The sequence below is a fragment of the Lentzea sp. NEAU-D7 genome (assembly GCF_026242055.1).
Taxonomy (GTDB): Bacteria; Actinomycetota; Actinomycetes; order Mycobacteriales; family Pseudonocardiaceae; genus Lentzea.
On record NZ_JAPJDL010000009.1, the window covers coordinates 190,362 to 245,721 of the forward strand.

Below are 55,360 nucleotides of genomic sequence, written 5' to 3' on the forward strand. Positions count from 1 at the left end.
CCCTCGCCCCCCCCCCCGTTCCCGCCCCCCCCCCTGCGTGGGGCGGGCGGCCACCCCCCCCCCCCCCGCCACAACACAGCTCAAACCGAGAGGGTTCCGCTCTAGGCGAGAGCAGCCAACGCGGTGTGCACCATGACTCGAACCCCGACGAGGAGCGCGCGCTCGTCCAGGTCGAACGTCGGCTGGTGCAGGTCGCGCTGCTTCTCCTGGCCGTTCCACACGCCGAGGCGTGCGAACGAGCCGGGCACGTGTTCCAGGTACCAGCCGAAGTCCTCGCCACCGGAGGACTGCTCGGTGCCCGCGAGCGCGTCGTCACCCAGGGCGGCCTCGATGCCGGCGCGCAGGATCTGGGTGGACTCGCGCTCGTTGACCACCGGCGGCACGCCGCGGCGGTGGTGCAGGTCGAAGCCGACGCCGGTCGGGGCCAGCAGGCCCGTCACCAGGTCCTTGACCAGCGGCTCCAGCTCGGCCCAGATGTCCCGGTCGCCGGTGCGCAGCGTGCCGCGCACCAGGCCGTCCTGGGGCACCGCGTTCGGCGCCTCGCCCGCGTGCACCGCGCCCCACACCAGGACGGTGCCGGAGCGGGGGTCGACGCGGCGCGACAGCATCGTGGGCAGGCCGGTGATGACCGTGCCGAGGGCGTGCACCAGGTCCGCGGTGAGGTGCGGGCGCGAGGTGTGGCCGCCCGGCGAGGACAGCCGCAGCTCCAGCAGGTCGGAGGCCGACGTGATGGCGCCGATCCGCGTGCCGATGCGGCCGACCTGCAGACGCGGGTCGCAGTGCAGGCCGAAGATCCGCTCCACGCCGTCGAGCCCGCCCGCGGCGAGCACGTCGAGCGCACCGCCCGGCATGACCTCCTCCGCCGGCTGGAACACCAGGCGGACGCGGCCCGGCAGCTCCGTCGCCGAGGCGAGGGCCAGCGCCGTGCCGAGCAGGACCGTCGTGTGGGCGTCGTGACCGCACGCGTGCGACACACCGTCCACAGTGGATCCGAACGGCAGGCCGGTGTTCTCGTGCAGCGGCAGGGCGTCCATGTCCGCGCGGAGAGCCACGCAGCGGGGGCCGTGGCCGATGTCGCAGATCAGGCCCGTTCCGCCGGGGAGGATGCGCGGCTTGAGGCCGACCTCGCGCAGCAGCTTCGCCACGAGCTCGGTGGTGTTGTACTCGCGCCGGGACAGTTCGGGGTTGGCGTGGATGTGGCGCCGCCAGGCGACTACGTCGGCGGCGTGCGCCTTCAGCCAATCGTCGAGCCAGGCCGGGCCACGGCCTTCTCCGAGATCATCCACAGGAGACATGCTCACCCCGGTGGGGCCGACAAGCATCTCAGGGGACGTCTTCACAGTTGAGGAACCCGAGGGCCGGGAGTCCAGAACCGTCATGCCGCACCTCCGCGGGCCAGCAGCCGTGCGCGCTGCCGGGAATCGGTGGCTGTCGCGATAGTCGTCCAGGCCATGGCAAGTGCTCCGTCGAGGAGCGCACGGTCGGCCGACGCCGAGGCACAGGCGGTCGCGAACTCTAGTTGGTGGTTCACCGCGTCTCCGCAGTCGATGGCGATGGTCGGGTGGATGGCGGGCAACACTCTGGTGACGTTGCCCATGTCGGTGCTCCCGATCTTCTCCCGCTGTTCCTGTTCTGGCGAGAGCGGTCGTCTGCCCAGCTCGGTGGCCGCACGCCGGTAGGCGTCCGCGAGCCACGGATCGGGAGTCAACTCGGCGTAGATCGGTGAGACCTGCACGACCTCATGGGTGCAGCCGGTCGCGAGCGCACCGGCTGAGAAGCAGTCCCGGATCCGGTTCTCCAGTCGCTGCAGCGATTCCAGGTTCTCCGCCCTCACATCGAACATCGCCGATGCGCGGGCGGGTATTACGTTCGGCACGGTACCGCCGTTGGTGACGATGCCGCTGACCATCTGACCGGGCTCGAAGTGCTGCCGCAGCAGGCTGATCGACATCTGCGCGATCGTCACCGCGTCCGCGGCGTTGACGCCCAGGTGCGGGGCGGCGGCCGCGTGTGACGGCTTGCCCTTGTAGTGCACCTCGAGATCGGTGATCGCGAGCGATTTGGCGGCGCACGACTCGTACGGCGCCGGGTGCACCATCATCGAGAGCGAGACGTCGTCGAACACGCCCCGTTCCAGCATCAGCACCTTGCCGCCGCCGACCTCTTCCGCCGGGGTCCCGATCACCTTCACGGTGACACCCAGCTGGTCAGCGATGTCACGCAGCGCGAGTGCCGTGCCGACGGACGCGGCGGCTATGACGTTGTGCCCGCACGCGTGCCCGACTTCGGGCAGAGCGTCGTACTCGGCACACAGTCCCAGGACGAGCTCGCCGTCGCCGAACGTGGCGACGAACGCGGTGTCGAGGTCCGCCACACCGCGGTCGACCTCGAAACCCTCCCCGACCAGCAAAGAGGTGATCTTCTCGACGCTGCGGTGCTCCTCGAAGGCCAGCTCAGGCTCGGCGTGGATCGAGTGCGACAGGTCCAGCAGCGCGTCCGAGTACCGCTCGACGGTCGAGCGCGTGCTGATCTTCAAGTCGGTACCCATTTGCCACCATCCTGCATCACCACCTGTGGGACGCGGTGCGCTGATGATGATCAACCAGACGGCCGGTCGCAGCGCTGCGCCAAGCGGCGAGCGAGTTTCGGTCTGACCGATCAACGATGACGCAAATGGTCGGGAGACACGCTTAACTTTGACTATTCCGTCCCACCAGGTGGGATGGACCGTCTCACGCCGAGCGGCCCCCGGCTAGCCCTTCTTGGCAGCCCGCTCCTTGCGCCACTTCGCCCACCGCTTCTTGTTGCGGTAGTAGACCAGCACGAACAGCAGAACGGCGATGCCGCCGATCCACAGCTTGCGCTTGGTCTCCTCGCGCGCTTCAGGCGACGGCTCCTGCGGCGCGTTCACGTCGGGAGCCGGATTCACTGTCGTCTGCTGCGCGGCCGGCGCAGGCGCGTTCGCCGCCTCTTGCGCGGACGCCACTCCGGCGATCCCGAGAACGCTCATCAGCGAGAACACGCAGGCCAGCAGCAACCTCGACATGGCCTGAACTGTACCTCGAATACCACGATCGAAGGTCACCCAAACTAGCTAAGCGCTCACCGTGAGTCCGATTGGAACGCCTTCAAAATCTGCTCTGCCGCAAGGGTGGCGGTGAGCTCTCCCAGCCTGACCTTCTCTTCCAGAGAGGGGGCCAGAGAACGCACGGCGGCGCTCTCGCGCACCTGTCGCCACAGTTCGTCGCGGACCATCATCCAGGTCCATTCGACCTGCTGGCGCCGGCGGCGTTCGTCCAGTTCCCCGGCGTCGGTCAGGGTCCTGCGGTGTTCCAGCACTCGGGACCACAACTCGTCGAGACCGGTTCCGGTGAGACCCGAGCACGTGAGCACGGGCGGGTGCCACAGCGCGTCCGGCGGGCGCAGGAGCTTCAGCGCCCCGGCCAGTTCGCGCGCGGCCTTGCGGGCGTCCAGCTCGTGTTCGCCGTCGGCCTTGTTGACCGCGATGACGTCCGCGAGCTCCAGGATGCCCTTCTTGATGCCCTGGAGCTGATCGCCGGTGCGCGCGAGGGTCAGGAACAGCGAGCAGTCCGTCATGTTCGCGACGGCCACCTCGGACTGCCCGACGCCGACCGTCTCGACCAGCACCACGTCGAAGCCCGCGGCCTCGACGAGCACGATCGTCTCGCGGGTGGCCTGCGCGACGCCGCCGAGCGTTCCCGACGTCGGAGAGGGCCGGATGAACGCCTTCTCGTTCACCGACAGCCGCTGCATCCGCGTCTTGTCGCCCAGGATGCTGCCGCCGGTGCGCGTGGAGGACGGGTCGACGGCAAGCACCGCGACGCGGTGCCCCTGCTCGGTCAGCATGGTGCCGAGGGCGTCGATGAACGTCGACTTGCCCACGCCGGGCACGCCCGTGATGCCGACCCGGATCGCGTCGCCCGACTTCGGCAACAGCTCGACCAGCAGCTCCTGGGCCTTGGCCCGGTGGTCCGCGCGCGTCGACTCGACCAGCGTGATCGCCTTGGCGAGCACACCGCGGTTGCCGTCGAGGACGCCCTTGGTGTACTCGGCGACGTCGACCGTCCTAGCCATGGTGCCCGAGCTGGTCCGCGAGCTTCACCAGCAGGTCCTTGGCCGCGTCCGCGATCACGGTGCCGGGCGGGAAGATCGCCGCCGCACCCGCCGCGTACAGCTCGTCGAAGTCCTGCGGCGGGATGACGCCGCCGACGACGATCATGATGTCCTCGCGGCCGAGGTTCGCGAGCTCCTCGCGCAGCGCCGGCACCAGCGTGAGGTGACCGGCGGCGAGCGAGGACACGCCGACGATGTGCACGTCGGCCTCGACGGCCTGGCGCGCGACCTCGTCCGGCGTCTGGAACAGCGGGCCGACGTCGACGTCGAAGCCGAGGTCGGCGAACGCCGTGGCGATGACCTTCTGACCGCGGTCGTGCCCGTCCTGGCCCATCTTCGCGACCAGGATGCGGGGGCGGCGGCCTTCCTCCTCCGCGAACGTCTCGACGACCTCGCGGCAGGCGTCCACGTTGGACACTGAGCCGACCTCCTGCCGGTACACGCCGGAAATGGTTCGGATCTGCGCGCTGTGCCGGCCCCACACCTTGCCCAGCGCCTCGGAGATCTCGCCGACGGTGGCCTTGGCGCGGGCGGCGTTGATCGCCAGCTCCAGCAGGTTGCCCTCACCGCTCGCCGCCCTGGTCAGGGCCTCCAGCGTGCCGTCCACCTCGGACTGGTCGCGTTCTTCCCTGAGCCTGCGGAGCTTGTCGAGCTGCTGGACGCGCACGCCGGCGTTGTCGACCTTGAGGACCTCGATCTTCTCGTCGGTGTCCACCAGGTACTTGTTGACGCCGATGACGGGCTGGCGTCCGGAGTCGATGCGCGCCTGCGTGCGGGCGGCGGCCTCCTCGATGCGCAGCTTCGGGATGCCCTCGTCGATCGCGCGGGCCATGCCGCCGGCCTTCTCGACCTCGGTGATGTGCTCCCAGGCCTTCGCGGCGAGCTCCGCGGTGAGCCGTTCGACGTAGGCGCTGCCGCCCCACGGGTCGATCACGCGCGTCGTGCCGGACTCCTGCTGCAGGAGGAGCTGGGTGTTGCGGGCGATGCGCGCGGAGAAGTCCGTCGGGAGCGCGAGGGCTTCGTCGAGTGCGTTGGTGTGCAACGACTGCGTGTGCCCCTGCGTCGCCGCCATCGCCTCGACGCACGTGCGCGCGACGTTGTTGAACACGTCCTGCGCGGTCAGCGACCAGCCGGAGGTCTGGCAGTGCGTGCGCAGGCTGAGCGACTTCTGGCTCTTCGGCTCGAAGTCGTTGACCAGCTTCGCCCACAGCAGGCGCGCGGCCCGCATCTTGGCGATCTCCATGAAGTAGTTCATGCCGATCGCCCAGAAGAAGCTCAGGCGCGGCGCGAACTTGTCGACGTCCAGCCCCGCCGCCCGGCCTGCGCGGATGTACTCGACGCCGTCCGCGAGCGTGTACGCCAGCTCCAGGTCGGCCGTCGCCCCGGCCTCCTGCATGTGGTAGCCGGAGATCGAGATGGAGTTGTACTTCGGCATGTGCTGGGAGGTGTAGCTGAAGATGTCGGAGATGATCCGCATCGACGCCGCGGGCGGGTAGATGTAGGTGTTGCGGACCATGAACTCCTTGAGGATGTCGTTCTGGATCGTCCCCATGAGCTGTTCCGGCTTCACCCCCTGCTCCTCCGCAGCCACCACGAACAGCGCGAGGATCGGCAGCACCGCGCCGTTCATCGTCATCGACACGGACATCTTGTCGAGCGGGATGCCGTCGAACAGCGTGCGCATGTCGTAGATGGAGTCGATCGCGACACCGGCCATGCCGACGTCACCGGCGACGCGCGGGTGGTCCGAGTCGTAGCCGCGGTGGGTGGCGAGGTCGAAGGCGACGCTCAGCCCCTTCTGCCCGGCCGCGAGGTTGCGGCGGTAGAAGGCGTTCGACTCCTCGGCCGTCGAGAAACCCGCGTACTGGCGCACGGTCCACGGCTGGTTGACGTACATCGTCGGGTACGGGCCGCGCAGGAACGGCGCGATGCCGGGGTACGTCCGCAGGAAGTCGAGACCCTCCACATCGGACGGACCGTAGACCGGCTTGACCGCGATGCCCTCCGGCGTCTCCCACGACGGCAGGTCCGTCTCGTACTTCGCCTGCGGGAGAGGACCGAGGTCGATGTCCGCGAAGTTGGGGATCATCGCTCCACTCCCTTAGCTTCCTTTGCGGCAAGGAACGCGTACGTGTCGTTGAGGATTTCCAGCGCGGGACAGCCCGTGAAGACGAAGCCGTCCACGTCCGCGTCGGTCTTCTTGCCCGCCAGGAGCACCCGCTCGGCACCGGCCTGGCGCAGCGCCTCGACGGTGGCGACGGCCTGCTCGGCGTAGCTCGACTCGCTGCCGCACAGGACGGCGACCCTCGCGCCGGACTCCTCGAACTTCTGCGCCACGTCCTCGGGGGTCCTGGTCGGGCCCGCGTTCGGGGTGGCGAAGCCGCCGGCGTTGAACAGGTTCGCGGCGAAGGTGGCCCTGGCGGTGTGGGCGGCCACCGGGCCGAGGGTGGCCAGGAAGACCTGGGGGCGTTCGGGCTGGGCGTCGGCTAGGTCGCGCAGCTCTTCGAAGGCCTGTGCATAACGGACCCGTGGCAGCCCGAAATTGTCGGACCTGGTTGAGAAGATTGGAGTGGGGGGCGTGTCCCCCCAGGGGGCCTGCGAATCGGAATCGATTCCGGGGGTGTGCTCGGCACCAGAGGCGCGCTCGGCACTAGAGGCGGGCCCGGCTCCAAGCACGGGCTCGGTTCCAACTGCGGGCTCGACACCAGAAGCGAGCCCGGCACCAGAAGCGCGCTCGGCTCCAAGCGCGGGCTCGGTTCCAAGAGCGGGCTCGGTTCCAAGAGCGGGCTCTGCACCAGAAGCGCGCACGACACCAGAGGTGCGCGCGGCACCAGAGGCGGGCTCGGCACCAGAGGCGGGCTCGGCACCAGAGGCGGGCTCGGCACCAGAGGCGGGCTCGGCACCAGGCAGGGGGTCGCGGACCACCGGCTTCTCGCCGAGGTTCGGGAACTCGCTCACCCCCGTGATCGGGTCGCTGCGATCCGCGAGCCGAGCCGACCGGGCAGCCCAGGTGGCGGCGATCCGCGAGGCGACCAACGATCCGGCCGAGTCGATCCCACCGGCCCGCTCGATCTCCTGGAACCAGGCCCAGGCCTCCACGGCGAGGGCGTCCGTCAGCTTCTCGACGTACCAGGAGCCGGCGGCCGGGTCGATCACCTCACCGAGGTGCGACTCCTCCAGCAGCAGGTTCTGCGTGTTGCGGGCGATCCGCCGCGCGAACTCGTCCGGCAGGCCGATGGCCGCGTCGAACGGCTGCACGGTCACCGAGTCGGCTCCGCCGAGGCCCGCGGCCAGCGTGGCGACGGTCGTGCGCAGCATGTTCACCCACGGGTCGCGGCGGGTCATCATCGCCGAGGACGTCACCGCGTGCTGGACCTGCACGGTCTCGACGCCGGACACCTCGGCGACCCGTGCCCACAGCCGGCGCGCGGCCCGCAGCTTGGCGATCGTCATGAACTGGTCGGCCGTCGCGGCGTACCGGAACTCCAGCTGCGCGAAGGCCTCCTCGTCCGTGAAGCCCGCCTCGGTCAGCGCCCGGAGGTACGAGACCGCCAGCGCGAGAGAGGCGCCCAGTTCCTCGGAGTCGGAACCGCCTGCGTCGTGGAACGGCAGCGCGTTCACCACGACGGTCCGCAGGCCCGGGAACTGCGCGCGAGCCTGCTTGATGACGTCGAGGGCCTCACCCGAAGGTGTCAGTGCCAGGTTGCCGCGCACGTCGGCGGCCAGCACCGGCGCCTGGTCGTAGATCCGCAGCATCGCGCGTGCGGCCTCGACGGAACCGTCGAGCACGATCGGCGCGAGATCGAGGTAGACCCCGTCCAGCAGGCGCTCCAGCGACGAGGCCGGCACGGCGAGCCACAGCGAGGTGACGCCGCCCTCCAGGTCGTTCATGAGCGCGACCGGGTCGGGGACGAGGTGGCGCTGGCGGACGTCCCAGCCCTGCTTCACCGGGGCGAGCGCGTACGGCTCCAGGGCGTCGTCGAGGGTGTAGAGCGGCTGGAGCTCGATGCCGTCGTACGTCTTCGTGACCAGCGACTCGAAGCTCGCACCGGTCTTGGAGAGGACAGCGTCGACCAGCTCACGCCATTGCTCCCTCGACGCGGCGGGGAACTCGTTCGGGCGGAATTCGGCGGGCAAGGCCAACTCCATCATGCGTTGCAGTTTTACCGACCGGTACGTGCACGGCTATGTGAGGTTCACCGCCGTTAACGATGCAGTCAGTGTGTCAGGAAGAATCGAGGAGTGGAAAAGGCTGACCTGAAGCGCCTGATCGCGGAGCGGTATCAGTTGCTGCACGTGCTCGGCCAAGGCTCCATGGGCACGGTGTGGGCCGCCCGCGACGAGGTGCTGGGCAGGCAGGTCGCCGTGAAGGGCATCCTGCACACCCCGGGCATGCCGGACGCCGAGGCAGCTCAGCTGCGCGAACGGACCATGCGCGAGGCGCGTGCGGTCGCCGCGCTGTCCCACCCGAACCTCGTGACGCTCTACGACGTCGTCCAGCACGACGGCGACCCGTACGTGGTGATGGAGCTGGTGCCGTCGCGCAGTCTCGGCGAGGTGCTGCAGGAGCAGGGCTGCCTCACCGAGAAGCAGGGCGCGGCGGTGCTGGACGCGGTCGCGGCGGCGCTGGAGTCGGCGCACCGGGCGGGCATCACGCATCGGGACGTGAAGCCCGGCAACGTGCTCATCGCCGACGACGGGCGGGTCAAGCTCACCGACTTCGGCATCGCGCGCAACGTCGCCGAGGCCACCATGACCGCGCGCGGGATCACGCTCGGCACGCCCGCCTACATCGCGCCCGAGGTGGCGCAGGGCGGGGGCGTGTCGGCGGCCGCGGACAGGTGGTCGCTCGGCGCCACGGTGTGGGCCGCGATGGCCGGCGAGCCGCCGTACGTGGGCAAGAACGTCATGCAGACGATCAACGCGGTGATCAACGGCGACGTGCCCGTACCGGCCGGCGCCGGCCGGCTCGCGCCGGTGATCAGCGGGTTGATGCGCAAGGAACCGACCGAACGCCTGTCGCTCGTCGACGTGCGCAAGCAGGTCTACCCGCTGCTGCCGGAGCCCGGCACGGACGCGTTCGAGGTCCGCGCGGCGGTGCAACCGCCCGTCATCGTGCGGCCCAAGCCGAAGATCGAGCCGGACGCACCGCTCGCCGACGACCCGGGCCCGCTGCCGTTCCTCGTCACGAAGCCGCTCGGCCCCCAGCGCCGGCGAGGACGGTTGACCTCGGCGTTGGTGCTGGTCGTGGCCGTGCTGCTGTTCGTGGCGGGTTCCGGCGGCGGCTTCGTGCTGACCAGGCTCGCCGCGGGTGCCCCGCTGCTGCCGCCGACCGAGCAGACCCTGCCGACGCTGCCGACCCTGCCCACGTCGGCGACGCTGCAGCCCCGCACCGCGTCGGCCGTGCTGGCCAACGGTGACCAGGGCGGCAAGTTCGCGCTGCAGGTCGAGCAGAGCTGGACGACCTACGCCGAGCAGCGGTCCGCCGAACAGCGGCTGCCGGCCTCGGCGATGGTGCACTTCGTGTCCGGCAGCGGCGCGTACGAGGTGACGGTCCAGCGGTTCCCCGAGTACTACCCGAAGCGCGACATCAAGACGTACGTCGCCGGGGTGCAGGGGCGCTGGCCCGGCCGGTTCTTCGGTGGCGAGATGGCACCGACGCCGGACCTGGCGGGGCCGCACAGCGAGCCCAGCGTCCAGTTCATCTACCGGACGGTCGAGGGTGACGAGCCCAACGCGCTGCGCAGGACGCACTTCTCCCGCGTGCTGCCGTACGGCACCGACCTGTGGGTGATCGAAGTGGTGGTCCCCACAGAGCAGGAGGACGAGGCGCGCGTACGGCTGTTCGACGCGATCGCCTCGACGTTCGCCCCGGTTTAAGCTCTCGCGGTGACTCCAGAAGAGCTGGCCGGCAAGGCCGCGGAAGAGATCCAGAGCCGCACCGGCAACACGAAGCACGACATCGCCATCGTGCTCGGCTCGGGCTGGCGGCCCGCCGCCGACGTGATCGGCGAGCCGGTCACCGAGATCCCGGTGGGCGAGCTGACGGGCTTCGAGGCGCCGACCGCGCTCGGCCACGGCGGCACCATCCGTTCCGTCGAGGTCGGTGACAAGAAGGTCCTCGTCGTCCTCGGCCGCACCCACGGCTACGAGGGCAAGGGCGTCCAGAAGGTCGTGCACGCCGTGCGCGCCGTCGCCGCCGCGGGCGTGTCCACGGTCGTGCTGACCAACGCCGCGGGTGGCCTGCGCCAGGGCATGGCCGTCGGGCAGCCCGTGCTGATCTCCGACCACCTGAACCTGACGGCGGTGTCGCCGCTGGTCGGCGCTCGGTTCGTCGACCTCACGGACCTGTACTCGCCGCGGCTGCGCAAGGTAGCGCAGGAGATCGACCCGTCGCTGGAGGAGGGCGTGTACGCGGGGCTTCCCGGCCCGCACTTCGAGACGCCCGCCGAGATCCGGATGCTGCGCACGATGGGCGCGGACCTGGTCGGCATGTCGACGGTGCACGAGGCGATCGCCGCGCGTGCCGAGGGCGTCGAGGTGTTCGGCCTGTCGCTGGTCACGAACCTCGCCGCGGGCATCACCGGTGAGCCGCTGAACCACCAGGAGGTGCTGGAGGCCGGTGCCGCCGCGGCCCAGCGCATGGGCACGCTGCTGCGCGAGCTGGTGGACCGGGCATGAGCCTGACGCCGGCACTGCGTGACGCGACGTTCCGGTGGATCGCCGACGACCCGTCCGACGCGACGCGCGCCGAACTGCAGGGCGTGCTGGCGCGGGCGATGGGCGGTGACGCCGCCGCGCTGGAAGACCTCCGGGACCGCATGGCCGGTCCGCTGACGTTCGGCACCGCCGGGCTGCGCGGGCCGGTGCGGGCGGGCACGAACGGCATGAACGTGGCCACGGTCGTCCGCACGACGGCCGGGGTGGCGGCGTGGCTCGGGGCACCCGGTCTGGTGTTCGTCGGGCGCGACGCGCGGCACGGCTCGGAGGAGTTCGCCACCGCCGCGGCCGAGGTGATGGCGGCGGCCGGGTTCGACGTGCGGGTGCTGCCGGGGCCGCTGCCCACGCCGGTGCTGGCGTACCTGGTGCGCGCGCACGGCGCGGTGGCCGGGATCCAGATCACCGCGTCGCACAACCCGCCCGCGGACAACGGCTACAAGCTCTACCTGGCCGGCGGTTCCCAGATCGTGCCACCCTCGGACGGCGAGATCGAGAAGGCGATCGAGGCGGTTCCGGCCGCGGTCTCCGTGCCGCGGAACACCACGTACACGACGGTGCCGGACGCCGACGTCGACGCGTACCTGGAGCGGGTCGCGTCGTTGCCGCGCGGGAACTCCCGTTCGCTGAAGATCGCGCTGACGCCGATGCACGGCGTGGGTGGCGCGTTCGCCGTGGAAGCGTTGCGGCGCGCGGGTTTCACCGACGTGCACGTGGTGCGGTCGCAGGCGGTGCCGGACCCGGACTTCCCGACCGTCGTGTTCCCGAACCCGGAGGAGCCGGGCGCGTCCGACGAGCTGCTCTCCCTCGCGGCGTCGGTGGACGCGGACCTCGCCATCGCGCTGGACCCGGACGCGGACCGGTGCGCGCTGGGCGTCAAGGACGGCGACACGTGGCGGATGCTGCGCGGCGACGAGACGGGCGTGCTGCTCGGCTCGCTCGTGTTGTCGACCACCGAGTCCACGGACCCGCTGGTGGCGACGACGATCGTGTCGTCGTCGCTGCTGAAGTCGATCGCGGCCGCGCACGGTGCCCGGTACGCGGAGACGCTGACGGGCTTCAAGTGGCTGGCGCGCGCGGGCGAGGGCCTGGTGTTCGCCTACGAGGAGGCGCTCGGCAACTGCGTCGACCCCGAGCACGTCGCCGACAAGGACGGCATCTCGGCCGCGGTCGTCGCCGCCGACCTGGCCGCGGGCCTGAAGGCGTCCGGCCGCACGCTGCTGGACGCGCTGGACCAGCTCGCGGTGGACCACGGCCTGCACCTGACCGACCAGGTCTCCCTGCGGTACACCGACGTGAGCCTGATCGGCGCGACGATGGCGCGGCTGCGCGCCGACCCGCCGGCGGACTTCGCGGCCGAGGACCTGCTGCCCGGCGCGGACGTGCTGCGCTGGACGGCGGACGGCGTGCGCGTGATCGTGCGCCCCTCCGGCACCGAGCCGAAGCTCAAGGCGTACCTGGAAGTGGTCCAGCCGGTCACGGACGGACTGGAGTCCGCCCGTGCGTCAGGCCGGGCCCGGCTGGGCGAACTGCGGGAACGGGTGACCGGGCTCGTCAGCTAGCGGATGTCGTCAGCGCGATCGCCAGCGAGATCGCGGCCAGGGCGAAGCTCCCGCCGACCACGAGGTAGGCCCTTCTGGTCGGCGGGGCCACCGCGTTGCGGCGTCCCTCGGTGACCGCCGCGACGGCGATCCGGCCGAAGATGTACGCGATCGTGCAGAGCCCCACGCCAAGCCCGAACAACATCGTGTTGATGTCCCACGGGCTGTGGTCGAACCCCGGCCACACCGACGCGAACAGAGGCCCGATCCCGATCATGCCGATGCTGACGGCGAGGCCGAAACCCCAGGTGATGCGGCGCTGACGAGGACTGGTGTGCATTAGGGCGGTGGTCTTCATGGTCCCTCCTGTGTACACCCTTCAGGACGTGCTTCCGGCTGCGGGGTTCCGTTTGCTCAGCAACAGGAACGCCTGCGGCCCGCCTTCGTCCACACCCCTCTGACGTTGCAGCCGTGCCACTTCGTTGAACCCGGCTTCGGTCGCGTTGGTCACGGTCTCGTCGATGTCGTGCCAGTGGACGTGGAGGTCGACGTCGTGGCCGTACGCGTGAGCGAGATGTCTTTTCCGGTTACCCAGTTTGAAGGCGTGCAACAGGTGCCCGCCGGGCTTGAGGACCCGAAGGTCGACGCCGAACACGTCGAGCCCCAGTTCGTGCAGGTGCTGCGTGATGCGGCCGGTACCGCAGCCGATGTCGCCCACGGGGCCCTCGGTGAGCTCGGCGAACGCGCGCATGATCGCGGCGTCGAGCGGGCGGCCGTCGTGCGCGTCCGGGATGAGCCGGGCGTAGCTGGCGGCGACGACGTCGTAGGAAGCGCGGGTCATGGTCATCCATGTTGCCGTCCGCGAACTGCTTGCGGATGCCCGAGATCGCGCCGCGTGTGAGCCGGACCGACTATGGCCACTTCGAGTGGTACTAAGAGCGGTCATGAGGCTGCTTCTCGTCCACCACACGCCGTCGCCCGCTCTCCAGGCGATGTTCGAGGCCGTGGTCGCCGGCGCGTCCACCCCCGAGATCGAGGGCGTCGAACTCGTGCGCAGGGCCGCGTTGTCCACAACCGCTGTGGATGTTCTGGAGGCCGACGGTTACCTGCTGGGCACGCCCGCGAACCTCGGCTACATGAGCGGGGCGCTGAAGCACTTCTTCGACACCGTCTACTACCCGTGTCTCGACTCCACGCGGGGCCGGCCGTTCGGGCTTTACGTGCACGGCAACAACGACACGACCGGCGCGGTGCGCAGCGTGGAGACCGCCACGATCGGGTTGGGCTGGGAGAAGGCGGCGCAGCACGTGGTCGTCACAGGCGAGCCGTCGAAGGCCGGGCTCGAGGCGTGCTGGGAGCTCGGAGCCACCGTCGCGGCCCAGTTGTCCACATGAATCCCAGGGTTGTCCACAGCCAGTTGTCCCCAACCTGTGGACAACCCTGGGGATGCATTCGAACGTGTGTTCTAGCGGCCGATCGAGCTCATGTCGGGGTACCGGTCCCCCGCCACCGCCGACGCCGGCACAGCTGCCTCGATGGCGGCCAAGTCGGCCTCCGACAGCTCCAGCGAGGCCGCCGCCACGTTCTCCTCCAGGTACTTGATCCGCTTGGTGCCCGGGATCGGCACGACGTCCGAGCCGCGGTGCTGGACCCAGGCCAGCGCGAGCTGACCGGCGGTCACGCCGCGTGCCTCGGCCAGGGCGCGGAGCTCGGCGACCATCTTCAGGTTCGCGTCGAGGTTCTCGCCGGAGAAGCGCGGGTTCGCGGCCCGGAAGTCGCCCTCGCCGAAGTCGGCGGACGACGCGAAGCGGCCGGTCAGCACGCCACGGCCCAGCGGTGAGTACGGCACGAGGCCGATGCCCAGCTCACGGGCGGTGGGCACGATCTCCGCCTCGATGTCGCGCGACCACAGCGACCACTCGCTCTGCAGAGCGGTGATCGGGTGGACGGCGTGGGCGCGGCGCAGCGTCTGGGCACCCGCCTCGGACAGGCCGAGGTAGCGCACCTTGCCCTCGGTGACCAGCTCGGCCATCGCGCCGACCGTCTCCTCGATGGGCGTGTCGGCCGGCACCCGGTGCAGGTAGTACAGGTCGATCACGTCGGTCCCGAGCCTCTTCAGCGAGCCCTCGACCGAGGACCGCACGTACTCGCGGTCGCCGCGCACGCCACGACGTTCGCCGTCGCGGACGATGCCGAACTTCGTGGCCAGCACGACGTCCGAACGGCGGCCCGCGATCGCGCGGCCCACCAGCTCCTCGTTCAGGTGAGGCCCGTACATGTCGGCCGTGTCGAGCAGGGTGACGCCGAGCTCCAGGGCCCGGTGGATCACCGCGATCGACTCCGCCTCGTCGCCGGCGCCGTAGAACTCCGACATTCCCATGCAGCCGAGGCCCTGCGGCCCGACCTGCAACGATCCCAATGAACGGCTCACGCCGTCGCCTCCAAGTCACGCTCGACCACCGCGTAGTGGTCGATCTTGTAGTCGAGCACTTCCAGGCACGTCTGCAGCTCCGCGATGCGGGCGCGGACGTCGTTGCGGTGCTCGACGAGGATCTGCTTGCGGCGGCCTGCCGTCAGGTCGCCGCGGTGCCTGAGCTGCGCGAACTCGCGCATCATCCGAATCGGCATGCCGGTCGTGCGCAGGCGCGTCACGAAAGCCAGCCAGCCGAGGTCGTCCTCCGAGTAGCTGCGGCGGCCGCCCGAGTCCCGCGCGGGCGGGTCGACGAGCCCGATTCGTTCGTAGTAGCGCAAGGTGTCGATGGACAACCCACTGCGCTGCGCGGCTTGGGCTATCGAGTAACTCACGGACTCGACGCTATGACCTGGAGTGCACTCTAGGTCAAGCGGAATCCTTCGAGATGCCCCACGCTTCGAGGTGGCCGGCCATCTCCGGCACGTCGATCTTGTCGCGGCCGAGGGAGCGGACGAGGTCGAGCGCGTCGTCCTCGTCGGCGTCGATCCAGTAGCCGTTGATGTCGCACATCGTGACGGCGGCGACCCAGGCGAGCCGCCAGTTGCCCTCGACGAGAGGGCGGGTCCGGACGATCGAGTCGAGCAGGGCGGAGGACTTCAGCCACAGCGTGTCGTAAGCCTCCACGCCGAGCACGGTCGCGCGGGGACGGTAGGCCGCCGTGTCCAGCAGGCCGATGTCCCGGACGAGGAGATCGCCACCGGTCACGGCCGTGGCCAGCACCAACAGGTCCCCGGCGTCGAGGTAGGAGATCACGGCATCCAGTTGATCACAGAGGTCTGACAGTTTCAGGAAGATCCGAGCCTATCCAAAAGACCTCGGTACTTGGGCAGGACTCGCCCGAGCACCTCGCCGAGCTTCTCCTCCTGCTGCATGCGCTGGTAGCGGTCCGCGATCGCGAGCCGCACGACCTCCTGCTTGGAGCGCCCCTCGGACTGCGCCAGTTCGGCGAGCCGCAGGTTCTCCTCCTCGGTCAACCGCAAGGTCATCGCCATGGAGTGACGGTATCAACCTGATACCACTCAGGCCAGCGGCCGTTAGGATTGCGTGATGCCCAGGCCCAAGACCCACGACGACGCTCTGCGACGGCGGCTGCTCGAACGGGCGGGCGAGTTGCTCAGCACCGAGGGCCCCGCCGCGGTGAGCCTGCGCAAGATCGCCACCGACGTCAACACCTCGACGACGGCGGTCTATTCCCTCTTCGGCGGAAAACCGGCGTTGCTCGAGGCGCTCTACGAGGAGGCGTTCACCCGGTTCGGGACGAGCCTCGCGGCGGTGCCGGTCACCGACGACCCCGCGGAGGACCTCCTGCAGATCGGCCTCGCGTACCGGCGCAGCGCGCTGCGGGACCCGCAGTTCTACTCGGTGCTCTACTCGAAGGTCGTCGAGCACACGTCGGAGATGAGCCGCGCGGCGGGCAGGACGTTCGCGCCGGTGATCAACGCGGTGCGGCGCGCGGTGGAGCAGGGGGTGTACCTCGAGGAGGACCCGGAGCAGATCGCGATGTCCATGTGGGGCATCGCGCACGGCCTGGTGAGCCTGGAGCTCAACGGGAACCTGCCGCCCGGCGTCGACGCGGCCGCCACCTACGAACTGGCGTTGCGGGCGCACGGCAGGGGCTGGCGCACGGATCCGGGGAACTCTCTCTGAACACCACGGAATCCGGGGAGGCGGCCGCCGCGAAACCTCCCCGGACCCGCTGAACTGTCCGGTTAGGACAGTCCGTCTCGGTGGTGCGGTCCTACTTCAGGGCCCCGTCGAGCGCCTTGATCAGTTCGCCCTGCGGCGTGTCGCCGTCGAGCGACCAGATCATCGCGCCGCCGAGCCTGCGGTCGTTGATGTAGCGCGCCTTCCGCTTCATCTCGGTCGCGTCGTCGTAGGTCCACCAGGTCTTGCCGTCGTAGATCCACGCGAAGCCGGCCTTCTCGTCGCGGTAGATCTTGTAGGTGTTGCCGGGCTCGGAGAGCTTCGCCTTGATGCGGTGGAAGTCCTCGTAACCGGCCTCGTACTTGGCGGGCGCCGGCACACCGGTGCCGAACAGGCCGTTGCGCGTGCCGGGGGCGACGCCGTCCCAGCCGCGGCCGTAGAACGGCACACCGAGCACGGCCTTGGAGCGCGGGGCACCACGCGAGAGCCACGCGTTGACCGTCACCTCGGAGCTGAACTCGAACTCCGACGGGTCGCCCTTCGGCACCCGCAGCGCGGACTGCTGGTTCGCCGCGGCGTCCCAGGCACCGTGGTAGTCGTAGCCCTGCAGAGTGCCGAAAGTGAGGTAGCAGAACACCTTCCGGACCTCGAAGCCCGCGTCGACCTGCTTGGGGTCGGCCGGCAGGAACGCGGTCAGGTCGCGGTTCCAGCCCATCTGCCTGCGATACTCGGCGAGCAGCTTGGTGAAGTTCTGCTTGTCCTCGGGGCGCACGACGTTGGGCGGCGTCATGTTGCCGTTGCTGCCGGGCCACTCCCAGTCGAGGTCGATGCCGTCGAAGACGCCCTTGGCGGCACCTTCCGGCAGGCCGGGCAGGTTGCCCTTGATCCACATGTCGGTGCACGACTTGACGTGCGCGGCGCGCGACTCGGGCGTCAGCGCGGCGTTCGAGAAGTAGCGCGAGCCCGTCCAGCCGCCCAGCGAGATGTTGATCCTCAGCCTGGGGTACTTGGCCTTGAGCTGCTTGAGCTGGTTCAGGTTGCCCGCGAGGACCTGACCGGCCTCGTCCGCCTTGCCGCTCACGGACTGCTCCGCGGTGTGCGGCATCTGCCAGTCCGCCCACGGGTCGGCGCTGACGCACTTGCCCGACTCGTCGAGGAAACCGAAGGCGTAGTTCAGGTGCGTGAGCCGCGCGGCGGCCCCGCTGTCCACGAGGTTCTTGACCCGGAAGTTCCGGTCGTACACGCCCCACTGGATGAAGTACCCGACGGTGCGGGTCTTCGAGTAACCGTGGTGCCCGTTGGTCTCGACGTCGGCGTTCGCGGGCGCAACAGCCAGCGACGCGGACAGGGCGCCGACCGCGAGAGCGGCAGCACCCCATCTCCGTCTGGACATGTGACTCCTATTCGAATCGCGGCAGCGGCGATGTGGTCCACAGCACGATAGGCCTGAGGTCTAGACCACTGCTACGTCCGATCGGAGGTATGTCCTAAACCGCCCCGTACAGACGGTCACCGGCATCGCCCAGCCCGGGAACGATGAAGCCGGAGTCGTTCAGCCGCTCGTCCACCGAGGCCGTGACGAGACGGCACGGGAGCTTCGAGTCCTCGAGGTGGTTGATCCCCTCGGGTGCCGCGAGCACGCAGATCGCCGTCACGTCGGTCGCGCCGCGCTGGGTCAGCAGGCGGATCGTGTACGCCATCGAACCGCCGGTGGCGAGCATCGGGTCGAGCACGAACACGGGGCGTCCGGCGAGGTTCTCCGGCAGCGACTCCATGTACGGCGTCGGCTGCAACGTCTCCTCGTCGCGCGCCAGGCCCACGAACCCCATCTGGGCGTCCGGGATCAACTTGTGCGCCTGGTCAGCCATGCCCAGCCCCGCCCGCAGCACGGGGACGAGCAACGGCGGGTTTGCGAGCTTGTAGCCGGTGGTACGGGCTACCGGGGTGTGCGTGCGGTCTTCCTTCAGCGGCGCCTCGCGCATCGCTTCGTAGACCAGCATCACGGTCAGTTCCTGCAACGCGGCGCGGAACGCGGCGTTGTCCGTGCGCGCATCACGCATCGTTGTGAGTCTCGCCTTGGCGAGTGGATGATCGACGACCAGGACGTCCATGCTCGACACCGTAACCGCTGGGAGGAGCTAGGGGTGTTCGAAGAGATCTACCGCGAGGCACGTCAGCGCGTCGTCGGCCTGACGATGGGCCTGAGCGCCGGCGAACTGGGGCGAGCCGTGCCCGCCTGTCCTGAGTGGACCGTGCACCAGGTGGTCGCGCACCTGTCCGGCGCGGCCTCGGACCTGGTCAGCGGACGCATGGAGGGAGCGCCGTCGGACGAGTGGACGGCGCGGCACGTCGCCGAGCGCGAGAACGTCCCGGTGGAGGACCTGCTGGAGGAGTGGAACGCCTCCGGCGACAAGATCGCCGAGATGCCGCGCATCCCGTTCCAGCTGGCGGTGGACACGCTCACGCACGAGGCGGACCTGCGCGCGGCGCTCGGCCGGGAACGGCTGCCGGACACCGCGTGGCAGCCGACGCTGGTGTGGCTGACGCCGCGCAGGCTGACCGGCGTGACGGTGAAGACCGAGTTCGGCGACCTCGGCGACGGGCCGATCACCCTGGAGGTCGAGGGCTACGAACTCTGGCGCGGGTGCTTCGGCCGGCGGTCGCGGCGCCAGATCCAGTCGTGGAACTGGTCCGGCCCCGCGCCGATCGACGAGTTCCCGTTCTTCCCGCCACGAGAGAGCGACCTTGTGGAGTAAACGGTGTTAACCAACGAGGTGTAGGGTCGGCCGGGTGACAGACCACGTGCGCATCGGAGTGCTCGGCGCGGCCACGATCACGCCGTCCGCCGTCATCCGCCCGGCCCGCTCCTCGACGGTCGCCGAAGTGGTCGCGGTCGCCGCGCGCTCGGCAGGCCGGGCGCAGGCCTTCGCCGACAGGCACGGCATCGCCCGCGTGCACGGCTCGTACGAGGCTCTGCTCGCGGACCCGGCGGTCGACGCCGTCTACAACCCGCTGCCCAACGGCCTGCACGGCAAGTGGACGCTGGCCGCTCTGGAAGCGGGCAAGCACGTGCTGTGCGAGAAGCCCTTCACCGCGAACGCGGACGAGGCCGCGTCCGTCGCCGCAGCCGCCAACGCGTCCGGCCTGGTGGTGATGGAGGCGTTCCACTACCGCTACCACCCGCTGGCGATCCGCGTCGCCGAGATCGTGCGGTCCGGGGTGCTCGGCCCGTTGCGGCACGTCGAGGCTTCGGTCTGCTTCCCGCTGCCGGTGTTCTCCAACATCCGCTACGACTTCTCGCTCGCGGGCGGCGCGATGATGGACGCCGGTTGCTACGCCGTGCACATGGCGCGACTGCTGGGCGACGAGGAGCCCGAGGTGCGGTCGGCGAAAGCGTTGCTGCGCGGGCCTTCGATCGACCGCGCGATGCGCGCCTCGCTGCGTTTCCCGTCCGGCCACACGGGTTCCGTGCACGCCTCGATGTGGTCGGCGACGGTGCTCAGGCTGTCGATGAAGGCGATCGGCGAGAACGGCACGCTGAGCGTCCTCAACCCGCTCGGCCCGCACGCGCCGCACCGCTTGTCGTTGCGGCTCAAGGACAAGAAGTCGACGGAGACGTTCGGGAAGCGCCCGACCTACGCCTACCAGCTCGACGCGTTCACCGCCGCCGTGCTGCACGGCAAGCCGTTCCCGACGACCGCGGACGACGCGGTGAAGAACATGACGGTGATCGACTCGATCTACCGGGCGGCCGGGCTGCCGCTGCGCCGGCCGACTCCCTGAGACCACCTGTTCAGGGGGCCGCCCAACCCGATCCGGGAATCAAGAATCGACAAAGCGACTCCGAAAAGTCTCGTAGCCAGTTGAGACGCGGAGGTACGAACGGTGACGATCGAGCAGAAGCCCGTCCAGCAGTTGTGCGAGTCCCCGCTGGTCATCCTGGGTGTTTCGGCGTCACTCGCCGTGTTGATCGGCGTGCTGCCCCTGACGTGGGGCTACAGCCCGGCCCTCGCGGCGGCGGTCGCCGCGCTCCTCGTGATCGCTTTCGCGATCACCGTCAAGTACGCACCGAACCGCAAGTGAGAGCTTTAGACTCGATCGGGTGAGCGACGAGCTGGTACCCGCCGACCAGAGCCACCTGCGCGCCTCCGACGCGGACCGGGAACGGATCGCGCAGGTGCTGCACCAGGCGACCGCCGAGGGCCGCCTCGACATCCACGAGCTGGACGAGCGGCTCGGGGCGGTCTACGCCGCGAAGACGTACGGCGAGCTCATCCCCATCACCGCGGACCTGGTGCTGAGCGGCCTGCCGCAGACCCCCGCCGTGCCGCAGTACCAGCCGGCGGTGAGCGACCGCATCGGCGGCGAGCCGGGCAGCGCGGTGTCGGTGGCCTTCTGGTCGGGCGTCAACCGCAAGGGCGGCTGGGTCGTCCCCCGGATGCACAACGCCGTCGCGATCATGGGCGGCATCGAGATCGACCTGACGCACGCCAACTTCGCCGAGGCCGAGGTGACGATCAGCTGCTTCGCGTTCTGGGGCGGCGTGGAGATCCGGGTGCCCGACGACATCAACGTCAAGGTCGACGGGTTCGGGTTCATGGGCGCCTTCGAGGAGCGGGTGCCGAGCCGCCGCCACATCCCCGGTGCACCCACCGTGCGGATCACCGGCCTGGCGATCATGGGTGGCGTCGAGGTGAAGGGCCCGAAGCGGAAGAAGTCGAGCATCCTGCGCGAACTGCTCGACTGATGCTGCTGGCGGACTTCGTGGAGCTGGCCGAGATGGCCGGTGCGCGCGTCTGGCTCAAGATGGACGGTGAACGGGCCACCCACCGGTGGACCGTGATCATCTCCAGCGAGCAGGCCGGTTTCCGGCACCGGCGTGACGTCAACCGCCTCGACCACGCGCTCAAGATCGTGCGCGACGAGCTGGCGAAGCTGCCGGGCAACTGGTCGTGGCTGTACGAACCGATCGACGACCTGAACGAGGTCGCGGAGTTCTACGAGGAACGCGGCAGGGCCGGGGAGATCGTCGTCATCGACGGGCCCGAACCGCTGCGCTGAGGGGGCTTCCGCTGAGCGGCGCAGCCGGTTAACCTCCGGCGTCCGCTCGCAACTCCCCCGCGAAGGTCATGACGACTCCCTCTGACAGACCCGTGTTCGTTGATCCGAGTGGCCGCCGCCGCAAGGTGATGCGCATCGCCATGGGCGCAGTCGCCGTCGGCGTGCTGGCCTACCTGGTGCTTCTCGTCGTCGCGCTCTCCGGTGGCCCGGTGAACCCGACGACCCTGCTGCCCATCCCCGAGGCCGCCGAGCCCGCCGTCACCACCACGACGGACACCCCTGCTTCGTCACCCGAAGCAACATCGTTGCCACGCAACGAAACCACCACCACGCCACCGGCCACCACGACGGCACGCCCCGTGGCGAACACCACCACGACGACCACCACGGCCGAGAACGGCAACAAGCGGACCGATCCGCCGGGTGCGTCGAACCGGCCGAGCGAGCCCGGCCAGGGCAAGCCGTGAGGCCTCAGCCGCGCGCCCACTGGGTGCTGCTGGCGCTGAGCATGGTGGTGCTGCTCGGCGCGTTGTTGCTGGACACGTTCGTGGTCGGACGGGTCGGTCAGGGCGCGCAGCCGACGGCGGGGTCCTCCGGGACCGTGCCGGAGACCGTGCACCAGGGCGGTCCGCTGGTGGGTGACACCGGCTCCGGGCTCAGCTCGCGCACGACACCGGACCGCACGGTGGTGCTGACGTTCGACGACGGACCCGATCCCGAGTGGACGCCGAAGATCCTCGACGTGCTGCGGCGCAACGAGGTCAAGGCCACCTTCTTCGTGACCGGCGCGAACGCCGCGCAGCACCAGGACGTGCTGGAACGCGTCCACGCCGAGGGTCACGAGGTGGGCCTGCACTCCTTCACCCACGTCGACCTGGGCAAGGTCGGCGACACCCGCGCCCGCGTCGAGCTGGGGCAGACCGGGCTCGTGGTGGCGAGCGGCACCGGCGAGTTCAGCCGGCTCGTGCGGCCTCCGTACTCGAACCGGCCGGACGCCGTGGACGACGAGGACCTGGTCGGCATCGAGCGGATCACGGCGGCGGGCAACCTCGTGCTGCTCTCCGACCTCGACAGCGAGGACTGGCGCACACCCGGCTCGGACGCCATCGTCGCGAACTCCACGCCGAAGGACGACAAGGGCGCCGTGGTGCTGATGCACGACGGCGGTGGTGACCGGTCGCAAACCGTTGCGGCGCTGGAGAAGCTGATCCCGAGCCTGAAGGAGCGCGGGTTCGCGTTCCAGACCGCCCGTGACGCGTTCGGCGTGCCGCAGGCCACCCGTCCGGCGACGGCGACCGAACGCGCCGAGGGCACCGCCGTGTCGCTCGCGGTGCGGTTCTCGCGGTTCGTCACGGAGCTGCTGACCTGGCTCGTCGTGATCTCCAGCGTGCTGGCGCTCGCCCGCGCCGCGGTGCTGCTGGTGACGACCGCGATCCACGCGCGGCGAAAGCCCGGCAAGCACGCGCCGCGGTTGCGTCCGCAGATGGTGACGGTCCTGGTCCCCGCGTACAACGAGGAAGCCGGCGTCGAGGCCACCGTCCGCACGATCCTGTCCAGCACCTGGCCCGTGCACGTGATCGTGATCGACGACGGCTCGACCGACCGCACGTCCGAGGTGGTCCAGAGCCTGCGCCTGCCCAACGTCTCGCTGGTGCGCCAGAAGAACGCGGGGAAGGCGGCGGCGCTCAACACCGGTCTGCGGCACACCCGCACCGAGCTCGTCGTGATGGTCGACGGCGACACGGTGCTGGAACCGGAGACCGTCGGGAACCTCGTGCAGCCCTTCTCCGACCACGAGGTCGGCGCGGTGTCGGGCAACGCCAAGGTGGGCAACAGGTCCGGCCTGCTGGGGCGCTGGCAGCACATCGAGTACGTGATCGGCTTCAACCTCGACCGCCGGATGTACGACGTCATGCAGTGCATGCCGACGGTGCCCGGCGCGGTCGGCGGTTTCCGGGTGGAGGCGTTGCGCGAGGTCGGCGGCGTCCCGGAGGACACGCTGGCGGAGGACACCGACCTGACGATGGCCCTGGAACGGGCCGGGTGGTCGGCGGTCTACGAGGAGTCGGCACGGGCGTGGACGGAGGCGCCCGCCAGCCTCGGGCAGCTGTGGCGGCAGCGCTACCGCTGGTGCTACGGCACGTTGCAGGCGATGTGGAAGCACCGCGGCGCGATCTTCGAACGCGGCCTCGGCGGCAAGCTCGGCCGCCGCGCGCTGCCGTACCTCTTCCTCTACCAGGTGGCGTTGCCGGTGCTCGCCCCCGCGATCGACGTGTTCGCGGTGCTGAGCCTGTGGACCGATCCGGTGGCCGGTGCGCTCGCGTGGCTCGGGTTCCTGGCCCTGCAGCTGATCCCCGCGGTGATCGCGTTCCGGCTCGACGGCGAGCGGCTGCGGCCGCTGTGGGCCGTCGCGCTGCAACCGATCGTCTACCGGCAGCTCATGTACCTGGTCGTGATCCAGTCCGTGATCACCGCGCTGGCCGGCGCGGTGCTGCCGTGGCAGAAGCTCAAACGCACCGGCAGCGCCGCCCAGGACGCGCCGGAAATCGACGAGCGAACGGTGCCGCTGAGCCGTGCTGACCTGCGGAAATCGCCTCACTTAGGACGGGCGTCCCATTCCGCTTAGACTCCAGGACATGGCTGCTCCAACGACACTGCCGTCGGCCCTGGCTGACGCCACGCGCGACGAATCGTCGCTGCGGCGTTTCCTGCACGGGCTCCCCGGCGTCGACCAGGTCGGCGTCGAGCAACGAGCCGCGGGCCTCGGCACGCGGAGCATCAAGAAGGCCTCCAAGCTGCACGCCATCGACCTGGCGATCAGCATGGTCGACCTCACCACGCTCGAAGGCGCGGACACGCACGGCAAGGTGCGCAGCCTCGCCGCCAAGGCGAAGCGCCCCGACCCCGACCGGCCCGACGTGCCGAAGGTCGCGGCGGTCTGCGTCTACCCGGACATGGTGAAGACGGCGGCCGACGACCTCGTGGGCACCGGGATCAACGTCGCCAGCGTCGCGACGGCGTTCCCCAGCGGCCGCAGCACGATGGACATCAAGCTGGCCGACACCCGCTTCGCCGTCGAGCAGGGCGCCTCCGAGGTCGACATGGTGATCGACCGCGGCGCGTTCCTGAGCGGCCGCTACGGGCAGGTGTTCGAGGAGATCGTCAAGATCAAGGAAGCCTGCGGGGACGCGCACCTCAAGGTCATCCTCGAGACCGGCGAGCTCGTGACGTACGACAACGTGCGCCGCGCGTCGTGGCTCGCGCTGCTGGCCGGTGGCGACTTCATCAAGACGTCGACCGGCAAGGTGCAGCCCGCCGCGACGCTGCCGGTGACGCACGTGATGCTGCAGGCCGTGCGGGACTGGAAGGACCAGACCGGCGAGCTGCGCGGGGTGAAGCCCGCCGGTGGCATCCGCACGACCAAGGACGCGATCAAGTACCTGGTGGCCGTGCACGAGGTGGCCGGTCCGGAGTGGCTCGACCCGAACCTGTTCCGGTTCGGCGCGTCGACGTTGCTCAACGACCTGCTCATGCAGCGTCGAACCCAGTTGGACGGCCACTACAGCGGCCCGGACTACGTGACGGTGGACTGAAGACATGTGGGAATACGCCCCCGCGCCCGAGTCGCGGGACATCGCGAACCTCAAGCCCTCGTACAAGATGTTCGTCGACGGCAAGTTCGTCGAGGGCACCGGCGAGCCGCTCAAGACGATCAACCCGGCCACCGAGGAGGTGCTCGCCGAGGTCTCCACGGCGTCGCAGTCCGATGTGGACATCGCGGTGAAGGCCGCGCGCAGGGCCTACGACCGCGTGTGGTCGAAGATGCCCGGATCCGAGCGGGCCAAGTACATCTACCGGATCGCGCGGCAGATCCAGGAACGCGGCCGTGAGCTCGCGGTGCTGGAGTCGCTCGACAACGGCAAGCCGATCAAGGAGTCGCGCGACGTCGACGTCCCGACGGCCGCCTCGCACTTCTTCTACCACGCGGGCTGGGCGGACAAGCTCGGCTACGCGGGCTACGGCCCGGACCCGAAGCCGCTGGGCGTCGCGGGCCAGGTGATCCCGTGGAACTTCCCGCTGCTGATGGCCGCGTGGAAGATCGCGCCGGCGCTGGCGTGCGGCAACACCGTCGTGCTCAAGCCCGCCGAGACCACCCCGCTGACCGCGCTGGTGCTCGCCGACATCATCCAGCAGTGCGACCTGCCGCCGGGCGTCGTCAACATCATCCCCGGTGCCGGTGACGTCGGTGCCGCGCTGGTCGGGCACGCGGACGTCGACAAGGTCGCCTTCACCGGCTCGACCGACGTCGGCAAGGTCATCCAGGGCCAGCTCGCCGGCACGTCCAAGAAGCTCACGCTGGAACTGGGCGGCAAGGCGGCGAACATCGTCTTCGACGACGCCCCGCTCGACCAGGCCGTCGAGGGCATCGTCAACGGCATCTTCTTCAACCAGGGCCACGTCTGCTGCGCCGGATCCCGCCTGCTGGTGCAGGAGTCCATCGCCGACGAGCTGGTCGAGAAGCTGCACGCGCGCGTCAGCACGCTGCGGGTCGGCGACCCGCTCGACAAGAACACCGACGTCGGCGCGATCAACTCCCGCGAGCAGCTCGCCAAGATCAAGGAGCTGACCGAGTCGGCCGAGGCCGAGGGCGCGACCCGCTGGACGTCGTCGTGCCCGTTGCCGGACAAGGGTTTCTTCTTCGCTCCGACCGTCTTCTCCGGTGTGTCGCAGGCGATGCGCATCGCCCGCGAGGAGATCTTCGGCCCGGTGCTGTCCGTCCTGACCTTCCGCACGCCGGAAGAGGCCGTGGCCAAGGCGAACAACACGCCCTACGGCCTGTCCGCCGGTGTCTGGACCGAGAAGGGCTCGCGCATTCTCTGGATGGCACAACGCATGCGCGCCGGCGTCGTCTGGTCCAACACGTTCAACCGCTTCGACCCGACCGCCCCGTTCGGCGGGTACCAGGAGTCGGGCTTCGGCCGTGAGGGCGGCCGCACCGGTCTGGAGGCCTACCTCGATGTCTGATCGCATCACGGTCGCGAAGACCTACAAGCTCTACATCGGCGGCAAGTTCCCGCGCTCCGAGTCGGGCCGCAGCTACCCGGTGACCGACGCGAAGGGCACGTTCCTCGCGAACGCCGCCCAGGGCTCGCGCAAGGACGCGCGGGACGCGGTCTCCGCCGCCCGCAAGGCCTTCGCGGGCTGGTCCGGCACGACGGCCTACAACCGCGGCCAGGTCCTGTACCGCGTGGCCGAGGTGCTGGAAGGCCGCCGCGAGCAGTTCATCGCCGAGGTCGCCACCTCGGAGGGCGTGCCGGCGAAGAAGGCGCAGTCCCTCGTGGACACCGCGATCGACCGCTGGGTCTGGTACGCGGGCTGGACGGACAAGATCGCGGCCGTGCTGGGTTCCTCGAACCCGGTGGCGGGCCCGTACTTCTCGTTCTCCACCCCGGAACCGACGGGCGTGGTCGCCGTGCTGGCCCCGCAGCAGTCGTCGTTGCTGGGCCTGATCTCGGTGATCGCACCGGTGATCGCCTCCGGCAACACGTGCGTGGTCATCACCTCGCAGGACCGCCCGCTCCCGGCGATCACGCTGTCCGAGGTGCTCGCCACGAGCGACGTGCCCGGTGGCGTGGTCAACATCATCACCGGCCGCACGGCGGAGATCGCCCCGTGGCTCGCCTCGCACGGCGACGTGAACGCGCTGGACCTGACGGGAGCGCCGGAGTCGATCCGCGCGGACCTCGAGCGCTCGGCGGCGGGCACCGTGAAGCGCGTGCTGCGCAACAAGCCCAGCGAGGACTTCACCGTCACGCCGGACATGTCCCGCCTGCGCGCGTTCCTGGAGACGAAGACGGTCTGGCACCCGATGGGTGTCTAGGACTGGTCGGCGGCGTAGGCCTTGCCCTGCGCCGCCAGCTCCTCCCCCAGGATCCTGACGGCCTTCGGGCCGACGCCGTGGATCTTCAGCAACGTCTTCTCCGACACCTCCGTCAGCGAGTCGTACGTCGTGTACCCGTTCGCGACCAGCTCGCGGTTGGCCACCTTGCCGATGGCACGCGGGAACTCCGACCCCGGCTGCTCGCTCACGAGTTCACCAGCCCGGCCCGCCACGCCCACGAGGCGATCCCGACGCGGTTGCGCACGTTCAGCTTCGTCTGCACCGAGGCCAGGTGCGTCTTCACCGTGGACAGCGACAGGAACAGCGACGACGCGATCTCCTGGTTGCTGAGCCCCCGAGCCACCTCCCGGACCACGTCCTGCTCCCGTGCGGTGAGCAACGACAGGTCGGGTCGCTGGGCGGGCCGGGCGAAGTGCTCCAGCATCCGCACGGTCACCTGGGGCGAGATCAGCGCGTTGCCCGCAGCCGCGGCCCGGACGGCCTCGACGAGCAGCGCCGGACCGGCGTCCTTGGTCAGGAACCCGGAGGCCCCGTTCTCCAGTGCGGTGTGGACGTACTCGTCCAGGTCGAACGTCGTCACCACGACCACCTTCGTCGTGGGCGACAGCTTCTTGGTCACCTCGAGCCCGTCGAGCCCCGGCATGCGGATGTCCAGCAGCGCCACGTCCGGCTTGTGCTCACGGGCGGCGGTGACGGCCGCGATCCCGTCGGGCACGTCGGCGACGACGGTGATGTCCGGCTGCTTCTCCAGGATCATCCGAAACCCGACGCGGACCATCTCCTGGTCGTCGGCGATGAGAACCGAGATCACTTCGTCCCTTCCAGGGGTAGCTCGGCGAGCACCTGCCAGCCGTTCTCACGCGGGCCCGCCGAGAACAGGCCGCCGAGCAGGTCGACCCTCTCACGCATGCCTACGAGACCGTAGCCACCCTGGTTCAGCTCGTGCAGCTGTCCGTCGTCGGCCACGACCACGCGCAACGCCCCGCCGGGCGTCCGCGAGATCTCCACGTCGATCAGGGTGGGCGAGACCGCGTGTTTGTGCACGTTGGTGAGCGACTCCTGGACCAGGCGCAGCACCGAGCGGCCGAGCTCGGGGGCCACGTCGTCGGGCAGGTCGATGCGCAGGCGGGTCTCGAAGCCGAGTTCGCGGGTGCGTTCGACGGCCGCGATGACGTCGGCGGCGAGGTCGGTGGTGGCCGCCTCGTTCTCGCCCTGGCGCAGCGTGCCGACGAGGCGGCGCATCGCTCCCAGGGCCTCGGTGCCCGAACGGACGATGCCGGGCAGCAGCCGGTGCGCGGCGCGCGGGTCGTCGTCGGAGACCTCCAGGGCGGCCTGGGCCTGCACGAGCATGCCCGTCACGTGGTGGGCGACGACGTCGTGGAGCTCGCGGGCCAGTGCGATGCGTTCTTCCTTCTGGGCGTCGGTGACGGCGGCGGCGATCAGGCGGCCGCTCTCGGTGTCGCGGGCGCGGAAGTACAGGCCGGTGCCGACGGCGGTGAAGCCCAGCACTAGCGAGCCGAGCATCTCGTTGTAGTTGCTGCCCGACAGCCAGTTGTCGCGCACGATGGCGGCGAAGAAGCTCACGGCGACCAGCGAGCCGACCGACCACGTGGCGGCGCGGCGGGGTTCCTCGCGGACGACGACGGCGGTGATGACCAGGCACGCGGCGGTTTCGGCGATGGTCAGGGGGCTGAGGATCGTCGGCACGTTCACCTGGAAGTACGCGATGACGAACGACGTGAGGAAGATCGACACCACGGTGACCGGGATGGTGAAGGCCCGCGACTTGAACGAGGTCACGGCCGCGATGCAGACCGGCACCGTCAACAGCCACACCAGCGCCCCGGCTCTGCCGGGTTCACCCATGATCAGGAGCTCGCCCACCATCAGGAGGGCGAGAACGGCGGCGATGGGCCATTGGCCCCGATGACTGTCCACGGGAGACAACGGTAGGACCACCAGACCTCTCCGGCCTCGGTCATCCGGCTGATCCGGTGTGTCGTCAAGGCTGAGGTTTTCCGGATCCGCGCACGGCACCTTGAGGACCATGAATTCGGTTCTGGCCGCTCGTGGCCTGGTCAAGACCTACGGCGACGTGCACGCGCTCGCCGGGGTGGACATCGACATCAAGGCCGGGGACGTGCTGGCGGTCGTGGGTCCGTCCGGCTCCGGCAAGACGACGCTGCTGCACGTGCTGTCCGGCATCCTGCGCGCCGACGGCGGTGAGGTGTTCCTCGACGGGCGGGCGATCGGTGAACTGAACGAGACGGGTCGCAGCGCGTTGCGGCGCACGGCGTTCGGGTTCGTCTTCCAGTCGGGGATGCTCGTGGCGGAACTGACCGCGGAGGAGAACGCGGCGCTGCCGATGCTGCTCGCCGGCGGGTCGCGCGAGGAGTCGCTCGGCGCTGCCAGGCTCTGGCTCACGCGGCTCGGCCTGCAGGGCCTGGAGAAGCGGCTGCCGAGCCAGCTCTCGGGCGGGCAGGCGCAGCGCGTCGCGATCGCGCGGGCCCTCGCCCACCAGCCTCGGGTGATCTTCGCGGACGAGCCGACCGGCGCCCTGGACACGCGCACCGGCCAGGAGATGATGACGGCGCTCCTGCAGGCCGCGGAGGAGACCGGCGCGGCCGTCGTCATCGTCACGCACGACAAGGCGATCGCGGACCGGGCGCTGCGCGTCGTCGAGATCCAGGACGGCCGGATCGCGGCGGGGGTGTCCGCGTGAGGATCGCTCTCGCGGTGCTGCGCAGGGACCGCCGCAGCCAGGTCGCGACCGTGCTGGTCGCGCTCGGCGTGATGATCGCGGTGTCGCTGGTCCTGTGGCTCCTCGCCGCGCCGAACGGCCTGCAGGCGCGCGCCGACCGCACGGCGTGGCGCGACGGTGTTGGCCACAGCGACAAGGGCGTCATCTCCGTTGCCCCGACTCGGGACTCGTACGACGGCAAGCTCATCGAACGGTTCGACGTCGCCCGCACCGAGCAGGGCGCCGTCCCGGTCGCGGCGGGCATCGCGAAGTTCCCGGAGGCGGGCGAGGTGCTGCTGTCGCCCGCACTGGCGGAGCTCGTGCGGAACACCCCGGCGGAGAAGCTCGGCAACCGCTTCCCCGGTGCGCGGATCGCGGAACTGGGGCCGGAAGCGCTCAAGTTCCCCGGTGAGCTCGTCGCGATCGTCGGCCACGAGAAGGTCGGGAACGGCTATCCCGCGGCCGGTCTGCGGGGCGGCGCGGGCTCGTACCGCGACGACTACCACGGCATGCTCTACCTGCTCACGCGCGTCGGGCTCGTGGTGCTGGTCGTGCCGTGCCTGGTGCTGGTCGCCTCGGCCGCGAGGCTGACGGCGGCGAAGCGGGAACGGCGCCTCGCCGCGCTGAGGCTCGCCGGCGCGAGTCCGCGGCAGGTCGTGGTGATGACCGCCGCCGAGACCGCGATCGGCGCGGTCGTCGGCAGCGTGCTGGGTGTGGCGCTGGCACAGCCGTTCAGCCACGTCACCGCCGAGGTCCCCTGGGAGGGCGGCACCTGGTACCCCGGCGACTTCGTGCCGGAACCACTGGTCGTGGCGGCGGTGGCCGTGCTCGCGCCGCTGCTGGTCGTCGGGGCCGCGATCACGGGACTGCGGCGCGTGGTGAACCAGCCGCTCGCGGCGGAGGCGAAGCGCGGGGTCAGGTCGTGGCGGCTGCTGACCATCGCCGGTGCGCTGGGCGTGTTCTTCCTCGGCATCGTGTACGCGCAGGAGGCCGGCGGCGACAGCCAGTTCACCGTCGTGCTCCTCGGCCTCGGCGCGGTGGCGCTCGCGCTGGTGCTGGCGGGTCCCGTGCTGACGGCGTGGGTCGGCAGGTTCTTCGTCGGACGGTGGCGCAGGCCCTCGACGTTGATGGCGGGACGCAGGCTCGCCGGTGACCCGGTGGCGGCGTTCCGCGGCTCGGCGGGCGTGGTGATCGCCGTGTTCACCGGCTCGATGGCGCTCACGATGCTGCCGGGGCTGGAGAGCCAGGTCCCGTACCGCGACTCGACGTGGCGGGAGAACGCGATCGTGGCGGAGCAGGTGGCGCACGACATCACGCCGTTGCGCCTGGCGACCTCGGGACCGATCGTCACGATGCTCGACGGCACGATCAGGAGCGGCGACCACGGCACGTACGTCGTCGTCGGCGAGTGCGCCGAGGTCGCGCAGGTGCTGTCCGGCCTCCACTGCCGGCCGGGACCCGCCGTCTACTCGTCAGGACCGTTGCAGGGCAACGAGTTCAGGTCGAGCGGCAGCGAGAACACGCTGAGCGCGCAGCTGCCGGCGAGCTACGAGACGCGGCCTTTCGAGGGCAGCGGCCGGGTGAGCGCGGTCATCGACCGCGCCCTGCTGCCGTCGCTCGCGGGCGAGCTGTCGATGGTCGGCGTGCCGACGACGCCGGAAAACCGCGACGCCGTGCACACCGCATTGATCGGCACGCTGCCGGGCGTGCGGCTGGTGGACGGCGAGCAGCGGGGGCTCTACGGCGACACGCTGATGGCGGACCTGCAGCGGGCCACGATCATCGGCCTGTCCATCGCGGCGGTCCTCGGCGGGATCGGCGCGGCGGTGGCCGCGGCCGGGTCGGTGATCGACCGCAGGCGCACTTTCGGTGCGTTGATCGCGGCCGGAACTCCGATTCGCGTGCTGGCTCACGCATTGCGCCGGGAAGTGGTGCTGCCGGTGTTCGCCGTCACGATCGCGGCGTGCGGCGCGGGAATTGTCGTCGGCCTCGGATTGCTCACCCTGGCGCGCGGACTGGTGGGTCACGGCGAAATGCCGATCACGCCGTGGGTCGTCGCCCCGGTGGGCGTCGGTGTCGTGGTCGCGCTGGTAGCGGCCCTGGCGTGCGGTCCGGTACTACGCGGCATCAGCCCGAGGGATTACGCGGCGGAGTAGCACTCGGCCGGAAGTACGAGAGCGGAACTGGCCCTCAGCGCGATGTGCGCGGAGGGCCATTTTCCTACCTTTGATTCATGACGAATGCACAGCTCGCGAGCATCCAATGGGGCGTTTTCCTTTCCGTGCTCTTCCTGCTCCCGCAGCTGTTGTTCCGCCAGCTGACCTTCCGCGGCGCCACCGTCACCGTCTACGCGAGCATGCTGTTCGCGGCGACTTTCCTGCCGATGCAGACCGTGGCACCGCGCCAGTCCGTGCAGCTGGTCCCGTTCCAGTGGATCGCCGACACGTTCCGCGACGGGCAGATCGCGTTCGACCAGATGACGCTGAACGTGCTGCTGTTCGTGCCGCTCGGCGCGATGCTGATGTTCTGGGGCAGGCGCTCGATCGGCCAGGCCGCCCTGATCGGCTACGGCGTCTCGTTGCTGATCGAGGGCTCGCAGCTGCTGTGGGCGAACCGGATCTTCGACGTCGACGACCTGATCACGAACACCACCGGCACCGCGCTCGGCTGGCTCGGCGCGCTGGCCGCCGTGAAGGTCCACGCCCGCGTGACGACCGCGGCCGCGCTGCGACGTGAGCTCGTCAGCGCACGCTGACCTAGGTCGTCCGCCAGCCCAGCTCGCCCGCGGTGTTGACCTCCGGGACGCAGTGCCCGACCGCGCTGCGCGTCTCCAGGGCCGTCGCGACCTGGTCGAACATCTCCACGATCGACGTCCACTCCGGCTTGACCATCTCGTTGCGCTCCTGGTCCCACTCGACCACGCAGCCGCGCAGCACGCCGGGCCGCAGGTCCACCGCGAGCACGTCGCCGGTGCCGTCGAACGCGATGGGCAGCCACTCGGGGTGGAACCCGCTGGTCGGCGCGCCCGCCTCGGAGGAGTCCACGGGCTTGCTCACGTGGGTCTCCCTGAGCACGAACGCGCGGTCGGCGCCCAGCGGCGTGTAGAAGGGCGGAAGGATCTCGGCGAAGAGCCCCTCCTCGGTGCCGCCGTAGACGCTCCACCACAGCTGGAGATCGATCGGAACCCGAAGATCCGGCAACGCGTCATATCGCGGACGCAACACGGCGCGGGTGGCCGGAGCGTGCTCCGCCAGCCATGCCAGGATCCGGTTCCAGTGCTCGATCACACCCACCGATCCATGATCTTGGCGGAACGACGGGCGAGGTACCGCTCATCGGGGCAGGATCGAAGCGAACAGGTCACTACTGGGGGAAGAGCTTTCAGATGGCGGAACAAGGCTTCAAGGTCGACTTCGACGCCTTGACCGGGTACGCGTCGGCCGTGAGCGGCCTGGCGAGCGAGGTCGGCACGGTCGGCACCGGCACGCTGAGCGGCACCACGAGCCTGCCGGGCGACTGCTTCGGCGCGCTGGGCAACGAGGTCGGGCTCAACGCCGCGTTCCAGGCGGCCGCGCAGGCGCAGCTCGACGCGCTGAAGGCCGCGTCGACGGGCCTCGCGGGCCTCGGCACCGCGGTCTCGAAGGCCCGCGAGGCCTACATCGCCCAGGAAGAGGCGACCAAGGCGTCGCTCACCAGGGCGGCGCAGGTATGAGCGTCGAGGGGCTGCTGAGCCAGTTCATCGCGCCCATGAAGGAGAACCTCGCGAAGCTCGACGGTGACACCGGCGGCGCGACGCGCGCGGGTGACGCCTTCGGGCGAGCCCAGACCGCGATGACCGACCTCGGCACGCGGCACGCCTCGGCCTCGACCGCCGTGCTGAACACGTGGTCCGGCGACAAGGCGAACGCCTTCACCGCGCGCGTCTCCACCTTCACCTCGGCCGCGAACCTGTTGTCCTCCAACGCTTCCGCGATCAAGACCGCGGCCTCGACCGGCGTGACCGCGGTGACCGGTGGCCGCACCGCGATCCAGGGCCTCATCGACGAGTTCACGGCCAAGGCGACCCCGAAGCTCGCCGCCGCGCTCGCCCTGTCCCTCGTGGCCGGGCCGGGCGTGGTGCTGGCGGCCGTCGCCGACCTCGCCGGGATGGCCTCCGGTTACCAGAGCAGGACCACCGCGGAACTGCAGAAGGTGCGCGACCAGCTCACGCAGCTCGTCGGGCAGCTCAACGCCCTGCAGAAGCCGGACGCGGGCGCGCTGGCGAAGCTCGGCGACCCGCTCGGCGGCGACGAGGGCACCACCTCGGCGGCCGGTGCCTCCGACACCGGGAAGCAGGAGTCCGGTCCCGGTTCCAACTCCGGCAGCGGATCCGGCTCCGGTGGCAGCAGCGGTGGCGGCGGTGGCGGTTCGGGTGGCGGTGGCGGTGGCGGTGGCGGCGGAGGTTCGGGCGGCGGCGGAGGAGGCGGTGGCTCCGGCCCGCGCCTGCCCGTCGCGATCCCGCCGCAGCCCGGTGAAGGCGTCGGCGTGAACCTGCCGGACGGCAGCAGCGCCGAGGCACCGAACGAGACCGCGGCCAAGGCCGTGCGCAACGCGTTGTCCGCCCTGGGCACCCCGTACGTGTGGGGTGGCGCGAACCCGCCCCAGGGCACCGACTGCTCCGGCCTCACCCAGTGGGCCTACGGCGGCGCCGGGTTCGACATCCCGCGCCCGGCCTCGTCCCAGGCGATGGGTGCCTCGGTGCCGCCGGACCAGCTGCTGCCGGGCGACCTCGTGGTGTGGGACGGGCACGTGGCGATGGTGATCGGCAACGGCCAGATGGTCGAGGCCGGCGACCCGGTGCAGGTGCAGCCGATCCGCACGACGAACAGCGGCATGTCGTTCTACGGCTTCTACCGCCCCACCGGGTGACGCCCGGCCGCGTCGCGACCAGGCCCTCGTCCGCGATCGTCGCGGACGACCTCACCGCGTCGCCACAAGCCGCCGCCGAAGATCCCGGGATGCGGCACACTGACCACGACAGGGGGTGACCGGAGTGGACGACGACGTCCAGCGCGCCGCGCGGAAGGTGCGCGATGTCGAGCAGGCGGTGTCGGAGCACGTCACGCGCAGTGGTCCCATCACCGGACGAGCGTCCTCTCCGGACGGTGCGGTGACGGTGGTCGCCACGCCCGGCGGTCCGCCGAAGCAGATCTCGGTGAGCCCCGCGGCGCTGCGGATGGGCCCGCAAGGACTCGCCGCCGAGATCATGCGCATCGCCGACAAGGCACAGCGCACCGCGAACACCCGCCTGCACCAGACGCTGGACCGGGTGGTCGACCCGCGCGAGCTCACCGCGCTGGGTGTCGAACGCGGTCAGGACGAGGACGACTTCGGGTGGCAGCGGTGAACGAGGAACGGATGCGGGCCACCGAGCAGCTCCAGCGCGAGCTCGGCGTCCTCACCGCCACGACCGAGCACCCGAACGGGATGTGCATGGTCACGGCGTCGCCGAAGGGCGAGATCAAGGCGTTGCACCTGCACCCGGCGCTGCTGAACCAGGGCGCGCAGGCGGTCGGCCAGGTCGTCACCGAGACCGTCCAGCTCGCCACGAACGCGGCCGTGCAGGCCAGCTTCAACAAGATGGCGCTGGCCCTGGGCGACGGAATGGCGATCGACGTCGAGTCGATCGCCGGCGACTCACCCTTCCGGTCGACCTGGAACCCGGTCGTGCCGCCCAAAGCCCCTGCTGAGCAGGCACCACCGGAGCGCAGGCAGAGGCCGCCGCGCGTCGAGGACCCAGATGAAGACGCTTTCTTCGAGAACCCCTTGTGGCGCCGGTGATCAGCACCGTTAGGCTCGTCGACGGCATCAGGCAGGCGTGACCGGGAGGTCAGGATGGCGCAGGACATCGTCCCCATCGAGCTGGGGCTGACGCAGGGTGACGTGGTCACCCTGTGGGCACCCCGCTGGCGCGAGAAGGGCGAGGAGTGGGAGGCGTTCCTCGGCGACGAGGAGGACCTGTTCGTCTTCCCCGACGCCGCGCACCTCGCCGCGTTCGTGCGCACCGCCGAGGAGCACGACCTGACCGATCACCCCGCGTGGCCGGTCGTGCCGTCGCTGGGCGTCGCGGACCTCTCGCCGGACGACAACCACCAGTTCGACCTCGTCGGCGTGCCGGAGCTCGTCGCGGAGGACCCGGACACCTGGACGATCGGTGAGCTCGCCGACGTCATCGCGATCGTGCGCGCCCTCGCGGACGTCTGCGACCTGGAGAAGGTCCACGAGGTGCTCGACAGCGCCGAGGGCTTCTCGCTGCTGCCGCAGGGCACGCTGCCGTTCAGCGGCCGTGACGGCGGCAAGCTGTGGGGCGAGCTGTCCGAGGTCGTCTCCGAGAAGTGGGACGAGGTCCTCGACGCGATCGACAGCGTGGTGAACACGCCGGAGGTCCCCGAGAAGGAGCTCGCGGTCGCCCAGGAGGAGCTCGCCGCGCTGGAGGCCGCCACGGCCGCTGCCGCCGTCGACTCCCCCGGCGAGTCCGAGGACGAGGACAAGGCCGAGCCCACGGGCTTCTGGGCCGAGGTCGGCGTCGACCCCATCAAGATCATCACGTCGGCGGGCGAGTTCTACACGCTGCGCTGCTACCTCGGCGACGACCCGGTGTTCCTGGGCCGCCGCGGCAAGATCGAGGTCTTCAGCTCGCCGCGCGGCCTGAGCCGCTTCGTCGCCGAGAACGACGAGCACGACCTGGCCGAGGTCGAGACCTGGAACGACATCAAGGTCAAGGCCACCGCGGGCGAGCTCGACGTCGAGGTGGACGACGACAACGTCTACGTGCTGACCGGCATCGCCGAGGACATGGAGGAGGGCCCCGACGCCCTCGACCCGCAGCAGCTCGACCTCGCCGTCGAACTGTTCGAGGACGCGGCCGAGTGGGCCGACGACGAGTCGGTGAAGGACGCGCTCGCCTCGTCCGAGTCGCTGGGCTGGCTCGTGTCGTTCGTCGTGTCGCCGGACCCGACGCGTCTCGCGCCGTCCGCGCCGTACGACGCCGAGGTGGCCGCGTTCCGCACGCTGCAGGCCTCGTTCGAGGACCGGCTCAACACCAACTGAGTCCGCTGACGCGAAAGAGGGCCATCCGCTCGGGTGGCCCTCTTTTCGTTGTCGCCTAACGGACCCGGTAGCTCACAGCGGGAAACGGGTAGTTGCCCCAGTGCAGGCTGCCGAGGACGTAGTAGAGGTCGCCGGACTCGCCGGGGCGACCCTTCTGGCAGTCCGCGTTGAAGAAGACCTCGATCTCGGAGTTCGAGATGTTGGTCGCGGACCTCTGGGGCGCGATGTTCACGCACTCCCGGTTCGCGAGGTCGACCGCGGACTTGGTGCCGGTCAGGCCGGTTCCGGTGTAGAAGGCGGCGTGCTCGCCAGAGGCGTTGGCGGGCAGGACGAAGGCCATCGAGGCGAGGACGGCGAGTCCTCCGGAGATCACTGCAGGGCGCATGCCACCACCTTCCCAGCGGCAGCTGTCGACCAGCTGTCGTCCAGGACCGGAACAACATCCGGTTGCGCCGCCTGTATGATACAGGTTTATGACAGGTTCTCGGTCGCAGCGCCTCGCCGCCGAACTGCGCGAGCGCATCACGCTCGGCGACTACGGCCCGGCGGGGTCGATCGAGAGCGAGGCCGAGCTGGGCCGCCGCTACGAGGTGAGCCGCGTGACCGTGCGCCGTGCCCTGGAGCAGCTGCGCGACGAAGGCCTGCTCGCGTCGCGGAAAGGCGCGGGCTGGTACGTGGTGTCGTTCGCACAGCCCTTGGCGCTCGGCACGTTCCAGCACGCGCATTCGGCCGTCGCCGAAGCCGGCGTCTCCCTGGTGCGGACCGTTCTGGAGTACGGCTACCGCGAGGCTCCGGCCGGTGTCGCCTCGACGCTGGGCTCCGGCGAGATGCTGCGCGTGCGTTCATTGCGCCGCACCGGGGACACGCCGCTGGACGTCGTGACGGAGTGGGTGCCCCTGGCGCTGGCCGCACCGGTCAGCCGCGCCGACGCGGAGTCGCCCGGCACGTGGGAGACGTTGCGCCGCAACGGGAACCAGATCGCCGTCGTCCGGCAGAGCATCGCCGCCGTCGCCGCGGGTGACCTCGGTCCCCTGCTCGGCGTCACGGCCACCACGCCGGTGTTGCTGGTGCGGCGCGTCGCCCTGGACGCCGCGGAGCACCCGATCGCCCTGTCCGAGCACCACTACCTGGGCCACCGGTTCCAGCTGGAGGTCGAGTTCCGCGGCTGGCCCGGCGCGGAACCTCCCGGCGTCGCCGCGATTCCCCCGGAGGACTGACCATGCGCGTGCTCGTCACCGGTGCTGCCGGGTTCATCGGCTCGCACTTCACCCGCTACTGGCTGCGCGAACACCCCGCGGACGAGGTGATCGCCCTCGACGCGCTGACCTACCGCGGCATCCGCGCGAACCTGCCCGCCGACGTGCCGTTCGTGCACGCGGACATCGCTTCCGCCGACGTCGAGGGCATCGACGTCGTGGTGAACTTCGCGGCCGAATCGCACAACAGCCTCGCGGTGCTGGATCCGGGCCGGTTCTTCCGCACGAACGTCCTGAGCACGCAGGCGTTGCTGGAGTCCTGCCGCCGCGCGGGCGTTCAGCGTTTCCACCACGTGTCGACGTGCGAGGTCTACGGCGACCTCGCCCTGGACGCCACCGAGGCGTTCCACGAGGAGTCGCCGTACCGGCCGCGCACGCCCTACAACGCGTCGAAGGCCGGCGCGGACCACGCCGTGCGCTCGTACTTCGAGACGTTCGACCTGCCGGTGACGATCACCAACTGCGCCAACAACTACGGCCCGAACCAGTTCCCCGAGACGGTGCTGCCGCTGTTCACGACCCGCGCCCTCACCGGGGAGCGGCTGCCGGTCTACGCGTCGAGCGGCAACCGCCGCGAGTGGATCCACGTGCTGGACCACTGCCGTGCGATCGACGCGGTGCTGCGGGACGGCGTCGTCGGCCGGACCTACCACGTGGGCACCGGCGTCGAGGCCAGCGTCGACCAGATCGCCGACCTCGTGCTGGACGAGCTCGGGCTGCCGCCGTCGCGCAAGCAGGTCGTCGCCGACCGGCCCGGCCACGACCGGCGCTACCTGCTGGACTCCTCGCGGATCGGCCGCGAGCTCGGATGGCGCCCGGAGATCGGCTTCGAGGCCGGTGTCCGGGACACCATCCGCTGGTACGCGGCCAACCGCGCGTGGTGGGAGCCGCTGCTGGAGCTCAGCGCGATCGACGAGAGCGCCTGGGCCCAGCGGTCGCTCACGCGGTGAGCGAGGCGTACCCCGGCTTGATCAGCTCGTTGATGATCGACAGCCGCTCGTCGAAGCCGATGAACGCCGACTTCATGGCGTTGATCGTGAACCACTGCAGGTCCGTCCAGCCGTAGCCGAACGTCTCGGCCAGCGCGGCGAACTCGCTGGAGAGCGAGCAGTCGCTCATCAGGCGGTTGTCGGTGTTGACCGTGACGCGGAACCGCAGCTTCGCGAGCAGGCCGATCGGGTGCTCGGCGAGCGTCGGCGCGGCGCCGGTCTGCAGGTTTGAGGTCGGGCACATCTCGAGCGGGATGCGGCGGTCGCGCACGTAGGCGGCCAGCCGGCCCAGCTGCACCGTGCCATCGCCGGAGACCTTGATGTCGTCGACGATCCGCACGCCGTGGCCGAGCCGTTCGGCGCCGCAGTGCTGGATCGCCTCCCAGATGGACGGCAGGCCGAACGCCTCACCGGCGTGGATGGTGAAGTGCGCGTTCTGCTGGCGCAGGTACTCGAACGTGTCGAGGCCCCTGGTGGGAGGGAACCCGGCCTCGGGGCCCGCGATGTCGAAGCCGACGACGCCGAGGTCGCGGTAGCGGACGGCGAGCTCGGCGATGCGCAGCCAGCCCTCGTTCTGGCGCATCGCGCACAGCAGGGTGCCGACGCGGATCTTGCGGCCGGTCTCGGCGACGCGGGCGGTGCCCAGGCGGAAGCCCTCCTGGACGGCCTCGACGACCTGCTCCAGCGAGAGGCCCTTCTCGGTGTTCAGCTCCGGGGCGTACCGGATCTCGGCGTAGACGACGCCGTCGGCCGCCAGGTCCTCCACGGCCTCGGCGGCGACGCGGACGAGAGAGGCCTCGTCCTGCATCACACCGCACGTGTGGGCGAAACCTTCGAGGTAGCGCACGAGGGAGCCGGAGTTGGCGTTGTCGCGGAACCAGCCGCCGAGGACGCCCGCGTCGGTGGTGGGCAGGCCCTGGTAGCCGGAGGCATCGGCGAGTTCGATCACCGTCTGCGGGCGGAGGCCACCGTCGAGGTGGTCGTGCAGCAGCACCTTCGGCGCGCTGCGGATGGTCTCCAAGGTAAGCGGCGTGGACATTGCTACACGTTACTCCAGGCGACACGCCGCCTCGGCGTTCGCCAGATGATCTTGCTACCGATATGATCGTTTGTCGGTACAACGTCGTTGCAGATCCGTGATCAGCAACTTTCTGCAACCACTGTGAGGCTTGAGTCACCCCAAGGTAGGAACATCAACGGACGTTACTGCCTGCTTCCGGGCGGTAACTTGGCGTTGAGAGTAGTCGGGTAGCCTGATCGGGTTAGTTGCCGATCCGTACCCGGCCGTTTTCTGGCGGGGGTGGTACAGCGACGTCCCGTGACGCGGATAGGCTCCCGTGGTCTCCCCCTCCCCTGGACGAAGGCACTCAGCCGTGACAGAGAACAACAACTCCACGATGTCCTTCGATCGGATGCGCAACATGCTCACGCGCGCCGCGGAGATCCGTGAGAGCGAGCAGCAGCAGATCTTCGACGCGCTGGACGAGATCCACGCCCGGATGTCGCCTCTGGAGTCGCTGGGTTCGGTTCGCAAGCGCCTGTCGGAGCTGCCGGACCGCACCGAGGTCAGCGTTCTCGCTGAGCGCCTGGACGAGGCCCTCGCCAAGCTGGAGGCCCAGGACAACGCCGTCGCCGACATCGGTCGCGCGGTCGACGCCCTGGTGGACAAGCTCGCCAAGCCCTTCGCCCAGCTGGACGGCCGCCTCGACGGCGTCGCCGGTCGCTTCGAGGGCGTCGCAGGCCGCATGGACGGCCTGGAGGACAAGCTCTCCAGCATCCACAAGCGCATCGACGACCTCGACGGCCACCTGGACAAGCAGGACGGCAAGGTCGACGCGATCCCGGCCGCCGTCACCACCCCGCTGCGCGAGCGCGTCGAGGCCCTCGAAGCCGCGCTGCGCGGCCGTCTCGACGAGGTGGACGAGGGCGTGCACGAGCACCTCGACGGCACCCGCGAGGCCCTGCAGAAGATCCTGGCCGAGTCGTTCTCGAGCGTGCACGGCCGCGCCGACGAGCAGCGCGACGCCCTCGCCGCCGCCCGCACCGAGCTGGCCACCGCGATCGCCGAGAGCCGCGGGGAGCTGGCCGGAGCGATCGCAGACAGCCGCGACAAGCTGACGTCCACCGTCACCGGCAACCACGACAAGCTGGCCGCGTCGCTGGCCGAGACCCGCACCGAGCTGTCCGGCGCCGTGGCGGAGACCCGCGGCGAACTGGCCGGCGTCGTGGCGGAGACCCGCGACTCCCTCGCCGGAACGCTGGCCGAGACCCGCGACGCGCTCGCCGGCTCGCTCGCCGAGACCCGCACCGAGCTCGCCACGGCCGTCGCAGACACCCGCGAGGTCGTGGGCGGCAAGCTCGACGAGGCCCGCACCGCCCTGTACGCGGCGATCGAGCAGTCCCGCGACCAGGTCGACTCGGCGGACCGCCTGGAGGCCCTCGCCGGCCGCCTGGAGCAGGTCACCTCGAAGCTCGACACGATGACGGACCGCCTCGACAAGGTCGAGGACGGCTTCGCCGCCCGCATCTCCGAGCTCGGCGGCTCCGTCGACGCGAGCCTGTCCAAGGTCGCCGAGACCGTCGGCGCCCGCCCGGACACCGACTCGCTGCAGTCCCTGGTCCGCAAGTCGAACCAGGAGTCGGAACTGCGCATCGGCGGCCAGCTGGACGAGGCCATGGCCACCTTCGCCGAGCTCATCCTCGGCGGCGGCTCGCCCACCCCGCCCCCGCCGCCCACCGCCCTGCCGCGCCCGCAGCGCCGCACCCGCAAGAACGGCGGCCCCAAGCCGGCGAACGGCGGCAAGGACATGGACGACGACGACCTGGCCGCCGAAGGCGCCTGATCGTCCGACCACTGCGAACGGCCCCGGAGCAACGTCGCTCCGGGGCCGTTCCGCGTTCTCGGCCAGCTCGTCGCGTGGTGAGCAGCGCGCGGATCGCGCTGTCCGACGGGACCGGCGGCTGTGGGACGAGCCCGACCGGCGGTTCCACACCCGGCGGAGCACCTCATCCCGAGCGTTGGCCCGCGATGCCGCGCCGCCGAACTCGGGCACGCCGGTCCCTGGACTGGCGGCCCTGGCCTACTGGGGCGGGCGGCCAGAGCACCTTCGGCCGCCCGTGGCAACGCACGCTGTGCGTCTGGGGAGACGACCTGGCCCGTGACCTCGTGCCCGACTTGCGGCTCCCGATCAAGCGCCGCGGCGTTGAACCGACCACCGGCGGCAGACGTGACCATGAGGAGAGCGCTCACACGACCGTCGTTATGCTCGCCGGATCTGGGGGCGTCCAGGAGGGATGGTCCGTGCAGCAACAGCGACTCGTCGCCAACCGCTACGCACTGCTCGCCGAGCTCGGCAGAGGTGCGATGGGTGTCGTCTGGCGTGCTCAGGACCAGGTGCTCGGCCGCGCGGTCGCGCTCAAGGAGCTGCACCCGCCGCAGGGCATCGCCGCCGAGGAGCGCAACGTGCTCGAGGAGCGCATGCTCCGCGAGGCGCGCACGGCGGGCCGGCTGAACCATCCCGCGGTGGTCACGGTCTACGACATCGTCCGCGAGAACGACCGCACCTACCTCGCGATGGAGCTCGTCGACGCGCTCGACCTCGCGAGCATCGTGCAGAAGCACGGGCCGCGCGACTCGACCTGGATGGCGGGCGTCGCGTTGCAGGTGCTCGGTGCGCTGGAGGCCGCGCACTCGGCGGGCATCGTGCACCGGGACGTCAAGCCCAGCAACATCATGGTGCGCCCGGACGGGGCCGTGAAGCTCACGGACTTCGGCATCGCGCAGGCGATGGACGACCCGCGACTCACGCACAACGGCGGCATCGTCGGCTCGCCCGCGTACATGTCGCCGGACCGGCTGAGCGGGTGGGAGGCCTCGCCCGCGTCGGACCTGTGGGCGCTCGGCGTCACGATGGCGCACGCGGTCGAAGGTGTCAGCCCGTTCGAGCGGACGTCCACCGCGTCCACGTTGCACGCGGTCATGAACGAGCCGCCGGTGCTGCGGCGGGCCTCGCCCGCGCTGGCCGACGTGATCCGCGGGTTCCTCACGGTCGACCCGCACCGGCGCCTGACCGCACCGCAGGCTCGGCACATGCTGACGGCGATCGTGCAGGGCGGCCCGGCGGTTCGGTTGCCGCGGAACAAGAAGGGCACCGCGGTCAAGGTCGCCGCCGTGGTGGTGGGCGTCGCGGTGCTCGCGGGTGCCGCGTTCGCGGGCTACCAGGTGTTCAAGCCCGAGGCCTCCCAGAACAACGCCGGCCAGAACACCGGCACCACGCAGCCGCAGGAGAACTCCACCGAGTGGACCGAGGCCGCCTCGTTGCCGGTCGGGGCGCCGCTGCCGTCACGGCGCATCGCCACCTTCGGGCGCGGTGGCGACGTGCCCGAGTGGAACCTCTCCGGCACGCAGTGCGCCAAGGACTTCCTGACGCAGGGGTCGCCGGTGCGGACGAACGTGCCGTGCGACGGACCGCACGGAATTCAGCTCTTCTCGGCCGCGACACCGCTGTGGGACAAGCCGAAGGACGTCGCCTACCCCGGCACGAAGTGGCTCGCCGACTTCACCAAGAACTACTGCACCGAGCAGTTCAAGGCCATCGAGCCGAACATCAAGGAGCCCATCGGCTTCACCGGGCTCGTCCCCACCCAGAAGGAGTGGGAGGCGTACAAGGACGCCACCACGCCGGGCCGCCAGGAGGTCCTGTGCGTGCTGTGGAAGCAGGACAGGTCGCCCCTGGCGGGCTCGCTCGTCGGCTAGCCGCGGATGGTGTCGATCACCAGCGGCGAACGCTCCGGCGCGGAGCCGGTGACCTCGTAGGCGCCTTCCAGCGCCTGCAGGGCTCCCTCGACCGCGTCCGGGGTGTCGGTGTACAGCTCCAGCAACGGCTGGCCGGCCTCGACTGCGTCCCCCGGCTTGGCCAGGCAGAGCACGCCGGCACCGAACTGCACCGGGTCCTCCTTGCGGGCACGACCGGCACCGAGCCGCCACGCCGCCACGCCGACGCCATACGCGTCCAGAGTGGACAGCACGCCGGTGGCGGGCGCCGTCACCACGTGCTTGTGCGAGGCGACGGGCAGGGCGGCATCCGGATCGCCACCCTGGGCGCGGATCATCCGCGCCCACACCTCGTAAGCCTCACCGGAGGCCAGCACGGCGGCCGGGTCGGCCGAGATCCCGGCCAGCGACAGCATCTCCGAGGCCAGCGCCACCGTCAGCTCGACGACGTCGGCAGGGCCGCCGCCACGCAGCACGTCGACGGACTCGGCCACCTCGACCGCGTTGCCGACAGCGCGTCCCAGGGGCACGGACATGTCGGTCAGCAGGGCCGAGATCCGCACGCCGTGCTCGACGCCGATGGCCACCAGGGCCTCGGCGAGAGCACGGGCTGAGGCCAGGTCCTTCATGAACGCGCCGGAGCCGACCTTCACGTCGAGCACCAGCGACTCGGCGCCCTCGGCGATCTTCTTCGACATGATCGAGGACGCGATCAGCGGAATCGCCTCGACGGTTCCGGTGACGTCCCGCAGCGCGTAGAGCTTGCGGTCGGCCGGAGCGAGTCCTTCGGTGGCGGCGCACACCACGGCACCGACCGAGGAGAGCTGGGAAAGGATCTCCGAGGTGGACAGCGCGGCGCGCCACCCCGGGATCGACTCCAGCTTGTCCAGGGTGCCACCGGTGTGGCCGAGACCGCGACCGGACAGCTGCGGCACGGCGGCGCCGCAGGCGGCGACGAGGGGTGCCAGCGGCAGCGTGATTTTGTCGCCGACCCCGCCCGTCGAGTGCTTGTCCACCGTCGGCCTGTCGACGTGCAGCGCGAGCCGCTCGCCGGACGAGATCATCGCCTGCGTCCAGCGCGCGGTCTCCGCCGCCGTCATGCCGTTGAAGAAGATGGCCATCGCCAGCGCGGACATCTGCTCGTCCGCGACGGCACCGCGCGTGTACGCGTCGATGACCCAGTCGATCTGCGCGTCCGTCAGCACCGAGCCGTCGCGCTTGGCGCGGATGACGTCCACCGCCGAGAAGCTCATGGCAGGTCCTCCGGCCCGAACGCGTCCGGCAGCACCGACGACATCGGCAGCACGCCGGAAGGCGTGTCCACCAGGCAGTCGCGGCCGCCCAGCTCGTAGAGCACCTGACGGCACCGGCCGCACGGCATCAGCAGCTCACCGGCACCGGAACGGCACGCCACCGCGACGAACCGGCCGCCGCCCGTGAGCTGGAGCTGACCGGCCATCGCGCACTCGGCGCACAGACCGACGCCGTACGAGGCGTTCTCGACGTTGCAGCCCGTCACGATGCGGCCGTCGTCGCACAAAGCCGCGGAACCGACCTGCAGCCCCGAGTACGGGCAGTGGGCGAACGACGCCGCCTCCACCGCCCGTGCCCGCAGCAGGTCCCAGTCGATGTCAGCCACGGCGGTAGACCAGACCGTCGGCGGCAGGCATCCGCAACCGTTGTGATGCCACGGCCAGCACGGCCAGCGTCACCATGTGCGGCGCGTAGGACACGAACTCGCTGGGGATCTCGTCGAGGCTGATGTACAGCAGGTACATCACCACGGCCACCGCGATGGCCGCCGCCGCGGAGAACCACTTGCGGCGGTAGAGCTGCCACACCACGATCACGCCGAGCAGCAGCACCACGCCGTAGACCAGCGCCAGCACCGTCTCGCCGCCCGAACGCAGCTGCAGGCCGTCGGCGTAGCCGAACAGCGCCGCACCACCGAGCAGGCCACCGGGCCGCCAGTTGCCGAAGATCATCGCGGCGAGGCCGATGTAGCCGCGGCCGCCGGTCTGCCCCTCCAGGTAGGACAGCTGGCCGGGGTTGAGCACCAGCGCGGCGCCACCGAGACCGGCGAGACCACCGGAGACGATGACGGCGACGTACTTGTGGAAGTACACCTTCACGCCCAGCGAGTCCGCCGCGTACGGGTTCTCGCCGACCGAGCGCAGGCGCAGGCCGAAGCGGGTGCGCCAGAGCAGGAAGTACGACAGCGGCAGGAGCAGGATCGCGATCATCGTCAGCGGCGAGACGCCGGTGACGAGGCCGCGCAGGATGCCCGCGACGTCCGAGATGAACAGGCGCTGCCCGGCTTCGAGCTCGCCGAGCCAGTCGCTCAGGCCCGCCGCCGAGAACGTGTCGAACGACTGGACCGGCGGCGACTGCCGCGGGTTGTTCGACAGCGGCAGGAAGATCAGCGTCGACAGGTACTTCGTCAGACCGGCGCCGAGCAGGTTGATCGCCACACCGGAGACGATGTGGTTCACGCCGAACGTGACGGTGGCGATCGCGTGCAGCAGGCCGCCCAGCGAACCGAACACGACGGCCGCGACGAGAGCGGCCCACGGACCCCACTGGTAGCCGGCCCACGCCGCGCCCCAGGTGCCCATGATCATCATGCCTTCGAGGCCGATGTTGACCACGCCGGCGCGTTCCGCCCACAGGCCGCCGAGACCGGCGAGCAGGATCGGCAGCGCGAGCCGGACCGCCGTCTGGGTCGTGCCCGACGACGTGAGCTGCGGGAACCCGGTCTGCATCGAGGTGATCGACAGCAGCGCGATCGCACCGGCGACACCGAGCATGGCCACGGCCCAGCCGGGCATCTTGCGCTTGCGAGGCACCGCCGGGATGTGCGGCTTCTCCTCCAACGTCGTGATCACGCCGCACCTCCGACAGTTCCGAGCTCACGGCCGACGCGACGCTGCTCCGAGGCGAGCTCGAACCGGCGCACCACCTCGTAGGCGACGACGACCGACAGGACGATCGAGCCCTGCATGATGGTGACGATCTCCCTGGGCACACCGACGTTGTCGAGCGCGAGACCCGACTTGTCGAGGAACGCCCAGAGCAACGCGCCGAACGCGATGCCACCGGGGTGGTTGCGGCCGAGCAGCGCGATCGCGATGCCCGAGAAGCCGATGCCGGCGGAGAAGTTCAGGCTGAACGTGTGGTCGCGGCCGAGCAGTTCCGGCAGCGAGATCAGGCCCGCGATGGCGCCCGAGAGCAGCATCGAGACCATGATCATCTTCTTGGCGTTGACGCCACCGGCCGACGCGGCGGTCGAGGACTCGCCGGACGCCCGCAGCTCGAAGCCGAACCGGGTCTTGTTCATCATCACCCAGTAGCCGATGCCGAGGGCGATGGCCACGAAGATGAAGCCGAACATCGTGCCGCTGCCGCCGAACGAGATGCCGGGCATCCAGCCGCTCTCCGGGATCTCCGCGGTGCGGATGTTGTTGCCCCGCAGCTCACCGAAGACGTCGCGGCGGATCAGGTAGGCGGACAGGCCGATCGCCAGGCCGTTCATCATGATCGTCGAGATGACCTCGTTGACGCCGCGCGTCACCTTGAGGATCGCGGGGATCGCGGCCCAGGCCGCACCGGCGATCGCGGCCACGACGATGATCACCATCGTGTGGATGCCGGTGGGCAGCGCGATCGAGCCGCCGACCACGGCCGCCACGACGGCCGCGACGCGGTACTGGCCCTCGACACCGATGTTGAACAGGTTCATCTGGAACCCGATCGCCACCGCGAGCGCCGCGATGTAGTAGATGCCCGTCGAGTTGATGATGTCGACGAACGTCGTGCCCTTGCCGACCTGCGTCACCATCGCACCGAACGCGCTGAGCGGGTTCGCGCCGGAGATGACGAGGGCGACGCCGCACAACAGCAGTGAGAAGACGATCGCCAACGCGGGCGGCAGGAGTTTGCCGCGCAGGTGTCCCATCAGTTCGCGCCTTCCTGGACGACAGGGGTCTCCTGCGCAGTGCTGGTCTCCTGTACGGCCGAGCTCGTGCTACCAGCACCCGTCATCGCGCTGCCGAGGTCCTCGGGCGTGACGGTGTTCGGGTCGGCGTCGGCCACCAGGCGTCCGCGCAACATGACCTTGATCGTGTCCGACAGGCCGATCAGCTCGTCCAGGTCGGCGGAGATCAGCAGCACCGCGAGACCGGCCGCACGGGCGCGCTTGATCTCGTCCCAGATCAGCGCCTGAGCGCCGACGTCCACGCCGCGGGTCGGGTGCGACGCGATCAGCAGCACCGGGTCGCCGGACAGCTCCCGGCCGACGACGAGCTTCTGCTGGTTGCCACCCGACAGGGCGGCCGCGGGCACGTCGATGCCGGGCGTGCGGACGTCGAAGTCCGCGACGATCCGCTCGGTGTCCTTCTTCGCGCCGTCGGTGTCGAGCCAGATGCCCCTGGCCGTCGGCTGACGGGTCTGGTAGCCGAGGATCCGGTTGTACCAGAGGGGTTGCGTGAGCAGCAGGCCGTGGCGGTGGCGGTCCTCCGGCACGTAGCCGATGCCCGCCTCGCGCCGGGCCAGCGTCCCGAGCTTGGTGAGGTCCCGGCCCTGCAGCGTGATGGTGCCGCTGCCGGCCTTGCGCATGCCCATGATCGTCTCGACGAGCTCGGTCTGGCCGTTGCCCTCGACACCGGCGATGCCGACGACCTCGCCGGAGCGGACCACCATGTCGATGTCGTCGAGGATCGGCCGCGAGCCGTCCGGCGTCATCAGCCTGAGGCCCTTGACGTCCAGCACGACCGTGTCGGTGACGGTGGACTCGCGGGTCTCCGGGCTGGGCAGCTCGCTGCCGACCATCATCTCGGCGAGCTGCCGGGAGCTGACGGTCTTCGGGTCGGCGCTGCCCACGGTCGTGCCGCGGCGGATCACCGTGACGGAGTCCGCGATCGCGCGGACCTCGTCGAGCTTGTGCGAGATGAACAGGAACGTGTAGCCCTGCTCCTGCATGCCGCGGACGGTGTCGAAGAGCTCGTTGACCTCCTGCGGCACGAGCACGGCGGTCGGCTCGTCCAGGATGATCACCTTGGCACCGCGGTAGAGCACCTTGAGGATCTCGACGCGCTGGCGGTCCGCGACTCCGAGCTGCTCGACCAGGACGCCGGGGTCGACGTTGAGGCCGGTCTTCCCGGAGAGCTCGATGATGCGCGCGCGGGCCTTCTTGCCGATGCCGTGCAGGGCCTCGGCGCCCAGGACCACGTTCTCCTGGACGGTGAGGTTGTCGGCCAGCATGAAGTGCTGGTGCACCATGCCGATGCCGGCCTTGATGGCGTCGGAAGGCGTGCGGAACCGCACCTGCTCGCCGTTCACCTCGATGGTGCCCTCGTCCGGCGGCTGCATGCCGTAGAGGATCTTCATCAGGGTGGACTTGCCCGCGCCGTTCTCACCGCACAGGGCGTGCACCTCGCCACGGCGGACGGTCAGGTGGACGTCGCTGTTGGCGACCACACCTGGGAATCGCTTGGTGATGCCTGTGAGCACCACCGCGGGGTGTTCGTCCGTCCCAACGGACGTGGAACTGCTCATCGTCGAGTGCTCCTCCTACCACGCACCAGGCCCTGTGAGGGCGAAATCCTCACAGGGCCCGGAGTGCGTGCGGCTTTCGGACTACGGCTTGTCCGCGACCTTGATCTTGCCCTCGATGATCTGGGCCTTGTAGCCCTCGAGGATTCCCTGCAGCTTCGCGTCGATCTTGCCACCCGACGTGGAGTAGCCGACACCGTTCACCTTCAGGTCGAAGACCTTCGGCAGCGAGGCGATGTCGTTCTTGGCGACGGCCTTGACGAAGTCGTAGACCGCGACGTCGACGCGCTTGAGCATCGACGACACGATGACGTCCTTGGTGTCGGCGACGGTCGCCTGGTTGTACTGGTCGGAGTCGACGCCGATGGCCAGCACGCCACCCTGCTTGGCGGCCGAGAAGATGCCCTTGCCGGAGGCACCGGCGGCCTGGTAGATGACGTCGGCGCCCTTGTCGATCTGGCCCTTCGCGGCTTCCTGGCCCTTCGGGGCGTCCTGGAAGCCCGTGAAGTCACCGGCCGGGGTGATGTACTTCTTCTCGACCTGGATCTTCGGCGCGGCGGTCTTGGCACCCTGGAAGTAGCCGGCCTCGAACTTCTGGATCAGCGGGATCTCGACACCGCCGACGAAGCCCACGTGGCACTTCTTGCTCTGGTACGCGGCGATGACGCCGGCCAGGAAGGAGCCCTCCTGCTCGGCGAACAGCAGCGGGGTGATGTTGGCGGCACCCTCGACGGCCGAGTCGACCAGGCCGAACTTGACGTTCGGGAACTCCGCGGCGACGAGCTTCATCGACTCGGCGTAGGCGAAGCCGACACCGATGATCGGGCTGAAGCCCTCGGAGGCCAGCTGGCGCAGACGGGTCTGCTTGGCGGACTCGTCCTCGTTCGGAGCGGCGGAGAGCTCGCGCGTGTTCTCCTTCTTCACGCCCATGTCCGCGATGGCCTTGTCCAGACCGGCGGCGGCGGAGTCGTTGAACGACGCGTCGCCACGGCCACCGATGTCGTAGGCAAGACCGATCTTCAGCGCACTCGCGTCCACCTTGTCACCGTTGGCGGCGCTGGTGTTCGAGGTAGCAGGCGCGGTCGGGGCCTCGGCGAACTCGCAGGCGGCACCCGTACCGGTACTCGCGTTGTTGCTCCCGCCACCCGAGTCCTTCGCGCAGGCGGCCATAGTCATCACGCTGGTCAACGCGATCGCGGCGACCGCGACACCACGCATACGACGACGCACGGCTCGTCTCCTCCCTGAGGTTCCTCCCCAACGACGTTGTTGGGTCCTAGACGCGGCACCGTACCTCTTAGTAACCAAGCCCGTTGCCGCCAGCACCTACAAAGACCCCTATCGGTTACGCATTCGACGCTTTGGCCGTACGAGTGGTGATCAAACGTGTTCAAGGCGTTGCGAAACGCCCTCGGCGGCCTCTTCGCCACACCGATCTTCGCCCGAACGGCCCAGTTCCGCCCGCCGAGCCCGCCGCCGCCCGACCTGCGATTCGGCGTTGGACGAAATTTCTACGGCTCCGCGTTGAACCATTCCCGGGCTTCGGGCCGTGTCAGGGGTGGCAAGTGCCCTTGCCGACGACGGTGGCCCGGACCGAGGCGGAGGTCCGGGCCACCGTCCTTTTGTGGCGTGGACCGCATTTCAGGATCGATAAAGACCGCTTGGCCGATCGACAGCGTGTCTCATCGATCACAGAGCGGGTGCGCCTGCTGGGATCGCTCCAACGTGCGGGACTAGGATTTTCCGGTCATGGTCGGGAAGAGAGAACTGTTCGCCGACCACACCACCACTGACGTTGGAGGCCGCGGCGCATGACCAGCGCAGGCGCACCCGAGCGGTCGGGCACCACCCGAGGGGGTGGGACGCTCTACCGCGGTGATCTGGGCATGTGGTCCTGGGTCGCCCACCGGATCACCGGTGTCCTCACGTTCTTCTTCCTCTTCACCCACGTGCTGGACACCGCCCTCGTGCGGGTGTCCCCGAACGCGTACGACGCGGTGATCGAGACTTACAAGAACCCGATCGTCAACCTCTTCGAGGTCGGTCTGGTCGGCGCGGTTCTCTACCACGCGCTCAACGGCATCCGGGTCATGCTGGTGGACTTCTGGGAGAAGGGCGCCAAGTACCAGCGGGTCATGCTCTGGACCGTGCTGGCCGTCTGGGTCCTCGTGATGATCCCCGGCTTCTACTTCATGATGGAGCGCACGATCTCCGACCTGGTTGGGGGTCACTGACCATGTCTCTCGCACTCGACAAGCCCCGCTCGCCGCGCCGCCCCGCGGCCCGCCGCAGCAACGGCGAGCTGTACAGCTGGCTGTTCATGCGCCTCTCCGGCCTGCTGCTCGTGGTCCTGGTCCTGGGCCACCTGTTCATCATGAACATCCTCGACGGCGGCGTCCACAAGATCAACTTCGGCTTCGTCGCCGGCCGCTGGGCGTCCCCGTTCTGGCAGTTCTGGGACCTCGCGATGCTCTGGCTCGCGCAGATCCACGGCGGCAACGGCGTGCGGACGGTCATCAACGACTACGCCCGCAAGGACTCCACCCGGTTCTGGTTGAAGATGCTGCTCTACGTGTCGATGGTCCTGATCATCTCGCTCGGCACGTTCGTGATCTTCACCTTCGACCCGAACATCTCGAACTGACCCGCGCGGGGAGCCCACCACAATGCAGTTCCACAAGTACGACGTAGTCATCATCGGCGCTGGTGGTGCCGGAATGCGCGCGGCGATCGAGTCCGGCCAGCGCGCCCGCACCGCGGTGCTCACCAAGCTCTACCCCACGCGTTCGCACACCGGCGCGGCCCAGGGCGGCATGTGCGCCGCCCTGGCCAACGTCGAGGAGGACAACTGGGAGTGGCACACCTTCGACACGATCAAGGGCGGCGACTACCTGGTCGACCAGGACGCCGCCGAGATCATGGCGAAGGAGGCGATCGACGCCGTTCTCGACCTCGAGAAGATGGGCCTGCCGTTCAACCGCACGCCCGAGGGCAAGATCGACCAGCGCCGGTTCGGCGGCCACACGCGCAACCACGGTGAAGCCGCCGTGCGCCGCGCCTGCTACGCCGCGGACCGCACCGGCCACATGATCCTGCAGACGCTCTACCAGAACTGCGTCAAGCACGGCATCGAGTTCTTCAACGAGTTCTACGTGCTCGACATCTGCCTGACCGAGACGGAGAACGGCCCGGTCTGCACCGGCGCCGTCGCCTACGAGCTCGCGACCGGCGAGATCCACGTCTTCCAGGCCAAGTCCGTCGTGTTCGCGACCGGTGGTTTCGGCAAGGTCTTCAAGACCACGTCGAACGCCCACACGCTGACCGGCGACGGCATGGGCATCGTCTTCCGCAAGGGCCTGCCCCTGGAGGACATGGAGTTCTACCAGTTCCACCCGACCGGCCTCGCCGGTCTCGGCATCCTGCTGACCGAGGGTGCGCGAGGCGAGGGCGCGATCCTGCGCAACGCCTCGGGTGAGCGGTTCATGGAGCGCTACGCCCCGACCATCAAGGACCTGGCGCCGCGCGACATCGTGGCCCGCTCGATGGCCCTCGAGGTGCTCGAAGGCCGCGGTGCCGGCCCGAACAAGGACTACGTGCTGCTCGACTGCACGCACCTCGGTGCCGAGGTGCTGGAGACGAAGCTGCCGGACATCACCGAGTTCGCCCGCACGTACCTCGCGGTCGACCCGGTCGTCGAGCCCGTCCCGGTGTACCCGACCGCGCACTACGCGATGGGCGGCATCCCGACGAACATCCACGGCGAGGTGCTGAGGGACAACGACAACGTCGTTCCCGGCCTGTACGCCGCGGGTGAGTGCGCCTGCGTCTCCGTGCACGGCGCGAACCGCCTCGGCACGAACTCGCTGCTGGACATCAACGTCTTCGGCCGTCGCGCGGGCATCGCCGCCGCGGAGTACGCGCTGTCGCGCGAGACGCACGTCGAGCTGCCGGAGAACCCGGCCGCCGCCGTCGAGGCCCAGGTCGCGCTGGCGCTGTCGGAGCACGGCCAGGAGCGCGTGGCGGACATCCGCACCGAGCTGCAGGCCACCATGGACGCCAACGCGTCCGTGTACCGCACCGAGGACACGCTGAAGACGGCGCTGCACGACGTGCAGGCCCTCAAGGAGCGCTACGCCCACATCTCCGTCCAGGACAAGGGCAAGCGCTTCAACACCGACCTGCTGGAGGCCGTCGAGCTCGGCTTCCTGCTGGAGCTGGCCGAGGTCCTCGTGCACGGTGCGCTCGCGCGCAAGGAGTCCCGCGGCGGTCACGCCCGCGAGGACTACCCGAACCGCGACGACACGAACTTCATGCGCCACAGCATGTTCTACAAGCAGGGCGACGGTCTCTCGGCCGACATCCGCATGGACTACAAGCCCGTGACCTTTACCCGGTACAAGCCGATGGAGCGCAAGTACTGATGACCGCCACCGCTGAAACCACTGCAGGCTCGCGCGGCTCCCAGCCGCCCGTTCCGGACGGCGCTGTCACGGTCACCGTCAAGATCCGCCGGTTCAACCCGGAGATCGACGACGAGCCGCGCTGGGACGCGTTCGACATCCCGGCGCTCCCGTCGGACCGCGTGCTGAACCTGCTGCACCACATCAAGTGGTACGTCGACGGCACGCTGACCTTCCGGCGCTCCTGCGCGCACGGCATCTGCGGCTCGGACGCCATGCGCATCAACGGCGTGAACCGCCTGGCGTGCAAGGTGCTGCTGAAGGACCTGCTCGAAAAGGGCGACAAGCGCACCACGATCACCATCGAGCCCATCAAGGGCCTGCCGGTGCACAAGGACCTGCTGGTCGACATGGAGCCCTTCTTCGAGGCGTTCCGCGCGGTCAAGCCGTACCTCGTGACCTACGGCAACGAGCCGACGCGCGAGCGCATCCAGTCCGCCGCCGACCGCGAGCGGTTCGACGACACGACGAAGTGCATCCTGTGCGCCTGCTGCACCACCTCCTGCCCGGTCTACTGGACCGAGGGCTCGTACTTCGGCCCGGCGGCGATCGTGAACGCGCACCGGTTCATCTTCGACTCGCGTGACGAGGGCGCTGAGGAGCGGCTCGACATCCTCAACGACATCGACGGCGTGTGGCGGTGCCGGACCACCTTCAACTGCACCGACGCGTGCCCGCGTGGCATCCAGGTGACGAAGGCGATCCAGGAAGTGAAGCGCGCGCTGCTGTTCAAGCGCGTCTGAGTTCTTCTCGGTTCGAGGCGCCGCGTTCCCGCTGGGGGGCGCGGCGCTTCGTCGTTTCCGGGGTGGTTCCTCGAGTGTCCTCGCGGGTGCGGGTGCGGGTTGGGTTGGTGGGTGCGCGGGTCGGCTTGCGGGCGTTTGTCGCGTTCCAGCGGGGTGGGTTGCGTTCCTGGTGTGCGGTCGCCTTGCGAGGGTGGTTGCGCGGGTCGTGACGGAACTGCGCGGGGTTGCGATTGGGGCTTGACCTTGAGCCTCTGGCGGGATGCTGGACGGCCGGAAAAGGCCGGGCT

The 55,360-nt window shown here is 69.9% G+C and carries 57 protein-coding genes; 31 read left to right on the forward strand and 26 right to left on the reverse strand.

The window, feature by feature from the left end; genetic code table 11:
* Positions 1 to 101: 101 nt before the first annotated feature.
* From ORI60_RS20160 to ORI60_RS20185, 6 genes are all read right to left on the reverse strand, one after another.
* Positions 102 to 1,379, reverse strand: coding sequence for a M20 family metallopeptidase (locus ORI60_RS20160; RefSeq protein ID WP_266039192.1), 1,278 nt, complete (start codon positions 1,377 to 1,379; stop codon positions 102 to 104).
* The gene (locus ORI60_RS20165; RefSeq protein WP_266039193.1) at positions 1,376 to 2,548 is read right to left on the reverse strand and encodes a M20 family metallopeptidase; all 1,173 of its coding nucleotides are present in this window, start codon (positions 2,546 to 2,548) and stop codon (positions 1,376 to 1,378) included. The genes ORI60_RS20160 and ORI60_RS20165 overlap by 4 nt, the downstream gene beginning before the upstream one ends.
* A gap of 204 nt (positions 2,549 to 2,752) precedes the next feature.
* Entirely contained in the window at positions 2,753 to 3,046 is a 294-nt protein-coding gene (locus ORI60_RS20170; RefSeq protein ID WP_266039194.1) for a hypothetical protein, read from the reverse strand.
* Positions 3,047 to 3,102: 56 nt separating this feature from the next.
* Entirely contained in the window at positions 3,103 to 4,095 is a 993-nt protein-coding gene (gene meaB / locus ORI60_RS20175; protein WP_266039196.1) for a methylmalonyl Co-A mutase-associated GTPase MeaB, read from the reverse strand.
* On the reverse strand, positions 4,088 to 6,223 hold the full coding sequence (gene scpA, locus ORI60_RS20180; RefSeq protein ID WP_266039197.1) for a methylmalonyl-CoA mutase: 2,136 nt from the start codon (positions 6,221 to 6,223) through the stop codon (positions 4,088 to 4,090). The genes meaB and scpA overlap by 8 nt, the downstream gene beginning before the upstream one ends.
* Positions 6,220 to 8,286 (reverse strand): methylmalonyl-CoA mutase family protein, encoded by a 2,067-nt coding sequence (locus ORI60_RS20185; protein ID WP_266039199.1) that lies wholly within the window; start codon positions 8,284 to 8,286, stop codon positions 6,220 to 6,222. Before ORI60_RS20185 ends, scpA begins: the two co-directional genes overlap by 4 nt.
* Positions 8,287 to 8,376: 90 nt before the next feature.
* On the opposite strand from ORI60_RS20185, the gene ORI60_RS20190 reads away from it, so the two are divergent.
* The 3 genes from ORI60_RS20190 to ORI60_RS20200 are packed head-to-tail and all read left to right on the forward strand — an operon-like array spanning position 8,377 to position 12,413.
* Positions 8,377 to 10,014: a serine/threonine-protein kinase gene (locus ORI60_RS20190; protein WP_266039200.1), complete on the forward strand. Its 1,638-nt coding sequence runs from the start codon at positions 8,377 to 8,379 to the stop codon at positions 10,012 to 10,014.
* 9 nt (positions 10,015 to 10,023) lie between these two features.
* Positions 10,024 to 10,815 (forward strand): purine-nucleoside phosphorylase, encoded by a 792-nt coding sequence (locus ORI60_RS20195; protein ID WP_266039203.1) that lies wholly within the window; start codon positions 10,024 to 10,026, stop codon positions 10,813 to 10,815.
* Positions 10,812 to 12,413 carry a phospho-sugar mutase gene (locus ORI60_RS20200; RefSeq protein WP_266039205.1) on the forward strand — a complete coding sequence of 534 codons (1,602 nt, stop codon included), beginning with the start codon at positions 10,812 to 10,814 and terminating at the stop codon, positions 12,411 to 12,413. The genes ORI60_RS20195 and ORI60_RS20200 overlap by 4 nt, the downstream gene beginning before the upstream one ends.
* Here ORI60_RS20200 and ORI60_RS20205 read toward each other — a convergent pair.
* Both ORI60_RS20205 and ORI60_RS20210 read right to left on the reverse strand, forming a co-directional pair.
* Entirely contained in the window at positions 12,406 to 12,750 is a 345-nt protein-coding gene (locus ORI60_RS20205) for a hypothetical protein (protein ID WP_266039208.1), read from the reverse strand. The genes ORI60_RS20200 and ORI60_RS20205 overlap by 8 nt on opposite strands.
* Positions 12,751 to 12,771: 21 nt before the next feature.
* Positions 12,772 to 13,233 carry a hypothetical protein gene (locus ORI60_RS20210; protein WP_266039210.1) on the reverse strand — a complete coding sequence of 154 codons (462 nt, stop codon included), beginning with the start codon at positions 13,231 to 13,233 and terminating at the stop codon, positions 12,772 to 12,774.
* A gap of 103 nt (positions 13,234 to 13,336) precedes the next feature.
* Here ORI60_RS20210 and ORI60_RS20215 point away from each other — a divergent pair, with 103 nt between their 5' ends.
* Positions 13,337 to 13,786, forward strand: coding sequence for a flavodoxin family protein (locus ORI60_RS20215; RefSeq protein ID WP_266039211.1), 450 nt, complete (start codon positions 13,337 to 13,339; stop codon positions 13,784 to 13,786).
* A 71-nt stretch (positions 13,787 to 13,857) separates the two neighbouring features.
* On the opposite strand, the gene ORI60_RS20220 is transcribed toward ORI60_RS20215, so the two are convergent.
* Genes ORI60_RS20220 through ORI60_RS20235 form a run of 4 tightly spaced genes read right to left on the reverse strand, consistent with a single transcriptional unit; the run spans position 13,858 to position 15,857 of the window.
* On the reverse strand, positions 13,858 to 14,772 hold the full coding sequence (locus ORI60_RS20220) for an aldo/keto reductase (RefSeq protein WP_266039372.1): 915 nt from the start codon (positions 14,770 to 14,772) through the stop codon (positions 13,858 to 13,860).
* A 47-nt stretch (positions 14,773 to 14,819) separates the two neighbouring features.
* Positions 14,820 to 15,197 (reverse strand): MerR family transcriptional regulator, encoded by a 378-nt coding sequence (locus tag ORI60_RS20225; protein WP_266039213.1) that lies wholly within the window; start codon positions 15,195 to 15,197, stop codon positions 14,820 to 14,822.
* 34 nt (positions 15,198 to 15,231) lie between these two features.
* Entirely contained in the window at positions 15,232 to 15,618 is a 387-nt protein-coding gene (locus ORI60_RS20230; protein ID WP_266039215.1) for a type II toxin-antitoxin system death-on-curing family toxin, read from the reverse strand.
* Between the two features lie 32 nt (positions 15,619 to 15,650).
* The gene (locus ORI60_RS20235; protein ID WP_030478506.1) at positions 15,651 to 15,857 is read right to left on the reverse strand and encodes a ribbon-helix-helix protein, CopG family; all 207 of its coding nucleotides are present in this window, start codon (positions 15,855 to 15,857) and stop codon (positions 15,651 to 15,653) included.
* 55 nt (positions 15,858 to 15,912) lie between these two features.
* Between ORI60_RS20235 and ORI60_RS20240 the strand changes: the two genes are divergently transcribed.
* Positions 15,913 to 16,512: a TetR/AcrR family transcriptional regulator gene (locus tag ORI60_RS20240; RefSeq protein ID WP_266039219.1), complete on the forward strand. Its 600-nt coding sequence runs from the start codon at positions 15,913 to 15,915 to the stop codon at positions 16,510 to 16,512.
* 91 nt (positions 16,513 to 16,603) lie between these two features.
* Here the strand turns inward: ORI60_RS20240 and ORI60_RS20245 are convergent, their stop codons facing one another.
* Complete coding sequence (locus ORI60_RS20245) at positions 16,604 to 17,902, reverse strand: glycoside hydrolase family 18 protein (protein WP_266039220.1); 1,299 nt, start codon at positions 17,900 to 17,902, stop codon at positions 16,604 to 16,606.
* 94 nt (positions 17,903 to 17,996) lie between these two features.
* Positions 17,997 to 18,620: a uracil phosphoribosyltransferase gene (upp, locus tag ORI60_RS20250; RefSeq protein WP_266039222.1), complete on the reverse strand. Its 624-nt coding sequence runs from the start codon at positions 18,618 to 18,620 to the stop codon at positions 17,997 to 17,999.
* 33 nt (positions 18,621 to 18,653) lie between these two features.
* Between upp and ORI60_RS20255 the strand changes: the two genes are divergently transcribed.
* From ORI60_RS20255 to ORI60_RS20300, 10 genes are all read left to right on the forward strand, one after another.
* Positions 18,654 to 19,265: a maleylpyruvate isomerase family mycothiol-dependent enzyme gene (locus ORI60_RS20255; protein ID WP_266039224.1), complete on the forward strand. Its 612-nt coding sequence runs from the start codon at positions 18,654 to 18,656 to the stop codon at positions 19,263 to 19,265.
* Positions 19,266 to 19,299: 34 nt separating this feature from the next.
* Entirely contained in the window at positions 19,300 to 20,292 is a 993-nt protein-coding gene (locus ORI60_RS20260) for a Gfo/Idh/MocA family protein (RefSeq protein WP_266039225.1), read from the forward strand.
* 102 nt (positions 20,293 to 20,394) lie between these two features.
* Entirely contained in the window at positions 20,395 to 20,592 is a 198-nt protein-coding gene (locus ORI60_RS20265) for a hypothetical protein (protein WP_266039226.1), read from the forward strand.
* A gap of 19 nt (positions 20,593 to 20,611) precedes the next feature.
* On the forward strand, positions 20,612 to 21,256 hold the full coding sequence (locus tag ORI60_RS20270) for a DUF1707 SHOCT-like domain-containing protein (protein ID WP_266039227.1): 645 nt from the start codon (positions 20,612 to 20,614) through the stop codon (positions 21,254 to 21,256).
* The gene (locus ORI60_RS20275) at positions 21,256 to 21,570 is read left to right on the forward strand and encodes a hypothetical protein (RefSeq protein ID WP_266039228.1); all 315 of its coding nucleotides are present in this window, start codon (positions 21,256 to 21,258) and stop codon (positions 21,568 to 21,570) included. The genes ORI60_RS20270 and ORI60_RS20275 overlap by 1 nt, the downstream gene beginning before the upstream one ends.
* 140 nt (positions 21,571 to 21,710) lie before the next feature.
* Positions 21,711 to 22,037 (forward strand): hypothetical protein, encoded by a 327-nt coding sequence (locus ORI60_RS20280; protein ID WP_266039229.1) that lies wholly within the window; start codon positions 21,711 to 21,713, stop codon positions 22,035 to 22,037.
* Positions 22,034 to 24,196, forward strand: a complete 2,163-nt coding sequence (locus ORI60_RS20285; RefSeq protein ID WP_266039230.1) for a bifunctional polysaccharide deacetylase/glycosyltransferase family 2 protein — start codon at positions 22,034 to 22,036, stop codon at positions 24,194 to 24,196. The genes ORI60_RS20280 and ORI60_RS20285 overlap by 4 nt, the downstream gene beginning before the upstream one ends.
* Positions 24,197 to 24,206: 10 nt before the next feature.
* On the forward strand, positions 24,207 to 25,163 hold the full coding sequence (gene deoC, locus ORI60_RS20290; protein ID WP_266039231.1) for a deoxyribose-phosphate aldolase: 957 nt from the start codon (positions 24,207 to 24,209) through the stop codon (positions 25,161 to 25,163).
* A 4-nt stretch (positions 25,164 to 25,167) separates the two neighbouring features.
* Entirely contained in the window at positions 25,168 to 26,595 is a 1,428-nt protein-coding gene (locus ORI60_RS20295; RefSeq protein WP_266039232.1) for an aldehyde dehydrogenase family protein, read from the forward strand.
* Positions 26,588 to 27,451 carry an aldehyde dehydrogenase family protein gene (locus ORI60_RS20300; protein ID WP_266039233.1) on the forward strand — a complete coding sequence of 288 codons (864 nt, stop codon included), beginning with the start codon at positions 26,588 to 26,590 and terminating at the stop codon, positions 27,449 to 27,451. The genes ORI60_RS20295 and ORI60_RS20300 overlap by 8 nt, the downstream gene beginning before the upstream one ends.
* Here ORI60_RS20300 and ORI60_RS20305 read toward each other — a convergent pair.
* From ORI60_RS20305 to ORI60_RS20315, 3 genes are read right to left on the reverse strand one after another with little or no spacing between them, the layout of a single operon-like run.
* Positions 27,448 to 27,660 (reverse strand): hypothetical protein, encoded by a 213-nt coding sequence (locus ORI60_RS20305; RefSeq protein ID WP_266039234.1) that lies wholly within the window; start codon positions 27,658 to 27,660, stop codon positions 27,448 to 27,450. The two genes, ORI60_RS20300 and ORI60_RS20305, sit on opposite strands and share 4 nt — an antisense overlap.
* Entirely contained in the window at positions 27,657 to 28,283 is a 627-nt protein-coding gene (locus tag ORI60_RS20310; protein ID WP_266039235.1) for a response regulator, read from the reverse strand. Before ORI60_RS20310 ends, ORI60_RS20305 begins: the two co-directional genes overlap by 4 nt.
* The gene (locus ORI60_RS20315; protein ID WP_266039236.1) at positions 28,280 to 29,410 is read right to left on the reverse strand and encodes a sensor histidine kinase; all 1,131 of its coding nucleotides are present in this window, start codon (positions 29,408 to 29,410) and stop codon (positions 28,280 to 28,282) included. The genes ORI60_RS20310 and ORI60_RS20315 overlap by 4 nt, the downstream gene beginning before the upstream one ends.
* Before the next feature lie 109 nt (positions 29,411 to 29,519).
* Between ORI60_RS20315 and ORI60_RS20320 the strand changes: the two genes are divergently transcribed.
* The 3 genes from ORI60_RS20320 (at position 29,520) to ORI60_RS20330 (ending at position 32,967) form a co-directional block, all read left to right on the forward strand.
* On the forward strand, positions 29,520 to 30,194 hold the full coding sequence (locus ORI60_RS20320; RefSeq protein ID WP_266039238.1) for an ABC transporter ATP-binding protein: 675 nt from the start codon (positions 29,520 to 29,522) through the stop codon (positions 30,192 to 30,194).
* On the forward strand, positions 30,191 to 32,368 hold the full coding sequence (locus tag ORI60_RS20325; RefSeq protein WP_266039240.1) for an FtsX-like permease family protein: 2,178 nt from the start codon (positions 30,191 to 30,193) through the stop codon (positions 32,366 to 32,368). The genes ORI60_RS20320 and ORI60_RS20325 overlap by 4 nt, the downstream gene beginning before the upstream one ends.
* 77 nt (positions 32,369 to 32,445) lie before the next feature.
* A complete protein-coding gene (locus ORI60_RS20330; RefSeq protein ID WP_266039242.1) occupies positions 32,446 to 32,967 on the forward strand; it encodes a VanZ family protein in 522 nt (173 codons plus the stop codon).
* Position 32,968: 1 nt separating this feature from the next.
* Here the strand turns inward: ORI60_RS20330 and ORI60_RS20335 are convergent, their stop codons facing one another.
* The gene (locus tag ORI60_RS20335; protein ID WP_266039243.1) at positions 32,969 to 33,505 is read right to left on the reverse strand and encodes an SMI1/KNR4 family protein; all 537 of its coding nucleotides are present in this window, start codon (positions 33,503 to 33,505) and stop codon (positions 32,969 to 32,971) included.
* A gap of 92 nt (positions 33,506 to 33,597) precedes the next feature.
* Here ORI60_RS20335 and ORI60_RS20340 point away from each other — a divergent pair, with 92 nt between their 5' ends.
* The 5 genes from ORI60_RS20340 to ORI60_RS20360 all read left to right on the forward strand — a co-directional run bounded on the left by ORI60_RS20340 (position 33,598) and on the right by ORI60_RS20360 (position 37,301).
* Positions 33,598 to 33,924, forward strand: a complete 327-nt coding sequence (locus ORI60_RS20340) for a hypothetical protein (RefSeq protein ID WP_266039245.1) — start codon at positions 33,598 to 33,600, stop codon at positions 33,922 to 33,924.
* On the forward strand, positions 33,921 to 35,120 hold the full coding sequence (locus ORI60_RS20345; RefSeq protein WP_266039246.1) for a C40 family peptidase: 1,200 nt from the start codon (positions 33,921 to 33,923) through the stop codon (positions 35,118 to 35,120). Before ORI60_RS20340 ends, ORI60_RS20345 begins: the two co-directional genes overlap by 4 nt.
* Positions 35,121 to 35,244: 124 nt before the next feature.
* The gene (locus ORI60_RS20350) at positions 35,245 to 35,598 is read left to right on the forward strand and encodes a YbaB/EbfC family nucleoid-associated protein (RefSeq protein WP_266039247.1); all 354 of its coding nucleotides are present in this window, start codon (positions 35,245 to 35,247) and stop codon (positions 35,596 to 35,598) included.
* Complete coding sequence (locus ORI60_RS20355) at positions 35,586 to 36,032, forward strand: YbaB/EbfC family nucleoid-associated protein (RefSeq protein ID WP_266039248.1); 447 nt, start codon at positions 35,586 to 35,588, stop codon at positions 36,030 to 36,032. The genes ORI60_RS20350 and ORI60_RS20355 overlap by 13 nt, the downstream gene beginning before the upstream one ends.
* 54 nt (positions 36,033 to 36,086) lie before the next feature.
* Entirely contained in the window at positions 36,087 to 37,301 is a 1,215-nt protein-coding gene (locus ORI60_RS20360) for a primosomal protein (RefSeq protein WP_266039250.1), read from the forward strand.
* Between the two features lie 55 nt (positions 37,302 to 37,356).
* Here the strand turns inward: ORI60_RS20360 and ORI60_RS20365 are convergent, their stop codons facing one another.
* Entirely contained in the window at positions 37,357 to 37,686 is a 330-nt protein-coding gene (locus ORI60_RS20365) for a hypothetical protein (RefSeq protein ID WP_266039253.1), read from the reverse strand.
* 88 nt (positions 37,687 to 37,774) lie between these two features.
* On the opposite strand from ORI60_RS20365, the gene ORI60_RS20370 reads away from it, so the two are divergent.
* The gene (locus ORI60_RS20370) at positions 37,775 to 38,518 is read left to right on the forward strand and encodes a GntR family transcriptional regulator (protein ID WP_266039255.1); all 744 of its coding nucleotides are present in this window, start codon (positions 37,775 to 37,777) and stop codon (positions 38,516 to 38,518) included.
* A gap of 2 nt (positions 38,519 to 38,520) precedes the next feature.
* Positions 38,521 to 39,507 (forward strand): dTDP-glucose 4,6-dehydratase, encoded by a 987-nt coding sequence (locus ORI60_RS20375; protein ID WP_266039256.1) that lies wholly within the window; start codon positions 38,521 to 38,523, stop codon positions 39,505 to 39,507.
* Here the strand turns inward: ORI60_RS20375 and ORI60_RS20380 are convergent.
* Positions 39,497 to 40,585, reverse strand: coding sequence for an adenosine deaminase (locus ORI60_RS20380; protein WP_266039257.1), 1,089 nt, complete (start codon positions 40,583 to 40,585; stop codon positions 39,497 to 39,499). The two genes, ORI60_RS20375 and ORI60_RS20380, sit on opposite strands and share 11 nt — an antisense overlap.
* A gap of 358 nt (positions 40,586 to 40,943) precedes the next feature.
* Between ORI60_RS20380 and ORI60_RS20385 the strand changes: the two genes are divergently transcribed.
* Together ORI60_RS20385 and ORI60_RS20390 are read left to right on the forward strand one after the other, a co-directional pair.
* Positions 40,944 to 42,389: a hypothetical protein gene (locus tag ORI60_RS20385; protein WP_266039258.1), complete on the forward strand. Its 1,446-nt coding sequence runs from the start codon at positions 40,944 to 40,946 to the stop codon at positions 42,387 to 42,389.
* Positions 42,390 to 42,847: 458 nt separating this feature from the next.
* Complete coding sequence (locus tag ORI60_RS20390; RefSeq protein ID WP_266039259.1) at positions 42,848 to 44,302, forward strand: serine/threonine-protein kinase; 1,455 nt, start codon at positions 42,848 to 42,850, stop codon at positions 44,300 to 44,302.
* Here the strand turns inward: ORI60_RS20390 and ORI60_RS20395 are convergent.
* From ORI60_RS20395 to ORI60_RS20420, 6 genes are all read right to left on the reverse strand, one after another.
* Positions 44,299 to 45,573 (reverse strand): thymidine phosphorylase, encoded by a 1,275-nt coding sequence (locus ORI60_RS20395; RefSeq protein WP_266039260.1) that lies wholly within the window; start codon positions 45,571 to 45,573, stop codon positions 44,299 to 44,301. The two genes, ORI60_RS20390 and ORI60_RS20395, sit on opposite strands and share 4 nt — an antisense overlap.
* Positions 45,570 to 45,959 carry a cytidine deaminase gene (locus tag ORI60_RS20400; RefSeq protein WP_266039261.1) on the reverse strand — a complete coding sequence of 130 codons (390 nt, stop codon included), beginning with the start codon at positions 45,957 to 45,959 and terminating at the stop codon, positions 45,570 to 45,572. The genes ORI60_RS20395 and ORI60_RS20400 overlap by 4 nt, the downstream gene beginning before the upstream one ends.
* Positions 45,952 to 47,148 (reverse strand): ABC transporter permease, encoded by a 1,197-nt coding sequence (locus ORI60_RS20405; protein ID WP_266039374.1) that lies wholly within the window; start codon positions 47,146 to 47,148, stop codon positions 45,952 to 45,954. The genes ORI60_RS20400 and ORI60_RS20405 overlap by 8 nt, the downstream gene beginning before the upstream one ends.
* Positions 47,149 to 47,201: 53 nt before the next feature.
* Complete coding sequence (locus ORI60_RS20410) at positions 47,202 to 48,275, reverse strand: ABC transporter permease (RefSeq protein ID WP_266039262.1); 1,074 nt, start codon at positions 48,273 to 48,275, stop codon at positions 47,202 to 47,204.
* Positions 48,275 to 49,873 (reverse strand): ABC transporter ATP-binding protein, encoded by a 1,599-nt coding sequence (locus ORI60_RS20415; protein WP_266039263.1) that lies wholly within the window; start codon positions 49,871 to 49,873, stop codon positions 48,275 to 48,277. Before ORI60_RS20415 ends, ORI60_RS20410 begins: the two co-directional genes overlap by 1 nt.
* Before the next feature lie 81 nt (positions 49,874 to 49,954).
* On the reverse strand, positions 49,955 to 51,088 hold the full coding sequence (locus ORI60_RS20420) for a BMP family lipoprotein (protein ID WP_266039376.1): 1,134 nt from the start codon (positions 51,086 to 51,088) through the stop codon (positions 49,955 to 49,957).
* A 593-nt stretch (positions 51,089 to 51,681) separates the two neighbouring features.
* Here ORI60_RS20420 and sdhC point away from each other — a divergent pair.
* From sdhC to ORI60_RS20440, 4 genes are read left to right on the forward strand one after another with little or no spacing between them, the layout of a single operon-like run.
* Positions 51,682 to 52,104 carry a succinate dehydrogenase, cytochrome b556 subunit gene (gene sdhC, locus ORI60_RS20425; RefSeq protein ID WP_266039264.1) on the forward strand — a complete coding sequence of 141 codons (423 nt, stop codon included), beginning with the start codon at positions 51,682 to 51,684 and terminating at the stop codon, positions 52,102 to 52,104.
* A gap of 2 nt (positions 52,105 to 52,106) precedes the next feature.
* Entirely contained in the window at positions 52,107 to 52,514 is a 408-nt protein-coding gene (locus ORI60_RS20430; RefSeq protein WP_089949244.1) for a succinate dehydrogenase hydrophobic membrane anchor subunit, read from the forward strand.
* Between the two features lie 22 nt (positions 52,515 to 52,536).
* Positions 52,537 to 54,291 (forward strand): succinate dehydrogenase flavoprotein subunit, encoded by a 1,755-nt coding sequence (sdhA, locus tag ORI60_RS20435; RefSeq protein ID WP_266039265.1) that lies wholly within the window; start codon positions 52,537 to 52,539, stop codon positions 54,289 to 54,291.
* Positions 54,291 to 55,073, forward strand: a complete 783-nt coding sequence (locus ORI60_RS20440) for a succinate dehydrogenase iron-sulfur subunit (RefSeq protein ID WP_266039266.1) — start codon at positions 54,291 to 54,293, stop codon at positions 55,071 to 55,073. Before sdhA ends, ORI60_RS20440 begins: the two co-directional genes overlap by 1 nt.
* The last annotated feature ends 287 nt before the right edge of the window (positions 55,074 to 55,360 follow it).

Bases quoted from the DNA above. Each gene is read 5' to 3' on its own strand.
- ORI60_RS20405 (WP_266039374.1), bottom strand. From the start codon at position 47,148: ATGCCCGGCTGGGCCGTGGCCATGCTCGGTGTCGCCGGTGCGATCGCG.
- ORI60_RS20385 (WP_266039258.1), top strand. From the start codon at position 40,944: ATGTCCTTCGATCGGATGCGCAACATGCTCACGCGCGCCGCGGAGATC.
- ORI60_RS20210 (WP_266039210.1), bottom strand. From the start codon at position 13,233: ATGACCCGCGCTTCCTACGACGTCGTCGCCGCCAGCTACGCCCGGCTC.
- ORI60_RS20380 (WP_266039257.1), bottom strand. From the start codon at position 40,585: ATGTCCACGCCGCTTACCTTGGAGACCATCCGCAGCGCGCCGAAGGTG.
- ORI60_RS20220 (WP_266039372.1), bottom strand. From the start codon at position 14,772: ATGGGAATGTCGGAGTTCTACGGCGCCGGCGACGAGGCGGAGTCGATC.
- ORI60_RS20200 (WP_266039205.1), top strand. From the start codon at position 10,812: ATGAGCCTGACGCCGGCACTGCGTGACGCGACGTTCCGGTGGATCGCC.
- ORI60_RS20320 (WP_266039238.1), top strand. From the start codon at position 29,520: ATGAATTCGGTTCTGGCCGCTCGTGGCCTGGTCAAGACCTACGGCGAC.
- ORI60_RS20185 (WP_266039199.1), bottom strand. From the start codon at position 8,286: ATGATGGAGTTGGCCTTGCCCGCCGAATTCCGCCCGAACGAGTTCCCC.
- ORI60_RS20345 (WP_266039246.1), top strand. From the start codon at position 33,921: ATGAGCGTCGAGGGGCTGCTGAGCCAGTTCATCGCGCCCATGAAGGAG.
- deoC (WP_266039231.1), top strand. From the start codon at position 24,207: ATGGCTGCTCCAACGACACTGCCGTCGGCCCTGGCTGACGCCACGCGC.
- ORI60_RS20420 (WP_266039376.1), bottom strand. From the start codon at position 51,088: ATGCGTGGTGTCGCGGTCGCCGCGATCGCGTTGACCAGCGTGATGACT.
- ORI60_RS20360 (WP_266039250.1), top strand. From the start codon at position 36,087: ATGGCGCAGGACATCGTCCCCATCGAGCTGGGGCTGACGCAGGGTGAC.
- meaB (WP_266039196.1), bottom strand. From the start codon at position 4,095: ATGGCTAGGACGGTCGACGTCGCCGAGTACACCAAGGGCGTCCTCGAC.
- ORI60_RS20430 (WP_089949244.1), top strand. From the start codon at position 52,107: ATGTCTCTCGCACTCGACAAGCCCCGCTCGCCGCGCCGCCCCGCGGCC.
- ORI60_RS20330 (WP_266039242.1), top strand. From the start codon at position 32,446: ATGACGAATGCACAGCTCGCGAGCATCCAATGGGGCGTTTTCCTTTCC.
- ORI60_RS20160 (WP_266039192.1), bottom strand. From the start codon at position 1,379: ATGACGGTTCTGGACTCCCGGCCCTCGGGTTCCTCAACTGTGAAGACG.
- ORI60_RS20170 (WP_266039194.1), bottom strand. From the start codon at position 3,046: ATGTCGAGGTTGCTGCTGGCCTGCGTGTTCTCGCTGATGAGCGTTCTC.
- upp (WP_266039222.1), bottom strand. From the start codon at position 18,620: ATGGACGTCCTGGTCGTCGATCATCCACTCGCCAAGGCGAGACTCACA.
- ORI60_RS20300 (WP_266039233.1), top strand. From the start codon at position 26,588: ATGTCTGATCGCATCACGGTCGCGAAGACCTACAAGCTCTACATCGGC.
- ORI60_RS20215 (WP_266039211.1), top strand. From the start codon at position 13,337: ATGAGGCTGCTTCTCGTCCACCACACGCCGTCGCCCGCTCTCCAGGCG.
- ORI60_RS20205 (WP_266039208.1), bottom strand. From the start codon at position 12,750: ATGAAGACCACCGCCCTAATGCACACCAGTCCTCGTCAGCGCCGCATC.
- ORI60_RS20365 (WP_266039253.1), bottom strand. From the start codon at position 37,686: ATGCGCCCTGCAGTGATCTCCGGAGGACTCGCCGTCCTCGCCTCGATG.
- ORI60_RS20415 (WP_266039263.1), bottom strand. From the start codon at position 49,873: ATGAGCAGTTCCACGTCCGTTGGGACGGACGAACACCCCGCGGTGGTG.
- ORI60_RS20440 (WP_266039266.1), top strand. From the start codon at position 54,291: ATGACCGCCACCGCTGAAACCACTGCAGGCTCGCGCGGCTCCCAGCCG.
- scpA (WP_266039197.1), bottom strand. From the start codon at position 6,223: ATGATCCCCAACTTCGCGGACATCGACCTCGGTCCTCTCCCGCAGGCG.
- sdhC (WP_266039264.1), top strand. From the start codon at position 51,682: ATGACCAGCGCAGGCGCACCCGAGCGGTCGGGCACCACCCGAGGGGGT.
- sdhA (WP_266039265.1), top strand. From the start codon at position 52,537: ATGCAGTTCCACAAGTACGACGTAGTCATCATCGGCGCTGGTGGTGCC.
- ORI60_RS20275 (WP_266039228.1), top strand. From the start codon at position 21,256: ATGCTGCTGGCGGACTTCGTGGAGCTGGCCGAGATGGCCGGTGCGCGC.
- ORI60_RS20235 (WP_030478506.1), bottom strand. From the start codon at position 15,857: ATGGCGATGACCTTGCGGTTGACCGAGGAGGAGAACCTGCGGCTCGCC.
- ORI60_RS20280 (WP_266039229.1), top strand. From the start codon at position 21,711: ATGGGCGCAGTCGCCGTCGGCGTGCTGGCCTACCTGGTGCTTCTCGTC.
- ORI60_RS20245 (WP_266039220.1), bottom strand. From the start codon at position 17,902: ATGTCCAGACGGAGATGGGGTGCTGCCGCTCTCGCGGTCGGCGCCCTG.
- ORI60_RS20410 (WP_266039262.1), bottom strand. From the start codon at position 48,275: ATGGGACACCTGCGCGGCAAACTCCTGCCGCCCGCGTTGGCGATCGTC.
- ORI60_RS20395 (WP_266039260.1), bottom strand. From the start codon at position 45,573: ATGAGCTTCTCGGCGGTGGACGTCATCCGCGCCAAGCGCGACGGCTCG.
- ORI60_RS20295 (WP_266039232.1), top strand. From the start codon at position 25,168: ATGTGGGAATACGCCCCCGCGCCCGAGTCGCGGGACATCGCGAACCTC.
- ORI60_RS20165 (WP_266039193.1), bottom strand. From the start codon at position 2,548: ATGGGTACCGACTTGAAGATCAGCACGCGCTCGACCGTCGAGCGGTAC.
- ORI60_RS20375 (WP_266039256.1), top strand. From the start codon at position 38,521: ATGCGCGTGCTCGTCACCGGTGCTGCCGGGTTCATCGGCTCGCACTTC.
- ORI60_RS20370 (WP_266039255.1), top strand. From the start codon at position 37,775: ATGACAGGTTCTCGGTCGCAGCGCCTCGCCGCCGAACTGCGCGAGCGC.
- ORI60_RS20340 (WP_266039245.1), top strand. From the start codon at position 33,598: ATGGCGGAACAAGGCTTCAAGGTCGACTTCGACGCCTTGACCGGGTAC.
- ORI60_RS20240 (WP_266039219.1), top strand. From the start codon at position 15,913: ATGCCCAGGCCCAAGACCCACGACGACGCTCTGCGACGGCGGCTGCTC.